41 protein-coding genes (2 of these 41 cut by a window edge) are annotated in these 57,671 nt (G+C 45.7%); 15 read left to right on the top strand and 26 right to left on the bottom strand.

The genetic code is table 11. The annotated features are described in order from the left end of the window. On the bottom strand, window positions 1-97 hold the 5' end (the start) of the coding sequence (locus EXU57_RS06870; protein ID WP_165958062.1) for a BamA/TamA family outer membrane protein. 2,459 nt of this gene lie to the left of the window's left edge; only the first 97 of its 2,556 coding nucleotides appear in the window; the start codon lies at window positions 95-97; its stop codon lies off the left edge, out of view. Window positions 98-209: 112 nt separating this feature from the next. Between EXU57_RS06870 and EXU57_RS06865 the strand changes: the two genes are divergently transcribed. Then, complete coding sequence (locus EXU57_RS06865) at window positions 210-980, top strand: transporter (protein WP_165958061.1); 771 nt, start codon at window positions 210-212, stop codon at window positions 978-980. 56 nt (window positions 981-1,036) lie between these two features. Here the strand turns inward: EXU57_RS06865 and EXU57_RS06860 are convergent, their stop codons facing one another. The 5 genes from EXU57_RS06860 to EXU57_RS06840 all read right to left on the bottom strand — a co-directional run bounded on the left by EXU57_RS06860 (window position 1,037) and on the right by EXU57_RS06840 (window position 6,050). Then, complete coding sequence (locus EXU57_RS06860) at window positions 1,037-1,486, bottom strand: hypothetical protein (protein WP_133267449.1); 450 nt, start codon at window positions 1,484-1,486, stop codon at window positions 1,037-1,039. 251 nt (window positions 1,487-1,737) lie between these two features. Then, the gene (locus EXU57_RS06855) at window positions 1,738-2,280 is read right to left on the bottom strand and encodes a hypothetical protein (RefSeq protein WP_133267448.1); all 543 of its coding nucleotides are present in this window, start codon (window positions 2,278-2,280) and stop codon (window positions 1,738-1,740) included. Between the two features lie 729 nt (window positions 2,281-3,009). Further along, window positions 3,010-3,282, bottom strand: coding sequence for a hypothetical protein (locus EXU57_RS06850; protein WP_133267447.1), 273 nt, complete (start codon window positions 3,280-3,282; stop codon window positions 3,010-3,012). 118 nt (window positions 3,283-3,400) lie between these two features. Continuing rightward, window positions 3,401-5,317 carry an ABC transporter ATP-binding protein gene (locus EXU57_RS06845; RefSeq protein WP_133267446.1) on the bottom strand — a complete coding sequence of 639 codons (1,917 nt, stop codon included), beginning with the start codon at window positions 5,315-5,317 and terminating at the stop codon, window positions 3,401-3,403. A gap of 148 nt (window positions 5,318-5,465) precedes the next feature. Further along, window positions 5,466-6,050 (bottom strand): hypothetical protein, encoded by a 585-nt coding sequence (locus tag EXU57_RS06840; protein WP_133267445.1) that lies wholly within the window; start codon window positions 6,048-6,050, stop codon window positions 5,466-5,468. Between the two features lie 221 nt (window positions 6,051-6,271). On the opposite strand from EXU57_RS06840, the gene EXU57_RS06835 reads away from it, so the two are divergent. The 3 genes from EXU57_RS06835 (at window position 6,272) to EXU57_RS06825 (ending at window position 8,231) form a co-directional block, all read left to right on the top strand. Next, complete coding sequence (locus tag EXU57_RS06835; protein ID WP_133267444.1) at window positions 6,272-6,817, top strand: hypothetical protein; 546 nt, start codon at window positions 6,272-6,274, stop codon at window positions 6,815-6,817. Window positions 6,818-6,833: 16 nt separating this feature from the next. Next, window positions 6,834-7,583: a hypothetical protein gene (locus tag EXU57_RS06830; RefSeq protein ID WP_133267443.1), complete on the top strand. Its 750-nt coding sequence runs from the start codon at window positions 6,834-6,836 to the stop codon at window positions 7,581-7,583. A gap of 288 nt (window positions 7,584-7,871) precedes the next feature. Beyond that, complete coding sequence (locus tag EXU57_RS06825) at window positions 7,872-8,231, top strand: MmcQ/YjbR family DNA-binding protein (protein WP_133267442.1); 360 nt, start codon at window positions 7,872-7,874, stop codon at window positions 8,229-8,231. A 159-nt stretch (window positions 8,232-8,390) separates the two neighbouring features. Here EXU57_RS06825 and EXU57_RS06820 read toward each other — a convergent pair whose 3' ends face one another. Next, entirely contained in the window at window positions 8,391-8,921 is a 531-nt protein-coding gene (locus EXU57_RS06820; RefSeq protein ID WP_133267441.1) for a hypothetical protein, read from the bottom strand. Between the two features lie 336 nt (window positions 8,922-9,257). Between EXU57_RS06820 and EXU57_RS06815 the strand changes: the two genes are divergently transcribed. After that, complete coding sequence (locus EXU57_RS06815; RefSeq protein ID WP_133267440.1) at window positions 9,258-12,404, top strand: PAS domain-containing protein; 3,147 nt, start codon at window positions 9,258-9,260, stop codon at window positions 12,402-12,404. Between the two features lie 51 nt (window positions 12,405-12,455). On the opposite strand, the gene EXU57_RS25015 is transcribed toward EXU57_RS06815, so the two are convergent. The 16 genes from EXU57_RS25015 to EXU57_RS06740 all read right to left on the bottom strand — a co-directional run bounded on the left by EXU57_RS25015 (window position 12,456) and on the right by EXU57_RS06740 (window position 37,125). Next, on the bottom strand, window positions 12,456-12,599 hold the full coding sequence (locus tag EXU57_RS25015; RefSeq protein WP_165958060.1) for a hypothetical protein: 144 nt from the start codon (window positions 12,597-12,599) through the stop codon (window positions 12,456-12,458). Between the two features lie 512 nt (window positions 12,600-13,111). Then, window positions 13,112-13,696, bottom strand: coding sequence for a lactate utilization protein C (locus EXU57_RS06810; protein ID WP_133267439.1), 585 nt, complete (start codon window positions 13,694-13,696; stop codon window positions 13,112-13,114). After that, window positions 13,693-15,069, bottom strand: a complete 1,377-nt coding sequence (locus tag EXU57_RS06805; protein WP_133267438.1) for a lactate utilization protein B — start codon at window positions 15,067-15,069, stop codon at window positions 13,693-13,695. The genes EXU57_RS06810 and EXU57_RS06805 overlap by 4 nt, the downstream gene beginning before the upstream one ends. Window positions 15,070-15,661: 592 nt before the next feature. Continuing rightward, window positions 15,662-16,396, bottom strand: coding sequence for a (Fe-S)-binding protein (locus EXU57_RS06800; protein WP_133267437.1), 735 nt, complete (start codon window positions 16,394-16,396; stop codon window positions 15,662-15,664). 183 nt (window positions 16,397-16,579) lie between these two features. After that, complete coding sequence (locus EXU57_RS06795; protein ID WP_133267436.1) at window positions 16,580-17,263, bottom strand: DUF6766 family protein; 684 nt, start codon at window positions 17,261-17,263, stop codon at window positions 16,580-16,582. 222 nt (window positions 17,264-17,485) lie between these two features. Then, complete coding sequence (locus EXU57_RS06790) at window positions 17,486-18,757, bottom strand: TlpA disulfide reductase family protein (RefSeq protein ID WP_165958059.1); 1,272 nt, start codon at window positions 18,755-18,757, stop codon at window positions 17,486-17,488. Between the two features lie 483 nt (window positions 18,758-19,240). Beyond that, the gene (locus tag EXU57_RS06785) at window positions 19,241-21,946 is read right to left on the bottom strand and encodes a PKD domain-containing protein (RefSeq protein ID WP_133267434.1); all 2,706 of its coding nucleotides are present in this window, start codon (window positions 21,944-21,946) and stop codon (window positions 19,241-19,243) included. A gap of 647 nt (window positions 21,947-22,593) precedes the next feature. After that, on the bottom strand, window positions 22,594-23,904 hold the full coding sequence (locus tag EXU57_RS06780; RefSeq protein WP_133267433.1) for an MFS transporter: 1,311 nt from the start codon (window positions 23,902-23,904) through the stop codon (window positions 22,594-22,596). A 583-nt stretch (window positions 23,905-24,487) separates the two neighbouring features. Continuing rightward, a complete protein-coding gene (gene araD1, locus EXU57_RS06775; protein ID WP_133267432.1) occupies window positions 24,488-25,522 on the bottom strand; it encodes an AraD1 family protein in 1,035 nt (344 codons plus the stop codon). Between the two features lie 49 nt (window positions 25,523-25,571). Then, window positions 25,572-26,348 carry an SDR family NAD(P)-dependent oxidoreductase gene (locus EXU57_RS06770; protein WP_133267431.1) on the bottom strand — a complete coding sequence of 259 codons (777 nt, stop codon included), beginning with the start codon at window positions 26,346-26,348 and terminating at the stop codon, window positions 25,572-25,574. A 15-nt stretch (window positions 26,349-26,363) separates the two neighbouring features. Next, window positions 26,364-27,533, bottom strand: a complete 1,170-nt coding sequence (locus EXU57_RS06765; RefSeq protein ID WP_133267430.1) for an enolase C-terminal domain-like protein — start codon at window positions 27,531-27,533, stop codon at window positions 26,364-26,366. A gap of 388 nt (window positions 27,534-27,921) precedes the next feature. Further along, complete coding sequence (locus EXU57_RS06760) at window positions 27,922-29,523, bottom strand: RagB/SusD family nutrient uptake outer membrane protein (RefSeq protein ID WP_243745532.1); 1,602 nt, start codon at window positions 29,521-29,523, stop codon at window positions 27,922-27,924. Window positions 29,524-29,541: 18 nt separating this feature from the next. Then, window positions 29,542-32,511, bottom strand: a complete 2,970-nt coding sequence (locus EXU57_RS06755) for a SusC/RagA family TonB-linked outer membrane protein (RefSeq protein ID WP_207955409.1) — start codon at window positions 32,509-32,511, stop codon at window positions 29,542-29,544. Between the two features lie 437 nt (window positions 32,512-32,948). Next, window positions 32,949-35,264 carry a TIM-barrel domain-containing protein gene (locus EXU57_RS06750; RefSeq protein ID WP_133267429.1) on the bottom strand — a complete coding sequence of 772 codons (2,316 nt, stop codon included), beginning with the start codon at window positions 35,262-35,264 and terminating at the stop codon, window positions 32,949-32,951. Between the two features lie 96 nt (window positions 35,265-35,360). Next, window positions 35,361-36,509, bottom strand: a complete 1,149-nt coding sequence (locus EXU57_RS06745; protein WP_133267428.1) for an aldose epimerase family protein — start codon at window positions 36,507-36,509, stop codon at window positions 35,361-35,363. A 46-nt stretch (window positions 36,510-36,555) separates the two neighbouring features. Continuing rightward, entirely contained in the window at window positions 36,556-37,125 is a 570-nt protein-coding gene (locus tag EXU57_RS06740; protein WP_133267427.1) for a helix-turn-helix domain-containing protein, read from the bottom strand. Between the two features lie 632 nt (window positions 37,126-37,757). Between EXU57_RS06740 and EXU57_RS06735 the strand changes: the two genes are divergently transcribed. From EXU57_RS06735 to EXU57_RS06720, 4 genes are all read left to right on the top strand, one after another. Continuing rightward, window positions 37,758-38,009 carry a hypothetical protein gene (locus EXU57_RS06735; protein ID WP_243745531.1) on the top strand — a complete coding sequence of 84 codons (252 nt, stop codon included), beginning with the start codon at window positions 37,758-37,760 and terminating at the stop codon, window positions 38,007-38,009. A gap of 514 nt (window positions 38,010-38,523) precedes the next feature. Further along, window positions 38,524-39,141, top strand: a complete 618-nt coding sequence (locus EXU57_RS06730; RefSeq protein WP_133267425.1) for a DUF4255 domain-containing protein — start codon at window positions 38,524-38,526, stop codon at window positions 39,139-39,141. Between the two features lie 6 nt (window positions 39,142-39,147). Further along, on the top strand, window positions 39,148-40,524 hold the full coding sequence (locus tag EXU57_RS06725; RefSeq protein ID WP_133267424.1) for a hypothetical protein: 1,377 nt from the start codon (window positions 39,148-39,150) through the stop codon (window positions 40,522-40,524). A 370-nt stretch (window positions 40,525-40,894) separates the two neighbouring features. Continuing rightward, window positions 40,895-41,845, top strand: a complete 951-nt coding sequence (locus EXU57_RS06720; protein ID WP_133267423.1) for a homocysteine S-methyltransferase family protein — start codon at window positions 40,895-40,897, stop codon at window positions 41,843-41,845. Between the two features lie 10 nt (window positions 41,846-41,855). Here the strand turns inward: EXU57_RS06720 and EXU57_RS06715 are convergent, their stop codons facing one another. Next, window positions 41,856-42,347, bottom strand: a complete 492-nt coding sequence (locus EXU57_RS06715; RefSeq protein ID WP_133267422.1) for a hypothetical protein — start codon at window positions 42,345-42,347, stop codon at window positions 41,856-41,858. Between EXU57_RS06715 and EXU57_RS06710 the strand changes: the two genes are divergently transcribed. The 6 genes from EXU57_RS06710 (at window position 42,338) to EXU57_RS06685 (ending at window position 51,656) form a co-directional block, all read left to right on the top strand. Then, window positions 42,338-47,125 (top strand): DUF4157 domain-containing protein, encoded by a 4,788-nt coding sequence (locus tag EXU57_RS06710; protein ID WP_133267421.1) that lies wholly within the window; start codon window positions 42,338-42,340, stop codon window positions 47,123-47,125. The genes EXU57_RS06715 and EXU57_RS06710 overlap by 10 nt on opposite strands. 10 nt (window positions 47,126-47,135) lie before the next feature. After that, window positions 47,136-47,447 carry a hypothetical protein gene (locus EXU57_RS06705; RefSeq protein WP_133267420.1) on the top strand — a complete coding sequence of 104 codons (312 nt, stop codon included), beginning with the start codon at window positions 47,136-47,138 and terminating at the stop codon, window positions 47,445-47,447. A 403-nt stretch (window positions 47,448-47,850) separates the two neighbouring features. Further along, entirely contained in the window at window positions 47,851-49,239 is a 1,389-nt protein-coding gene (locus tag EXU57_RS06700; protein ID WP_133267419.1) for a DUF4157 domain-containing protein, read from the top strand. A 22-nt stretch (window positions 49,240-49,261) separates the two neighbouring features. After that, the gene (locus EXU57_RS06695) at window positions 49,262-49,582 is read left to right on the top strand and encodes a hypothetical protein (protein ID WP_133267418.1); all 321 of its coding nucleotides are present in this window, start codon (window positions 49,262-49,264) and stop codon (window positions 49,580-49,582) included. 20 nt (window positions 49,583-49,602) lie between these two features. Next, on the top strand, window positions 49,603-50,616 hold the full coding sequence (locus EXU57_RS06690; protein ID WP_133267417.1) for an ATP-binding protein: 1,014 nt from the start codon (window positions 49,603-49,605) through the stop codon (window positions 50,614-50,616). Between the two features lie 344 nt (window positions 50,617-50,960). Next, entirely contained in the window at window positions 50,961-51,656 is a 696-nt protein-coding gene (locus tag EXU57_RS06685) for a TylF/MycF/NovP-related O-methyltransferase (RefSeq protein ID WP_133267416.1), read from the top strand. A gap of 209 nt (window positions 51,657-51,865) precedes the next feature. Here EXU57_RS06685 and EXU57_RS06680 read toward each other — a convergent pair whose 3' ends face one another. Both EXU57_RS06680 and EXU57_RS06675 read right to left on the bottom strand, forming a co-directional pair. Further along, window positions 51,866-55,384, bottom strand: a complete 3,519-nt coding sequence (locus EXU57_RS06680; protein ID WP_133267415.1) for an IPT/TIG domain-containing protein — start codon at window positions 55,382-55,384, stop codon at window positions 51,866-51,868. A 6-nt stretch (window positions 55,385-55,390) separates the two neighbouring features. Next, window positions 55,391-57,671: the 3' portion of an IPT/TIG domain-containing protein gene (locus EXU57_RS06675; protein WP_133267414.1), read on the bottom strand. The gene runs 1,343 nt beyond the window's last position; 2,281 of the gene's 3,624 nt are visible here — the last part of the coding sequence; its start codon lies off the right edge, out of view; it ends in the stop codon at window positions 55,391-55,393.

The raw sequence follows: 57,671 nt of genomic DNA, 5'->3' as shown, positions 1-57,671 counted from the left end.
TATATTGCTGCGATCCGGCCGTTTGGTTTTGGCTGATAGCAGCTGCCGAAAGCATTATGAATGAGCTTGTTAAAACCAGGCGTGTAAAGGGGTTCATAGGTTGGGGCATTACAGGGAACTATCTAAAAACCTTGCCAAGTTGTTCTAATAATTATAACGTAGTCTTTGAACAAGGGCACTATTTTTTTAAGCATCAATTAAACAATGGTATGCAATCTAACGCTTTAACGCTTGTTCTTATTTTAGTGGGAATGGTAATCGGGCATGCAGAAGCACAAACTGATGTAAGAATTCAGCCGGATAGGGGTGGCAAGTCTGAGACACCATGGGTAACTCCATCAAGAACGCTGCAGGTTGAAATGGGCCTGCAAAGGAAGAAAGAACAAGAGGATCATACTGAAATACAACACCCGGAACTGGTGCTGAAATATGGCATTTTCAACAGGATCGAATTACGTGCCCGGTTAGCCTCCGCAACCGAAAAGTATAAGCAACCACATTATCATGAAACCGGTTTGCAACCAGTGCAGGTAGGGGTAAAAGCACTGCTGAGCGAGGGAACAGGTGTGTTTCCGCACAGTTCGTTAATTGTACAACTCGGCTTTCCAAAAGCGGCTTCAAAAGATTTTCAGGCCGATAAAATATTTCCTGTCGTGCGATTGAATATGGAAAACCGCATAGCTGATCTCTTCGAAATTGAGTACAATGTAGCTGCCGAGTGGGATGGCTCATCGGATAAACCCTCATGGTTATACGTGATCGGTCCGCACATTGCTTTATCGCAGAACTGGCAGCTCTTTGCAGAAACCTTCGGGAGTTTACACGAAAACAAGAAGCCGGAGATCTCTGTAGATGCGGGCATGCTTTACTGGGTTTCAAAAAACATCGTCCTCGATCTTACAACAGGGTTTGGCTTGTCACGTGTTTCCCCACGCAACTTTATTGACGGCGGAGTTTGTTTTCGTTTTAATAAGCTGTGACCATTGCTGTATAATAAAAAAGCCCCGCAAGCGGGGCTAAATGTATTGGGGACTTTTTATCCTTCAGACCTTGAAGATCGCATGGACTTATAGTATGCACGTTTTGCATCTATAAGGGCGTTTTCGCGCTGATTTTTCAGGTCACGAACATGCTGCCTTCTCTCTTTTCCTGACACCGACTTGTCACGTCTTGCTTCTGCAATACGGTAATCGAAGTCGTTGTTAATGTCATCAATTTCCAGCTGAAGTTCCTGAGGTACGGACTGGTACCTGTAGCCCCTGTAAAATGGATCATTAAACGGGCTATAAAAAGGCGAATATCTAAAACCAGGGGCATAACCGTAGCCAAACCCATAACCCATTCCCAGGCGAGGATATACCGGGTATACAGGCGGAGCAACATAAACCCTTGGCCTAAGTTGACCAATATTCCCATTCACTTTAGGTTGCGCATTAGCAGCGAAACCTATCCCCAGAGCGAGCATCACCACCATTATCTGTTTCATAACTAATCGTTGTTTTGACATTGATAATTGCAAATTCTATGCGGCGGAATGAAAACATCCGCCAAATAACAAGGCCTTAACAGCCACTTTAAGCACTAAAAGGGCTGGTGATGCGGTGCTCGTAATAATGGCAGCAAACAGCGAGAAAACCGGATGATATGTCGCCCGGAGGACACAAAAAGGCAGGATTGTAAAGCACTAAAAAAGGCTCGTCTGTAAGACAAGCCTTTTGACAAAAGAGGGATGGAATTCTATTGTTGAAAGAAAGTTAAAGGAGTTGCTGTACCCTGCAATTTCAGGTATAAAGCATTGGTACCGCTCGATTCTTTACCAGTGGTATACGTGTAGCTTGTTGTACCGTGTACCTCTTCTTTTCTCATGTCCCGGTCTTCTTCTACCCTGCCATTTTTTGTCCTTTTGTAATGGGATGTGGCTGCGTGCATTTTGATCGTTTGATTTTGCTCATCGATTTCGACTGTCCCTTTTGTTACCGATTGGTTGTAGGTAGAAAAGCCCGCCATCACACTTCTTGAAGTAAAGTAGTGGGTATAGGTTCCGTCTGGGTGAAAGGTGAAAGCAATTGCAAACTCAAGTCCGTTACCAAGGTAAGTTGAAGGATCTACTGACCAGTATTCGGTCATTGAAAACTTACCATACATCCAGGTACCTTTTAATGCCGCCGGAACATTGGTACGTGGACCTGTTCCAAATTCGCCGGGTTTATCACCGGTCTTCTCGCATGCACTTGTTGCAAAGAAAGCAGCAACACATAATACTAATACTACTTGTTTCATTACGCTATATTTTGTTTTTTCATTTAATGATGGTGTAAAATTTCATCCATTTCGCGGGCTATGCAATCCACAGGGGCATGAACCGGATGAAAGCGGTAACGGGTTGTAATAATATTGTTATGAGCAGGAATAAGCCTGTTTGTTGTTATCGCAGAAGATTTCAACAGATAAAGTAACAAGAATAAAATCCGGGGAGGATTGCTTGCAAGGATCGTATAGCAGGGTTTTACCTGGTTTGCGGGTTGAGGAGCAGCAAGGATTAGCGTAGGAACATTATGACCATATCGAATCGCGCCTATGGCCGGCGATCATAAAAAGCCATTATTTGGAAGATGTTTATGCTTGCGAAAGCGCACCGATGATATCTCCATATGGTTAGTTTTGCCGTGTGTCGACTTTATGGCTCAATGATGCGATTCAGTACAAAAGTGCGACGCCTTCCGACTGGCGCAGCCGGGCAGGCAACGATTTACAATAGAAATACTACAGCCGGGTCCAAAAAGAATTTAGTACTAAGCACATTGGCTCACCCCTGCCTAATTGTAGTGGTCATTTGCACCAACAATTTCAAAGACGACTGCAGTACCCTTGATAGCCGATCTTATTAACACTTCATATTCATTCTATCTCCGCGCACCCTGCTTACCTTTTTTTGTAGCCGAACGGCAGAATAGATGGAATAAAAAAGGCACTCCCGGGGGAATGTCTCTTCAACATGTTTTTGAATTCTTATTCGTCGATGTCGTCGGGTGCAGGAGGGATTACCGCTGTTGCCTCAAATTGGATGTCTTCAGGGTCACCGGACTCAGCAAGACCTTCGTTTCGCATTTCACCATCACCGATATTTGTCGTCAACACCATGGGAGCGTCGTCGTCGTGTTTCGTTTCCTTATCCTCCTTGTATTCCTCTTCCGATTGCAACGAGCTTCCGGTCATCAGGAAAACTTTACCGGTGTTTTCATTCTCTTCAGGAGCAGGATTATTGTTTTGATCGTTATTCATAATTATAAGTTTAGTAAACGCAATTGTACCAATCTTGTGCCACCCGCAATTTAACGAATGCCGGGCTCTCGGGAGTGTCTGTCAAGTGGGCCCCCAGCGAGGACTTCGATCCGGGGGATTAAGCCAATTGTCCGACTACCGGCGAAACGGGTGACTGGGTTGCAACACCAAATTCAAACTGCATTTCATTTAATTTACGGTACAGGCCGTTTTTGTTCATCAACTCAGCATGAGTTCCGGTTTCACTCACCACACCTTTGTCAATAACTACAATCTTATGCGCATTTCTGATGGTGGATAAGCGGTGCGCAATAACAAAAGACGTTCTTCCTTTCATCAGGTTTTCCAGCGCATCCTGTACCAATTGTTCACTTTCACTATCCAACGAAGATGTTGCCTCGTCAAGGATCAATATTGCAGGGTCTTTTAAGATAGCCCTTGCAATAGCAATACGCTGGCGCTGACCACCGCTGAGTTTAATTCCGCGTTCGCCCACAATGGTTTCGTAGCCTTCCGGAAACCGGCTTACAAATTCGTCAGCATGGGCCTTTTTTGCGGCACTTATTACTTCTTCATCCGAGGCGCCTGGTTTGCCATAAGCAATGTTTTCCTTAACTGAGCCCCCAAACAAGATGACGTCCTGTGGAACGAAAGCCATTTGCATACGCAATTGGGTAAGCGGGAAACTGTCAGCTGCACGGCCATCGAACAGTATACGACCGCTATCAGGTTCATAAAAGCGGAGTAAAAGCGATGCAAGGGTGCTTTTACCAGCTCCACTCGGACCAACAATCGCAATCTGTTCGCCATTTTCAGCGTTTAGGCTGATCCGGTTAAGTACTGCAATGTCTTTACGGCCCGGATAACTAAATGCAACATTCTCAAAGGTTACTGAACCGGATAGTTTGTACTCCGGTGATACCAATTGGTGTGAAAGGCTGACCGCTTCACCCTCAGTCCGTAAGATCTCACGCACACTTTGGGTTGCGCCAAGCGTCTTTTGTAATTGGCTAAACATATCGGCAAATCCAGCGAACGTGCCACCTACAAACATCGAGAAGATCACGAACATCGTAAGCGAACCCATCGTGAGTTCACCAGACTGTATCATATTAGCACCATACCACATTACAAAAGCAATCGCACCAAACACACTAAAGATCATAAAGGATATAAATGCACCGCGATAGCGCGCATTTGCTATAGCGGTATTCACAACGGCATAAACACTTTTTACATAACGGCCTACTTCGTAAAACTCGCTGGTAAATGCCTTAACGATAGAAATCCCCTGGAAAGTTTCCTGCACGATGGTTCCGCTTTCGGCGAGCTGGTCCTGGGCCTTCCTGGCCATCTTCCTTATCCGCAGGCCAAACACAACTGCAAGGATCGCGATCACCGGCACTACAGCCAGCATCACCAGCGCAAGACGGGTACTGATCCAAAAAATAAAGATCAGCCCGATAATAAGCGTAAATATTCCCCTGAGAAACTCCGCAAGTGTAAAAGAAATGGCATCCTGTATCTGCGAAAGGTCAGAAGAAATCCGGTTGCTGAGTTCGCCAACCCGCTTCTCGGTAAAGAAGGACATGGGCATCGTCAGCAGCTTGCTGTAGACATCTCTTCTCATGTCAGCGAGTGCCTTCTCCCCTACTTCCGTAAGCAGGTATACCCGCATGAATGAAAACACCGTTTGTATGCTTAACTGTACAAAAATTAGGATCAACGTGGTGTTCAGGCTCCAATGGATATCTTTTAGTGCATTGCCAATCTGCGGGGTCACGCTACCCATTCCGGGCACGGCTGCACCGGGCGAAGCCGCATCAATCATCTTACCCAGGAACAAAGGGAATAAACTGGTGGTAAACGCGGATAATGCGATAAATACCAGGCTCAGTATAAATTTCGCCCGGTAAGGTTTTAAATAAGAGAATAAAATGAGTGCCTGGCTGAGGCTTTCTTTGTTGATTTTTACTTTAGCCGACTCTTCCTTTTGCTTCCCATTGCTGTTGTAATTGCCCCGACGGCCTGCCATATAGTTTTTTTAAAAGATATAACCGGCTAGAACCGGCATTCGGTGCAAAACTACCATTGTCCGGCTAACGATCAGGTAACATTTATAATTTTGACAAACTATGAACATTGTGCCAATGCTTTAACGGTCATTGTTCCAACAGTCAGCGCTACTTTGCCCGCAGCGTTGTCGGCAGCGTTTGGGTAAACACTTCCTGCCGGATTGCTTCAAGGTGGCAGTGCATATCCTTTGCGAAACTGTCGTAGTTGGGGTAAAAATTCCTGACCTTGTTTTCTCCAACGGGATTGGCAATACAACCACGGCTGACAACCGTGTCGCTTAAAACAGGGCTGCCGTTTTTATTATAAACATGTACGATAAAGGTAAAACGTGATCGCTGAACAGGGTTTTTGAACAGGATGCGGCCCACGTTTATTAGTGGCAGCCTAAGGTCACTTGCGATTGAAATGTAATATTGAATAGTGGAGTCGTTGCGACCGGAAATATATTCTTTAACCGTTTTAGCCAACGTTCTTTCAATTCCCGATTCCTTTAAAAATGACGTATCCTGTATTAATTCTGATATCCGCCATTTTCGCCTGATGTCTGCAAAAAGCTGATCCAAAAAATCACGTGGCGTAAAGTTGTTCAACTCATTGTTCCAAAGATTTTGCAGTAGCACTGCCGGCCGTTGTGCGCTGAGGTTTAAGGATAAACAAATCGTGAAAACACCAACAATCAATATTTTTATCATGCTTCTAGTTCAGTTAATGGATAAGCTATGCTGATAATGTTGTGCCAGCCCGGTAAATTGTGTTAAAAATCGTTCGGCAGTATAGCAGTTGCTAAGTTAATTACCAATGCTGGTGCTCTCAGCCCGCATGATTGCTGACAACAATATCTGAAAATTAATTTACGCACTTTCCTAAGCAGCATACATGCGCTAAAATACCTCTGTGGTTAAAACAACTGCAGATGAAATGCATTCAAATAGTCGCAGCCCTCGTATTGTTGTCCGCTTGTTGGAAACCCGTCGACTTTCGGGAAAAAGAACGACCTATGAAAAAGGTTTGGGGCAACAAACCGGTTTACGCCGCAATGAATACGGCAAAACAAATCACCTTTCTTGTACAAAAGCAACCATTACACAAAGCCGGTAACATCTATGCAATTGGTAATTACATTTTCCAGGTTGATGTTGGGCGCGGTATACATGTTATCGACAATAGTGATCCTGTCAAGGCCGACCGAATAGGATTTTTAACCCTTAACGGATGTGAACAAATCTCCATTCGCGGTTCGTACCTATACACCAACAGTTTTGCCGACCTTGTTACCATCGACCTTTCCAATCCTACACGTCCCATAGAAATCAGTCGTGTGCCAAACGCCTTTCCCGAAATGGCTTACAACTACCCGATGGCACAACCAGCCGAAACAGGTTATTTCACCTGCCCCCGAACCGATAGCGCAGTAGTGGGCTGGATTAAAGACTCCATTCATGCAACTTGTTTTAAATAACTACAACTAACCAATCATGCGACCAAAACTGGCTATACTAATTTCCGGGCTGCTGATTATCGCAACAACGCTGTTCGTTGCGTGTACAAAAGACGGCACCGCATCAAATGCGTCAACGGGAAAAGGTGGATCTCTTACAAGATTTACCATCTCGGGTGATCACCTCTATGTTGTCGATAATCACTTTTTATATGCGTATAGCCTGTTAAATCCCCAAAAACCCGAACGGGTATACACCTCCCCTTTGAACTTCGACATCGAAACCATTTATCCGTTCAAGAACTACCTGTTTCTCGGAACAAGGACAGGACTTTATGTCTATTCCATCGACACTGCTGCTAAACCAAGACTAATCGGTGAAGCAAGGCACGCCCGGAGTTGCGACCCGGTTGTTGCAAACGATTCAGTTGCATTTGTTACCCTTAAAGGTTCAGCAATTTGCGGACCTGCAACAAGCGGCCTCTACATCAACGACATCACCAATATCAATAAACCAATCTTACGCAAAACAATTGAATTGCCCGATCCTGTTGGACTTGGGTTACAGGATAGCATTTTATACGTTTGTTGTGGACCCGCGGGGCTGAAGGTATTTAACGTTAAACAGCCCTATTCACCTACCCTTATCTCAACAGCAATGGATGGTAAGTATGTCGACGTTATCCCTTATAATGGAATACTGATTTGTTTTGTGGAAGACGGCATTATACTTTACGATATTACAAAACCCGATCTGCCGCAAAAGCTGAATAAAATAGTAAATTAACCAACCCCAACTTGCAATAAACATTGTCAAGGTAATACACTAATATATTCTTGGGGTACCGCTATCGCCAAAAGTTCTCATCATCACCAGCTCCAGTTAACGGATAATAGCGGACCGTCGGCGCAACGATTTACATTTAAGAACCTGCGGCTTGGTCTAAATAAATGGCTTAACTAAACAAGATTGAACGCTGTATGGGGATAAGATAGAAAAGCTTACGCTGGCTTATAGCACCTCGTGAACTCCTATTAAGTTATCTTCGAAATATGCTTACTTACCCTGCAGGCTATGATGAAAATTGACAAAATAAGAGCACTTGCGTTATCGTTTCCCGGAACAACGGAGCAACCACATTTTGAAAAAACATCATTTAGGGTTAGCAAAAAAATATTTGCCACAGTAGACGAAAACAAAATGCAGGCTTCGCTAAAGTTATCCCTAAAAGACCAGGACATCTTTTGTCTGATTGATAAGCAGATCATATTTAAGGTGCCGAACAAATGGGGCAACCACGGATGGACCATGGTAGATCTCCGCCACGTGTCAGAAATTGTCTTCGAAGACGCGCTTACTTCGGCTTATCGTCAAGTGGCACCTTCAACACGCTCTTCAACATTAAAGTTGAAGCCTCCACCTGCAGAAGAGTAACACAAATGCTTAGGTTTAATTGCTTTGTTTGCCAACAGATAAGCCATTACAAATGGCCCGGTGCTATCACCCGAAACTGATGCTGCATAACTAACCTGCAAATACACGCATCGTGTAGAGACAAATAAACCCTCCTCTTTTTCCGAACCCACAACAGCATTATTGCTCAATCTTGCGTAGCGTTAGGCCATTTTCGCTGTTCGCATTTTTTGTTACCAGCACTAAACTCCCCGACACCTCCTGGAAAGAACCCCGAACTACATAAGCAGGGTACAGGTCTTTCTCGCCATATGTCTTGCGTGTTGCCGTTTTACTCATGCAGCTAAGCATATTGTAATAGCCTGATGATGGCTGAAACTCAAACGAATTGTCTTTTGCATTTACGACCAACTTCCCTTCACGAAAACCCAGTATCTGCATCCGGCAATTGTAAGAGACGGAATTGGAAATGAAGTATTCCTTAGCTGATCCATTTTCGTTAATCACATAAGATACCGATGTTTCATTTGCAGGCCCGATGTACTTTCCATTGTAATCCTGGAACGAGGAAAGAGAAAAATTGCCTTTCTGCCAATGACCTGTCCAGGTTTTAGGAACGGGTTTATTGGCGACCCTGGTAACCTGGGCTTTTACAATCCAGACATTCAGGACCACTATCGAGAAAACAAGCAGGAGTTTTGAAATTTTCATTGAATTATTTTTTATTTGATTTGTTAAGCGCAACAAGTTGTTATTTGCTGATTTAAAAGCATTATACGGGTGGCAACAACGGCAATCACCCAGGCTCAACTTGTACCCGGCACGCAAAATTGCTTGTTTACGCGGCCTTACTCAATAGCATATTCATGTGAAAGGTCATGTGCAGGTTGTCAATCCTGTGGCTGGCAGGAGCAGGATGAGCAGAAAACGTTTCTTTTTCGTAATTTTTGACCCCTTAATTAAAAGCCCATTAAATTAGCCGCTCATGGCTCAGGTGGTTACCGCTCCGCATGCTTTTGCTTATTTTAATTCCTACCTTCAGCCCGTATGTCCAATTCTTTGGTGAGCCAAAATTTTGATGCCGGTAAAGCTTATAAAAAGGCTTTTGAATCCCTGCCCGGCAACAGTGTTTTGGTGCTTCCTGATAAGGCAACTTTCACCATCGTTGCTTTCACCGCCGGTATGTTTAACTTGATTGAAGTAGCTGCTGACACAATTGCCGGTAAGGAACTGTTTGAAGTTTTAAATCAGCAATTTTTTAGTCCGCACCTCGATATTAGCGCAATAAACAACGCCTTGCAAGTTGCTGTGGCAACCAGGCAATCCAGTCAGCTCGAGTTGCAATATTATCTCCCACAAGAACAACCGGGCAATGAACAACAACATCGCTGGAAGATCGACCTGAATCCCATTTCAGACGATTTTGGCGTCCCCATGTTTTTAACCCTTTCGTTTTCCCAGGTAGCTGGTAAAATGTTGTCGGAGAGAGCACATGCTTCCCGGAAGAACTTCGAATACTTTTTTACACAGGCGAACAATCCTTTTGCCATTCTCCGAGGTAAGGACCTGGTTTTTACTTTTGCCAACCCGGTTTATCAACATTTGCTCAATGATCGCGAACTGGTAGGAAAAAGCCTCAGCAAGGCCATACCCGAACTGGAGGGACAACCATTCGAACAATTACTGAAAGAGGTATATGATACCGGCACACCATGGCACAGCCCCGAAATTGCTGCAACCGCACATTTCGATAGTTCGGAAGAACTGACCACACGTTTTTTTAACCTAAGCTATACCCCATACCGGAACGAAAAAGGAATTATCGAAGGCATACTGGCAAGCGGATTTGAGGTAACCGAGGAAAAGAAACTCAGGGAGCAGGAACAAACCTACAAACTGCACCAACATGCACTCGACCTTTTTATGCAGGCTCCGGTGGGCATCAATATTTTTCTTGGACCCGAACATGTGCTTCAACTGGCCAATAAAGCCTCACTGGCAATTGCAGGCATGTCCGGCGACATCATTGGAAAACCATTAAAGGATGTTTTGTTGGTAAAACAATTTGAACAATATATCCGGCGATTAGATGAGGTTTATACCACAGGCAAATCCGTTAGCGTATCCGAGGTGCCATTAACGGTGTTACGCAACGGCGTAGAAATAGAAATATTTGTAAGCGTCGTTTACCAACCAATCATAGAAGCAGAACAGGTTACCGGGGTTCTTTCCATTATAAACGATGTTACCGAACAAGTGGTTTCCCGCAGAAAGGCTGAAGCAAGCGATTACCGTTTTAAAAAAGTTCTGCAGCAAGCGCCGGATCCCATATTTATCTTAAAAGGTCCGGAATTCATTCTTGAAGAAGCAAATGAGCAGGTACTAAGGCTATGGCGGGTTGGTGTTGAAGCATTCGGAAAACGCTTTATCGAAATCTTACCCGAAATGAAGGATCAGGGTTTCCTCGAACTGCTGGAAGCGGTTTATACAACAGGCAAAACCCACTATGGCCATGAGGTACCGGCGTTTTTCATTCGCGAAAACGGTGCTAAAGAAACGGGACACTTTAATTTTGTTTATCATCCTTACCGGGAGATGGACAACACCATTTCTGGTGTGCTGGTAATGGCAACAGATGTTTCTGAGCAGGTTCTGGCAAGGGAACAAATTCAAAAAAATGAACGCAATTTCCGCAGTCTTGTAATGCGGGCGCCAGTCGGTATCGCCATAGTAAAAGGAAAAACGCATTTACTTGAAATCGTAAACGAGCGAATGCTTGAATTCTGGGGAAGAAGTGCTGAGCAGGTTATCGGGAAAACGATTTTTGATGCCCTGCCTGAAATTCGCAACCTGGGATTTGAAGAAGTGCTCGACCAGGTATTTCGAACCGGTGTACAGTTTACGGCAACTGAAGCTGCGGTCGAGCTCATGAAAAACGGCCTGCTTTCGAGAATGTATGGCAACATTGTCTGGGAAGCTTTACGGGAGAACGACGGAACAGTTTCCGGAATTATGATCGTTGTAACAGACGTATCTGAACAGGTGCTTTCTCGTAAGCGCATTGAAGAAAGCGAGGCAACCTTCCACCTGCTTGCGGACTCTATGCCGCAGTTCGTATGGACCAGTAATGCCCAGGGCATCTTCAATTACTTCAACAAGGCTTTCTACAAAGCTACCGGGCTAACGGAGGAACAAATTCAAAACAATGGATGGCTCAACATCATCCATCCCGAAGATAAAGAGGAGAATATCAGGAGGTGGTATTATGCGGTTGAAACCGGGAACGACTTTATATTCCAACATCGTTTCAAACACCACGACGGTGAGTATAAATGGCACCTCACAAGGGCAATCGCCCAACGTGACCTCAATGGCGATATTCAACTCTGGGTAGGAACCAGCACCGATATCCACGAGCATAAACTCTTCCAGGAACAATTGCAAACCCGGGTAAAGGAACGTACCTCGGAGCTGGAGAAAAAGAATAGCGAACTGGAGCAATATGCCTATGTCTCCAGTCACGATTTGCAGGAGCCACTTCGAAAGATCCAGATGTTTGCAAGCCTCATCCGAAAAGAAGAATACGCCGATCTTGGATCATCCTCTAAAAAGATGTTCGACAAAATCATCGACACGGTCGAACGTATGGGCGACTCCTTAAAAGCACTGCTAAACTTTACTACCCTTAACAAACACGAGCTGCTGACCCCTGTTGACCTCAACCAGGTGCTTAAGACAGTAATCAATGACCTCGAGCTTCTAATCCTGCAAAAAAACGCCCGGATTAACACCGATGTATTGCCGGTTATTAAGGCCATGCCGTTACAGATGAACCAGTTGTTCCTCAACGTCATCCACAATGCGCTGAAGTTCTCCAAACCGGGCACCAATCCCGAGATAAACGTAAACTGTAAGATTTTGGAGGCACACGAAAAAGAACTTCATCCGGATTTGTCCGTCACAAAAGAATACTGGAAGATCACCATTGCCGATAATGGTATCGGGTTCTCTCCCGTTTATGCAAGCCAGATATTTGGAATGTTTCAGCGTTTACACAACAAAAACGAATATGAAGGCACGGGTATCGGACTTGCATTATGCAAAAAAGTGGCAATAAATCATCTTGGAGACATTTACGCCACTTCTGAAATGAACATCGGTTCATCTTTCCACATCATATTGCCCGTTAGCTGAAGATATCGTTCTGCTTCTTCTCCGATCAGCAATATGATTTCACAGTCCGGTCTATTTTGTACCGGCAACATACTCTTCTAATGTAATCCGACCGCTGTAAAGCATATTGTACAGGTAATCACGGTTTACGTCATTTTCTTGAATTGTTTCAACAACATCCTGGTCATAAAACAAGTACTTCATAATTGATTTCATAATAGTAAAATTTAGTCTTTGCAAGGGAGTCGAACCCTTTACGACCCTGTCGTACACCACATACAAAGCTGCTTAACGTATGGCAAACAATTCACTCCTTTAACTCTATTACAGTTTAGCAATCGATATAATGGTGGCAATTATTTAATGTGTAAAAATTACACATTGCAAATATCACATAAATATCCGGATTACACGCATCTGATGCGGTGTTTAACGAAACGTAAGGGAAAAGACGGGCAGGTGCTTATAATACAAGCCGGAACAAAACGAGCATTGTGGTGGAAACGTAGGACTGTCGACCGGCAATCCGCAGGCATTCGATCTTCTAGGGCAGAGGTGCTGCATAGCAACGCGGAGGTATGGCCTATCAGAATTGCCTATTGGAGCGGTAGATCACCAATAAAGATATTACTTAAAGTATCACATGAGCTAACATTGGATCTGGTGCCCATAGAATTGCCTGACCCTAAATCATAGCTAATGCTCCAAGCAGCATAAACGATAGCTGGTTAAACGAGGATGAATGCGGTAAAAGACTTAGGTCCATGCGCACCAAGAACGAGGGACTGCTCAATGTCTGCCGTTTTCGAAGGCCCCGCAACAAAGGCCGCATATCCATAACGGGCTTGCCCAATAACATCATAAGCATCATGCATGGTTGCTACAATGGATTCCTTTGGAAGAATTACCGCTAGTTGCTGGGAGATAAAAGGAAGTGCCCTGGCCAGCAGTTGTTCATCCCTGAGCCAGACTGACCCGTTTTCGGCAACCGCCAGGTTCGAGGTAGTAATAAAAAGCTCAACATTCTCGAGCTCATGTGGGTCACCTATGTCCGGCCGGATTTCAGCAGCTAGCCCTGTCAGTTCAACAGTTGAAATAATCCTTGTGGCTTCCTGAAAGCTCCCACGAAGAATATTTGCTACCTGCTCGTAGCTGTTTACAATATGTGCTTCCCCACCGATAAACCGGAGAATACTAATATACTGCTGCAAAAGGTCTTCGTAATGCTGATCATAATTGGTCAGCTGGGGTAACGGACTCGGGGGAGGTTGATTTTGTTTTACCCTCGAAATAATGGCATCCCTGCTACTCATGGCTTCCTGTTTTTTTTGTACCAATCGGTAAACGATTGCTTAGGCGGTTCCGGCATATCACGTTGTTTAAACCACGGGTTCATCTTGTTATTCAAAACAAATGGAACATTGCGCATAAACCACCGGCCGGCTTTCCCGGCAAAGCGGTACATCCCCGGATTATTCAGCGTAAGGGTCATCCCCTGCATACCGGCCTTTTTAAGTGCCGGTGCATGTCCCTCCTTTACCAGCACCTGGCGCCATTTATAAAGCTGGTCATGTATATCAATTTTAACCGGGCAAACGTTGCTGCACGAACCGCAAAGTGTCGATGCAAAGGGAAGGTCAGCATACTTACGCATGTCCAGGTTTGGCGCCAGTATCGAACCAATCGGGCCTGCAACTGCAGTGTGGTAACTATGTCCGCCGCTCCGGCGATAAACCGGGCAGGTATTCATACAGGCGGCACACCGGATACACTTCAACGAATTGCGAAAATCTGGTTTTCCAAGGTGAATGCTTCGACCATTGTCCACCAGTATAACATGCATTTCTTGCCCGGCACGCGGTGTCGAAAAATGACTTGAGTAGGTCGTAATGGGTTGCCCCGTCGCACTGCGCGTAAGCAACCGCAGAAAGTAGCCTAAGTGTTTACGCTCGGGAATAATTTTCTCTATGCCCATGGAGGCAATATGCACGTCGGCCAGGTGAGCCCCAATGTCTGCATTGCCTTCATTCGTACAAACAACAAACTCACCGCTTTCAGCCACAGCAAAGTTTACCCCGGTAAGTGCGGCACGCCGGGTCAGGAACTTGTCCCGCATATGTTGCCTTGCAGCTTCCGTCAAAAATTGCGGGTCTGCATTACCCGCGGGCGTTCCCAGCTTCTCATGAAACAGCTGGCCGATCTCTTCTTTTTTCTTGTGTATGCAGGGCAAAACGATATGACTGGGTGGCTCTTCTGCCAATTGCACAATCCGTTCTCCCAAATCGGAATCAATAACTTCAACACCCCGTTGCTCAAGAAATTCATTCAGGTGGCATTCCTCGGTAAGCATCGACTTGCTTTTGATCATCCGGTTTATGCTCAAACGCTGCAATATCCCATGCACAATTTCATTGTGTTCCTTAGCATCAGCCGCCCAATGAATGATTATCCCATTCTCTTTTGCACGGGCTTCAAACTGTCCAAGGTACTCCGATAGGTTGGAGAGCACATTATTTTTAATCTGCGAAGCAGTTTCACGTAATTCTTCCCATTCGATAATTCCATGCGCAGCTTTGTCGCGCTTTTGTCGGATCCACCAAAGCGTGTTATCGTGCCACTCCACCCGTTCTTCATCCTTGTTAAACGTATCTGCTAACGTAGCATGGTCCTGAACTGAATTTCCCATTTTTCTTTTTTTGGTACCGGCATTTGCCCGCTTTTCGGCCCCGGTTGTGTCACTCACTTGTACGGTTATAACTTTATTCAGCAAAGAAATCCAAAGCAGAAGCAAAGTCAAAAGTCAAAAGTCAAAATCTGGCTTCTAATTCACCACTCAACTTATCAACCCATTAATCAATCAACTTTTCAACATAACAACCAGTCAACCAGTCAACCTTTCAACTTATCAACCAGTCAACCTATCAACTCCCCAACCAATAAACACCTCAACTTATCAACCAATCAACCTATCAACTTCTCAACCTATCAACCTCTCAACATATCAACTTATTATCCTATCAATCTCTCAACCTCTCAACCAATCAACCTCTCAACTTATCAACTCCTCAACCATTCAACCTATCAACTCCTCAACCATTCAACCTCTCAACTAATCAACCAATCAACTTATCAACCAGTCAACCTATCAACTCCTCAATCTATCAACTCCTCAACCATTCAACCTATCAACTTATCAACTCCTCACCTACCTCAATACCCAATACCTCAATACCCAATACCCAATGCCTCAATACCCAATACCTCAACACCCAACTCCCCTACTCCCCATTCAATATCTCTGCAATATGCTTAACCCGCACCGTACTTTTCTGACGCTTCAAGATACCTTCCATATGCATCAGGCAACTCATATCTGCCCCGGTGATAAATTCGGCGCCATGTTGCAGGTGATCTTTCACCCGGTCCTTCCCCATCTTCACGCTTACAGCTTCTTCAAATACACAAAAGGTTCCGCCAAAACCACAGCATTCATCCTGCCTTCCGAGGTCGATGATTTCAATCCCTTTAACCATGTTAAGCAACCTTCCCGGTTTCGAAAAAGGCGCACCTACTACCTCCGACATTTGCGACAACTTTAAACCCCGCTGCCCATGACAACTATGATGCACACCAACTTTATGTGGAAAGCTAGCTTTGATATCCTCAACCTTTAATATGTCGGTAAGAAACTCCGTAAGCTCATAAATTCTCGAACGAATTTGCAATGCCTCTGCTTCATGTTTATCATGATGCAGGTGATCTTTAATATGGAGCACACAGCTTCCCGATGGGGAAACAATATAATCGAATGCTGAAAAATTTTTGATAAATAAGTCATCGCAACCTTTGGTAAGGTGCTCAAAACCGGAGTTGGCCATTGGTTGACCGCAACAGGTTTGGTTTAGTGGAAACACAACGTCAACACCCTGCTTCTCCAGCAACTGCAACGTTGCCATAGCTACTTTCGGATAAAACTGGTCAACGTAGCAAGGGATAAAAAGGCCAACCTTCATATGTTTAGTCTATTACTTATATACTTTTCTTCAGTCACCTGGTTTGAGGTGTAAATATCAGTTTTTTCCGTTTAGATCAGGCACCGAAAGCGCATAACAGCATGGGTCTTAGGTTTAACCCAAGCAAAGTTTTGTATCCAGGAACAGCTAAATGCATTTGAAAAAACTTGCATTATGCTGTACTTACTTGCCGGTTTCACTAATGGGAGCATCAACTGGTTTCGACTCAGGTGAACCCTTTTGGCGAAACCAAATCGTAAAAAGTACGATAGCAGCTACCGACAAGAACTCGCTCTGCCAGTTCTGAAACGACTCAAACCAAAACCTGCTGGTAGAAATATATTCTGCGGAGGTCAGTTTTGGTTCTCCCTTCATTACAAGTTCTTCATTGTCGTTAATCAGGCTTCCCCGAAAATGCAGGTAAAACGAAATCAGGAAGAGTAACCCAAATACAATAGATAGAGAATGACTGTAGAGTTTTAGCCAGATCCCACCTTTGCGAACAGGCCATGGCGCATCCGGGGACGGAACCGGCGCCCGATCTACATCTTCTTCACCCGCACCTTCTTCACCTTTCAACTTCTTCGATTCGGCAGAGCCTTTTTGCCTGAGCGAAACAGTTAGCAATACATACACCGCCATCTGCAAAAACTCGCTTTCCCAGTTCTCAAACGTTGCCGATACAAAGTGACCACTTGTAGCGTAACTTAAAAAGGGCAAAGCAGCACGACCATGTTCTTCCAGCTCCCCATTATGTGTTTGCCAGCCGGTATAATATTGTGCAAGCAAGGTGATGAACATGCATGATAGCACTACGATGGATAAACCGTTTCGGTAGAAAAACGACTGGCTCGTGGTTGTAGACATAATGAGGTTTAAAAAACAGCTGGTTGGGAATAAGCTGCCGAATAAACCCAAATGTAGTAGTAAAAGGCGTAATCAAAAGCTAATCAATTGCGATGCAAATTTCTAAATGAATATCCGTCAGCGACGGCGTGTTATAAGCTCGATAGCCAGGTATTTGCCAGGTTCAATCCACGGGGCTGAAACGGCCGGAAGCAATTGTTAGACCATTCATTGGAGCCGCTTTTACTTGCCTAGCAATTCGTCTACTTCGGCATTGAAGTCTGCCTTAAATTGGTCGTAGAACTTACCCGTTGCAGGCCCGGTGAAGCCGGTGTGTATCTTTGCAACGTTCCCTTGTTTGTCGATAAAGATAGTTGTAGGAAAAGAAAGGAAATTGTTCAGCGATGGCAATGAAGCGGCAACCGCCTGTTTATCCGAGAGCCCCCCAAATACAATGTCGTATTGTATATCAAACTTCGTTTTAAAACGGGTCAGTACTTTGTTCACAAATGCAGGGTCATCTTGTCGCTCATAATGGATCGCAATAACCTCGACTCCCCTGTTCTTATTAGCCTTGTACCAGGGTGCTAAGAAATTAGCTTCGTCCATACAATTCGGGCACCAGGTTCCACCGATGGTTACAATTAAAACTTTGTTTTTGTACTTGTCATCACCGGGCGATAAACGTTTACCATCAGGAGTCGGAAATGAAAAGTCAAACTTACGGTAGCCGGTTTTCAAAAATGTTAGTGAATAAGCATCCGGCAGCGAGGCACTTTCGTTCGCAAACGCAACAAAGGGTTGAGCGGCTTTCAGGCCAACCGACTCGCCCTGTATTTTCCCGTCTGCCGAAACGATACCTGTGTAGTACGATGGGCTCGACCCGATAAAGGAAGATAGGTAAAATCGGTTCCCATCGATTACCCCGTCAAGATAACGGGAGTCACCGGTCACCCTTAAGATGGTAGCGCTAACCCGGTTCCCAACTTGTTTGAATAACCCAACAGCGCTGTCGTTTTTAGTATCCTTCCTGGGGAACACCACGTCGTATGTTCCGGAGATATCAGCAGTTGGTGTTTTCGTCGAGGTTTTAAAACGATAGCTTACCCCCTTCTGCGCAACTACCGGAATGGCCGTACCTGTTTTATCCTGGCGGCGGAAAACACCTTCCATAGTATTGATCCCCGTTTTAAAGGCGAGTTCATTGTCGAACTGGTCAAGCGGAACAATTACGGAGTCGCCAATCACGCGAAGGCTACCCGCATCAAAACGCTCCTCTCCATTAATGAGGTAAACTTTTGGTTGACCTTCTTTACCTGCAATCTCAAAATTAAAAGGCACTTCTACCCCGGGCTTATAAATGAAAACACCCCGCCACTTACCAGCTACGGCTACAGCGGCGCCCGGTGATGCTGGTTGGAACGTATTTGAGATTAGTGAGTCAGCGGCAACAATTAGTGCATAATTGTTAGATGCAAGAAAGGGTATATTTAGCCCGGTTGATTGTTCAACCATCTGATTCATTACAGGTGGAGGCGAATGACGGGCAAAACTTGTTGTTACAGATATCACAAAACAAAAACCCAGGAGGCTTAAAACGCGGCTAATATGATTCATAGATTAGAGAGCAGATAGTCTACTCATTAGGTAGACAAAACTAGTACAAAGCCGGGAACAAGCGAAAAATTATCCGAAGTCTTATGGTATAGATGCGTTAAGATTTACATCCGGAACCATCCTTTGGCGATCAACAGGTATTTTCCTTATGATATATGGTGTTTGCACACCCGCAAGCATTAACGGGATAATCAATAGGTCTAAAGTTATTGTCTGCCGGCAGTCTTCAATTGGTTAGCGATAAATAGGCCATTGAAGAAATCGTCTAAATGCAGAAAGGTGTCTGGATCGAGACACCTTTCTACGGCAATGGTATAGGTTGTTGGCGTTGAATAATTTTCGGATTTTAAAGCACGCAATTATAAACGCTGGGTGGTGTTTTTACCTGATCAAAACCACGTTCTCTTTTTTTAGCATTGGGTTCCCTTTATAATCGGTAGCCTTTGCCACCACAACGAAGTTGCCAGTACCCAGCTTTTCCCCTTTGTATGTGCCATCCCATCCTTGCAGTTGATCTGTTGTGTAATATATCCTTTCGCCATAGCGGTTGTAGACTGCAAAAAACTCAAAAGACTTTGTACCAATTGGGAAAACCTTCAGGTGATCGTTCAGACCGTCGCTATTTGGTGTAAATGCAGTCGGAATATAAATATCCGGACCCTTGTACCTTTTTATCCTGATTGAAGTATGGCTGTCACAGCCTTTATCCGTAACCGCATCAAGCTTGTATTCCTGCTCTTTATCGAGCGTTGCAACAGGATTTTCCTTGCTGCCGTCGTTCAATCCCAGTGTTGGGGTCCAGGTATATCGCACATTCGCGCCACCATGTCCAAATAACTGCACGGGTTCACCCATTGCCGCAGTTGTATCCTTTCCCGCATAGGCCTTATTATCAAAGATGGTGAAAGGTCGAATGATCGTGTCCTTACAACCGTGTACTGTTTGAGCAAGTAAGGTGAATGGATGTGTTCCTTCGCGGTTAAACATTTTGGTAATCACAGGAACGTCCTCTTTCAGTCCACCACCAAAGTTCCAATACCATTTGTCTACAGTGCCGGCAAGGTCAACTGCGCTATAACGTATCACCCGGAAAACACAGGAGTCGTTTACCGAAAGTTGGATAGCAGGTTTAGGATTGATGATAAAAGAACTGTCTGCTTCAATACTTCTGCACCCATATTCTGACTCCGCTACCAATTTTGCGTGCTGTAGACCTGCACTTAAGCGGACCGACGGGTGCTGCGTTGTAACAGTGGCTGAGCCCGCAAATTGCCAATGCCATTTGTTGATCCGCTCAGCACCACCACCAGTTGGCATCGCTGAAAAGTCGCTAAAACTGATCATTTCGTTATCACACAGTGGTTTTGTAAACTTAAATCCGGCAACGGGCCGGTGCCGTACCGGAAGCATGGTTTTGTTGGTATCAGACCGGCATCCTTCTGCTGTAGTAACAACAAGCTGAACAGGTATATTCACCGGCGATACTGGTACAAACGATGGCGTGTTTTGAGTGGTATATATTGTACCGTTCACGTTCCACCACCACTTATTAATGGTTGATACCCCACCCGCAACCGCAGATGTATTTACAATGTTCAACTGGGTTTGCTTTTCGCAAATATTAACCGGGTACGTAAAAGTTGAAGATGGTTTAGGTACAACGGTTACGTTTTGTATCCGCTCTACGGCACATTTCGGATCATTAAGCACTTTCAGTTTTACAACAAAGTTTCCTGAATTAGCATACACATGCGATATGATCGAGTCTGTTGCCGAAGATTGCACCACTCCATCGCCGAAGTCCCAGGTATAGGTCGTATTCCGAAGGTTAGACGAAGTACTTTTAAAGCTGAATAAGTTATCGGTCTGGCACTGTCTGCTGATGTTGGTGGTAAACATTGTTGTGGGCATGGGGTTAATCCGGACCACTATCCTGCGCCGGAAACTTTCACAACCAAACAACACCTTTTGCGACACATAGTACTCGAAAACCGCGGGCACATTTGTCTTGGGCACGGGCGGCTTTTCACTTCCAATACCACCATCCTTGCTGGTGTACCAGATTAAATCACAACCCGGGCTCGGAGTAGCAGTTACCTGGGGTAAATTCTCATACTGGCAAAAGTCCAGGGTATCAGGTCCCGTTGGCGTATCTGGGATTCCTATCGGCGTTACAATGGCATGAGCTGTATCCATACACCCGTAACCCGGGTAGGGGATCATAGATACGTGAAACATACCGTCGGTAGCAGGTGGCGGACTCAGGGTAAGTGAACGCTGGGAACCAATAACAGTACTGTAGTCGCTGTTAAACCAGGTATAGCTTTGAAAGCCATAAGGGGCATTTAGAATTACAGCATCAGACTGTATGCAATAAGGCGCTGTTGCGAGGAGATTAGAACAACCGGAACCTACATCTACGTATGCGTATCCGAAATGGCCGCCCAATGTACAATCCGCAGTTTTAAATTCCAATCGTACGGTATGGTTTGCCAGGCCGGCAAATTCAATTGAAGCAGGTGACCAGTTTTTAAAAAGCACATCCGATCCAACCGAGGACACCTCAAATCCCGGGATGGCTCCATTTGCTACATAATCATAGGAAGCGCAGTTGATGATCTTCCCGGTTTCAACATCATATGCCGTCACAAAGAATCTTGGCTGTTGTATCATTGAATGATCCGGATCCTGGAAAACAACCGCGTAAAAATAAGTAAAGCTAAACGTGTCAACATTTGCCGGAACCTGGAATGTATAAGAGAGTCCTTCAGCTTCCGAGCCAGTCAGATCATTGCCAAGCTTTACAGAATATTTGCCCCCGTATGGACACAGTTGTGGAAACTTGCCGTATTTATCTAACGCCGAGGGCGTAGTCGCCGAGATGATTTCGTGCCTGCCTTTAACAGGCTGGGAAGGGGTCAACAGGAAGGAATTGTTGCCGCTGTCAGCCTTGGTGGTGCCCGTAAAACAATCCCAGTTGGTGAAGTCACCTCCTTCGAAGTCGATGTTAACAGGGCAACCTTGAGCATAAACCCGGCTCGATAATGCGCACAGGAATACCATCCAAAAGAACAGGTGTTTTTTCATGATCGGGTTAAGGGTGTTAGGGTTAGCGCGGGTTTAATCCCGTCTTTAAGCGATGCTTTCTGCCCGCGCAGGAGTTAGCGTGCTTAAAACGCAGAAAACAATATTCAGGTATAAATTCCCGGATATTTCTATCCGAACGGTGATCGGTTGATCGTACCGTGTGGCTATACCTGGTAAACCCTGACTATAGAGGAATGAAATACCCGGATGGTTGCACGGGCTATCGTGGAAGAAGTTTTGGCTGTAACGATTAAGTCGATGTTAACCGCTCACGCGTTCAAATGAGCGTCTCATTGGTGCTCAGTTTAACAGAGCCCGCAATCAAAATGGCTTTTCTTCAAGTTTCTTAGAGGATAACCCAAATTCTATCACTATCGTGCAGCATGAAGCTTGGTGTGAAGGTGCGGTGCAATCGATCTTGCGTATACGGATATGGACGGCAGACCGGGTGAAACATACGGGCAGCCGAAGTCTGCTGATCCCGGTTGCTTAATTATAAATAAAGCTTTAAACAAGGCGAATCAAATCATATCGGGATATTCCCGCTATAGCTAGTTGTGATCAGGTGAACACATGTATCAGGCGCAATTAAAAGATGTTTACCACTGCGTCTTGTTGTGGATGAATAAAGCGAAACGAAATTGCGGTTAAACGGCCAATGCTGGTGCCGGATCTGTTGGGGCGTGTGCATAATCATCCAATTCCTGGTTCCTCGTATATGGCCCCATGCCAAATAACATGATCAATATACCTATAATCACAAGGGCACCAAAGCCTAGAAATAAAATATTGTACGCGGTTGTATAATCATGACTTTTTGAGACCGACTTCAGCGTTATACCTGACAGACTCTGAAAAATTGCACCGCCTATACCATTGCCAATACAGGCGAGCCCCCAGGCCGATGCGGCAGAACTTTTCGGCACAACGTCACCCGGGATAGCAAGTGCATTAGCCGTATAAGAAGTATAACCAAAACCAGCTAGTCCGAATATAATTAGCGCCGTCATGGGTGTCGTAATCACGAATGGGCCGAGTAATAAGGAGAAGCCCATGATTGCCCCGGATAATCCAATTGCAATTTTCCGGGCCTTTGGAATGGGCACCCCTTTTTTGATGATGAATTGGGTAAAGTATCCGCCTGCGATATTGCCGACGTCTGCCATAATAAAAGGGATCATTGCATACCAGCCGATCATCTTCAGGTCCCAGTGATGTACATCTACCAGGTATCGACCGATCCAGAACGTTACAAAATACCAGATTGGTTCAATAAAGATTTTCGCCAACAGGAACATGCTTACAAAACGGGTCTTCAATAATTTTAAGGGCGGAATGACGCGGGCTTTGGACTCGTTCGCAACCCGGCCGGGGGTATAATACGAAAACCAAAATACAGCCAGCCACAAATAGCCAAATACGCCCAAGATAATAAAGGTCGACTGCCAGCCATACCGGGTTCCCATATAGGCGATGAGCGGGGGAACGATGATGGCCCCAAGCGCTGAACCGCTGTTGAATATGCCGCTTGCAGTAGAGCGTTCGTGTGGAGGAAACCATTCACCTGTAAGTTTAATTGCAGCGGGCCAGTTACCGGCTTCACCTATACCCAGGAAAAACCTGCAAATTCCAAATTGAAGCGGGGTAATGGCAAATGCATGTACAAGACCGGCAGTCGTCCAGAAAGCCATACACAGGGAGTACCCAATCCGGGTACCAAGCTTGTCGATTACAAAACCTGAAAAGGCATTCGACAACATATAGGCGACAAAAAATGCCGTTCCGATATAACCAAAAGCATCGTCCGGTATCAGTTTCCGGAGTTCACCGTCTGCACTCAGGTAATTGAACGAAAGCCGGTGAACATAGTTGAGTACGGTAGCGAAAAATGCAAAGCTTACCATCAGCCATCTCAGCTTCAGGGGTTTGTCGGGCGCCATTAATTGCTGGTCGTTCATTAACGTTGGTTATGTACTGGGGAAAAGATATGCGGGTAAGTATGGTATAATTGAATGTCATCCGGGGCTATGAGGGATCTCATCTCTCATCGTTCATCTCTCAAATCTACCCGAAGGGATTACTCCATCAACGGAATGATAATGGCCTGCCACGTTTGTGGAGAAACGACAAAAACATCACGTCTCATCTCTCATCGTTCATCTCTCATATCTACCTGAAGGGATTCCTCCTTTGTCGGGATGACAATGCCCCTGTCGTCCCACCTGTGTAGAAACGACAAAACCATCACGTCTCATCTCTCATCGTTCATCTCTCATATCTACCTGAAGGATTCCTCCTTCGTCCAAATGACAATGCCCCTGTCATCCCGCCTGTGCAGAAACGACAAAAACATCACGTCTCATCACTCATCGTTCATCTCTCATATCTACCTAAAGGGATTCCTCCCTCGTCAGAATGACAATAGCCCTGTCCTCCCGCATTTGTGGAAACAATTCAAACATCAAGTCTCATCTCTCATCGTTCATCTCTCATCACTTAAAACGAGATTCCTCCTCCGTCGCAATGAAAATACCCATAGGTTCATCGTCCATACACCCCGGCAGCAGCAAACGTTCTGACTTCTACGAGGGTGTCGGTTTCACCGGAAATGCGGAGCGGATTTCTCAACGGCCGCCCCATCCCCTGCCAGTGTATCTGCATCATGTCGCCTTCTTCCAATACCACGTTGCTGCCGAAACTGAAAGCGTCTGCACCAAAAAAATGCACATGCGCCTGCAGCGGAACCCGGTGACAGGCATATTTAAAGTGATGGTGTTCAAGATTTGCAAGACTGTGCGCCATGTTTGACTCGCCGGTATTTATTTCTGCCGACCACAACACCTGGTTGTTCCGTAGAATTTGCACCCTGCCCTGTAGCGCGGTAAAGCTTTCATCGAGCACCAACTCGGGTCCGATTGCACAATTGCGAAGCTTTGAAGGGGCGAGGTAGAGGTAGTTTTTTTTCTCCATCACGTGATCGGAAAATTCATTTGCTGTAGTAAAGCCAAGCCTCCATGGCTGACCCCGCTCATCAACAACATATACGCCGGCAATCTCCGGTTCTTCTCCGCCATCATTGGCGTAAGCGGGCACTTCGAGCGGCTCGTTGTGTGCCTTTAACAGGGTACCGTTTCCTTTATAAAACCATTCTGGTTGAGTGCCGATACTGCCCGCCGAAGGCGAACCGCCGTTGACACCCCACTCGTACATCACCATACTATCCGTTGGCTTATCGTTGGCAGAACGATGCATCATCTGGCGATTCAAAGCACTGTTCTTATGGGTAAGCCCGGTACCGGAAACCGTACAACCAAAGGGTCCATCCGGGTGATCAAACGATGGCAATAATCTCCATGGAGATGTACCGTCATACACGGCATTGTAGTCGACCGACTCCCCGGTTAACTGTTCCGGGATGAGTTCAGCAATCGACAGGCTAGCATCAATTGCTTCGAGCGCAAGGGCATAAACCGAGGCAGCTTTCAGCAACTGCAGGTATGGCTCCTGTACCAGGGCTACCTGCCTGCCACTTGAAGGATGTACAAGCTGTACAATACGTATAGGTTCTTTAGACATATAAACAATCGTTATCGTCGGTAATGAAGATTAGGTTTATAAGCGGGGGCTAAGGCACAACCCAACCACCGTCAACGGAGAAGCATCCACCTGTTGCAAAACTGGAAGCAGGACTGGCAAGATAGAGTGCAATCCCACCAATTTCATGCAATTCACCCCAACGCCCCATAGGCACTTTCGCGATAAAAGCTTTATACTTTTCCGGGTCGTTTAACAAAGGCAGGTTGAGGTCGGTGGCAAATGGCCCGGGGAGTATTGCGTTAACGTTAATGCCTTGTGTGGCAAGTTCCATGGCAAGGGAGCGGGTAAGTTGAAGGATCGCACCTTTGCTGGTAGCATAAGGTGTTCGATCTGCTATGGCCGTTACCGACAGCATTGAGCCCACATTGATAATCCGGCCGTAGCCGTTTTGTTTCATAACCGGCACAACATATTTACAGGCCAACCATGAACCGGTAACATTCACCTGCTGTACTTTTTGAAATTCGTCCAGCGTAAGGTCTTCGATGGAGCCCCTGATGTTGATGCCCGCGGAGTTGACCAGTATGTCGATTTTTCCGAAAGCGGAAACGGTTTCTTCAACAGCCTTGCGAACGCTATCTTCATCAGACACGTCGCAATTTTGTTCGATGCACTGCACGCCATATTGCGAACGCAACAGTTCGCCTGCTTCTGCCGATGCCTTATTGTCTCTTGCAGCAATGGAGATGTTTGCGCCGGCTTCAGCAAGCGCTTTGGCCATTGCAAGACCGAGTCCGCGATTACCACCTACAATGAGTGCGGTATGTCCGTTTAATTTGAACAGGTTTAATATGCTTTGCTCCACGGGTTGTTTTTATGGTTATTCGATGATGTTGAAGTGGTTCAGGTCTCCTGTTTTGAGTGTTAAGCCAACACCGGGCTTTTGATCATCCAGCTGCAGGTTACCGTTTTCAGCAATTGCTTCGCCATCAAAAATATACCAGAACATTTCATTACCAACCTCAATTTCGGTTTGTGGAAAATACTCGGCCATTGGCGAAGCAAAGGAACTCATTACTACGTGCAGGTTGTGCATCTGACCACCATGCGGAATAACTTCAACACCATTGAGCTGGGCTATGGTGCAAATTTTTTGCGCTTCCGTAAAGCCGCCTACCCGGTTTGTGTCAAACTGAAAAATATCGAGCGCATTTGCCTGCACCAGGTCGTAAAAACCATAACGGGTGTATTCGTGTTCACCTCCCGAAAGCGGTATGCTTGTTCCTTCCTTTAACCGGGCAAAGTTGTGTATCTCGTCGGGCAATAGCAGCTCTTCAACCCAGCGTAAATTGTATGGTTCAAGTTCCTTGAGCAATTGCTTTGCATAAGCAAAATTGAAACCCATATAGGCTTCGAGCATAATGTCAACATCGTCGCCAACTGTCTCGCGAACAACCCTAACCATTTCAATATTTTTCTTCATTCCCGCACGACCCTCGGTGAGGGGGTACCCGCAACGCAACTTCATTCCTTTAAAACCTTCGGATTGGTAAAAGGCTGCTTCCTGTTGAAGTTTGTCGAGGTCCCGGGTATATAGCCGGCTATAGTACGTTTCAATGTGTTCCTTTGTGCGGCCACCCAACAACATGAAAACGGGCTGCTGCATTACATGCCCGCGAATGTCCCATAGCGCAATATCAACTGCGCTGATCGCAGCAAGCACCGCACCTTTTCTGCCGTAAGCAACCGTAGACCGAAACATTTTTTCGAACAGGTACTCAATGTTCAGCGGGTTTTCGTTTAACAACAACTGCTTCAGCTTGGTATCAATAATTTGTTTGCAGATGTCGGGACAAAGCCCGGCATTCCCTAAACCAATATGTCCCTCGTCGGTTTCAATTTCTACTACCAGCCAGCTAAAAAAACGATACGGTGCCTGTGCATCGGCCTGGAAGGGAAGCAGGCTTACCGGAGTTGCAAAAATGGTGTCGGCTGTTTTAACCGGCCCTTTCCATTGGTAAAGTTTGGTTCGTACGGCAGAGATTTTCACGGAAATAAAAATGATTTATAAATGAAAAATGACAATGACTAACAAGAATTTAATTACGCCCTTATAATTACTGAATTTCTAATTATTAGATGTAAATGCTAAAATTGAAAGATAAATTATTTAAAGAATTGAACAGTAAATTATTATCTAAATAAGTAACATTTTTTTATGCGCTGAAATAATATGACTATCACGCCCGCCGAACTTTACATCCTTAATTCAACATCACATTATGCTCCCGCAAGCACCAATAATTCGATTAATTGGCAGTCACGTAAGATTTTATTATTCAACCCTCATGCACCACTAATTTCAGTTATCGTGCACAATCTTTTTAATTTTTACTTTTGACTTTTGACTTATTTTACATTTTACATTTTTAATTATCTCAGTATCCCGGATTTTGTTTCAGGTTTGGATTCTTTGTGACTTCGGTTAACGGAATTGGGAACAAGGTTTTTTCCGCTGAAGACACCTTATGCTGGAACCACATCTTAGTTGTAAAAACACCAAATCGAATGAGGTCCTGCCGGCGATGTGCTTCACAAGTGAACTCCCATCCGAGTTCATCAAGGAATCTGCCGTATGGAATATCGCCCCCACCCTGTAGCTGGCTGATCTGACCATTTTCCCAATAGCCATAGCGGTAGCTGCTACCCTTCATCAGGTCTGTACCGGTCACAATTGCTTTAGCCGGATTGCTGCTAAAATTTCGTTGCCGTACCTGCGAAACAATTGTTGCTGCTTCATCCGCCCTGCCCGTCCTTAATAAACTTTCCGCTTTCATCATCAACACATCCGCATAACGAAACATCGGGAAGTCGTTACTCAGGCCTGCCTTAACCCCCATCTTGATCTCGAACTTACCCATGCGATAACCATGATTGTATTCGCTGATTTCGATACTGGTGACGGTATTTACATAATTGATTACTTCCTTACCGGTTGTTGCATTATACTGGGGACCCATAATCCAGGAGTCTTTTAATCGCTGGTCATCCGGGTCGTAGGTATCGATGAACTGCGGAACTGCACAGTTGCCACCCCAGGGTTGGGTTTGCATGTTGTAAACTTGTTGCATAACAGCATCCAGGGCCTTCATGTGAATATTCTGTTCAGTAGCAAATATTTCGTCGTAAGGGATAGCAAATACCAGTTCTTTTGAACCTTCATTATTGGTTTTAAAAATGTCGCGATACTTTGCCTCAAGTGCATAGCTTCCCCTGGTTGTAGCCTCGGCGATAATATCGTTACAGGTTTCAATACACTTGTCCCATTGCGCGGTTCCGGTATAAACACCGGCGTTTAAATATACTTTTGCGAGCACGGCTTTCGCTGCCCACCTGTTAAACCTGCCATAGGTAGTTTTATCCACAGCAGGATCCAGGATGGGAATGTTTTCAAGCAGTTCCTTTACCACAAAATCATACACCTCTTTCCTCGTGCTTTGCTTTGGCAACTCGGTATTAGTAAAGTCGGTTACAATGGGCACATTGCCGTGATTATCGCAGAGCAGGTAATAATAGAAAGCACGGGCGGTTTTCAATTCCGCAATCACCTTTTCTTTACCGGAGGTAATCGGCAGTCGCCCGGACTCGATTTGATTTAACACCCTGTTTGCGGTATTAATTCCCGTAAAACACCTGCTCCATAAGTTGTTGGGTTGGGTTTGTACGGGTGTCCATAAGTGGCGGTGCATACGCTGGTACGTGCCTCCATCATACCAACCCCTCGGACGGGCGGGTGTAATGATCTGGTCGGCACTTTCTTCCTCGAGATCCCAGTAGCCATGCCAGCTTGCGATCATAGGCCGCATGTTTGCGTATACGGGACCAACCAGTGAATTAACATCGTTGCTGGTAGGGATGAAATCACTCTCGATGATTTCCGAATAAACCTCAGCTTCAAGCTTCTTTTTGCAAGTGGTAAACAGCAACGCAGCTGCGATCAACATAAAAGCAATTCTGGATGTTTGAAATAGCTTTTGCATAAAAATTATTTTTTGCGGTTAAAAACCAATGTTTACGCCAACGGTATAGGAACGGGTGGTGGGATATTTATTTGCATTATCGTTACCAGGGGACAGTCCCATCATATTCACTTCCGGATCTATGCCTTTGTATTTGGTAAGGGTAAGCAGGTTTAATCCCGAAACGTATAGACGGGCATTTTTTATGTACTTCGAGTTTTTAGTAGGAAAGGTATAACCAAGGGTTGCATTATCAATCTTCCAGTAGTCACCATCTTCTACATAATAACTTACATAGGCCAGGTCGGTATTGAGTCGGGTTTTGCCATATACATTATCAAAGGCCGACTTCAACATATTGTACTGAACCACTTTTAGGTTTTCGTAGAACATGCGTTGAAAGTTCAAGATCTGGAAACCAAATGCACCACGCATGAGCAGGTTGAAGTCCCAGTTTTTATAACGGATGTTGTTGTTCCAACCAGCATACAAATCGGGTAAGGCATTGCCAAGTATTTGCCTGTCCTCGGGTTTAGCATCCTGGATAGGTTTTCGTTTCCCGGTTCCATCTTCAATGATCCATTTTCCCTGGTCGTCGATGTCAACAGACTTGTAACCAAAAAAGTCGCCTATTGGTCCGCCTATTTTTACCCGGTGCGTTGAGACCTGGATGGGGGCACCTGTTGCGCCTTCGTCGAAGAAGTCGTTGGTGGTTTTAAATTGCTCGTTGGATAAGGAGACCAGCTTGTTGGTATTAGTAGAAAAGTTCACACTGGTGGTCCATTCGAAATCTTTAGACTGAACTGCGTTGAAATTCAGGATGAGCTCAACCCCCTGGTTTTGTATGCTACCCACATTTGCCGTAATGGTACTGATGGCATATGGTGGCACAGGCACCTGGTAGTCCCACAACATATCTTTGGTGAGCCTGCGATAAGCATCGATACTACCGTTGATACGGTTCTTAAACAGGGAGAAGTCGAGACCAAAGTTGTACTCTTCTTTGCGTTCCCAGCGAAGGTTGGGGTTAGGATTACGGGAGGGAGCGAGCGACTGTACCCATACACCATTAACAAGGACACGGTTACCATAATTCAAACCCGGCAAAGGCAGGTAGTTGTCAGTAGGTGAAATTCCCGTAACACCATAACCAGCCCTGAACTTTAAGTCGTTTACAAAATGTACATTTTTCATAAATGACTCCTTGTTTACCCGCCAGCCAAAGGACGCAGCGGGGAAGTTGCCCCACTTGTTATTGCCGCCAAATTTTGAAGAGCCCTCCTGGCGAACGCTCACCATTGCGAGGTACTTATCGCGGTAAGCATAGTTAAGCCTGGAAAAGAACCCGATCAGGGTCCAGGTTCCGGCGCTGCTGTTCATAACCGCTTCGCCGCGACCTAATGCATAACCATTCTCGAGCCGGTTGTACGAATACACGTCTGTTGGAAAATCCCAGTTTTGCACCGCATAGTTTTCGGTGAAGAAGGTTTGGGAACTTCCGCCCACAAGGATGGTGAATTTGTGATCGCGTAAAGTTTTGGAATAGTCGGCAGTCAGTTCCACCATATCGTCTTTTGTTGCGATGGTACTACGTGCTGCAAACCCATTCAATCCACTTTTGGTGGTAGAAACGTGTTGCTTTGTTTGCGAAAAACCATTTAAAATATTTCGCTGCACATTAGAGACGAGTAGTTTTAATCGAAGGTCTTTTATTGGCGTAACCGTTACATTACCATTGAGCCGAAGTTCGTTTTGGGTGCTCTGGCCATCTGTTTCCTGCAGGTAAGCTACCGGGTTATCGTACTCCAACACACTCCGCTCCTGCCATGCTCCCAAAGCCGTTCTGACGCTATCGGTCGGGTTACGGATCAGCGACATCCGGTACACATAATTGTTGAAGCTGTTGCCGTTACCACCGGTCCAGAACTTTTGTGTTCTGCTCACCACGTTTAGATTGAACTTCACCTTGCCGTCCAGCATGGAATGGTTCAGGTCGACACGGCCCGTCAACTGCCGGTTATCGGATTTAAGAAATATGCCCTCCCAATTACGGTAATTCAATGATGCGGTAAAGTTGGTGGTACGGGTTCCACCCTGCCAGGTGAGGTTATGGGTATGACTTACCGGGGTTCGGGTAATTTCTTTAAACCAGTCAGTATCGCCTCCATAATCCACGAACTTGATTCCTTCAGCAATGTATTTGCGATAATCGGAGGCGGTAAGAAAATCGGGACGCCGTGCGATCTGCTGCACACCAACATATGCATTGTAGTCAAGCGATGAACGTGCTTCGCCGTGTAACTTTCGGGTAGTAATCAGGATGACACCATTTGTACCGCGTGTTCCATAAATCGCAGCAGCAGATCCGTCTTTCAGCACGTCGATCGACTCGATATCTTCAGGCGCAACAGAATTTAATGATCCGGGTATTCCATCAATTAAAACCAGCGGCTCGGTAGAAGCCTTCAGGGTTGTTATACCACGAAGCTGAATTTGGGTTCCGGCAGTTGGATCGCCGGAAGGGGTGGAAACCGACAAGCCTGCTACTTTACCCTGGATTAACTGAGCGGCATCTCGTACTGCGCCCTTAACGAAGTTCTCCGATTTAACACTGGCAATTGCACTGGTGACATCGCCTTTCTTTTGGGTACCATAACCAATCACCACTACGTCGTCGAGGTTTGTAACAGATTTGCTAAGTGCAACCTGTAAACTACTTTGATCCCTGACGTCAATTTCCTGTTGAATGTAGGAAGCATATGATACAATTACGGTGACACTGCCATCGTCAACATTCAATGTAAACCTTCCGTTGGCATCGGTTGTTGTTCCAATCGTGGTATTCTTAACCACAACTGATGCACCCGCAAGCGGCTCCTTTGTTTGCGCATCCGTAATTACACCGGTAATGGATTTGAAAAAAGGAGCAGGTTCACGTTTGGCAAACGTTTGTATGCAGTTTACGAACAAACAAACAGCCACAGTTATCAGCAGCCTGAACTTATTCATAACCTAAAGTTTTATTGGTAAAAAGTTGGATTATAGAAATAGGAATTGTTGACGTCGATGACCAATGCCAGAATAAGATGACCGCTCCTTCCTCCTGGCGTTGCAAGAACCTTTTCCATAGCATGATGCTTAGTCGTTTGGCTAATCCATTGGCAGTGTCGGCTCGGGCAGATCGTCATTCGTTGATTCATCAGTTATCAAATTCAATCGTCGAAAACAATTGCACTCATGTTGCTTCCCCTGTAATACATGCTACTACTAAACCCCGCCATGGATGCTGCCTGCGATTAGCGAAACCCACCATAGCTGAAACCAGTGCTGCCATAGGATACTACCAGATGAACCGAGCGTGGCAACGATGCCTCTTCAATGATCTTCTGCCGGTCACCAAAAAAAGCACCAATGATGTTCAGCTCAGCAGGTTTGCATAGTCCTGTTTACAATTGTACGTTCATTGATTTCCCGTTATAGTTTACTTCTTTGGTTATGCCGGATGGTATCAGTTCAACTTTAAACTTCCGATCGCCGGTTGACATTTTTCCGTTTCCCGCCGGTTTTATTACGAGCTGTTTACCCGCATCGTTCCAGGTAATGTTGGTTATTGTTGCGATATTCTTCAGATAATCCTGGCTTATGCCATCGTCTTCATAAAGTGTGTAATTGCCATTTGCGCCCTGGTATATCCGCAATGTGGTTGGCTGATCAACCACTTCGTTGACATGCTGGCGAACGGGATCAAATGGAATGATCGCTCCTGCCCGAACGTAAATGGGCATGGTAGCGAGATCAACCTTTTTACTAACCGATTTACCCCCGCTTTCTTTTGTATTTGTCCACCAGTCGTACCAGTCGCCCTGCGGTAGGTATACGTCGCGGTTCGACGCGCCTTTTTCGAAAACAGGTGCAACGATCAGGTCGCGGCCCCACAGGTATTGTGTGCCCAGGTTGCGAACTTTTTCATCGTTGGGATAATGCAGCCACATGGCTCGCATGAGGGGCAAACCCGTGTTTCTTGCTTCCCATGCGAGTGTATAGGTATAGGGCAATAATTGATAGTGCAGCTCGTCGTACTTACGGGCAATGGGTTCAATCGCGGGGTTGTTCAACTCCGACTCAAGAGGCGGAACCCGGTCTTCGCTTGGCCCCATATAACTCAGGCCCCAACCCCATGGCAGTCGTGTTCTCCAGGTACGGCCATGCGAGCGGAATGATCCGCAAAATGCTGCAAACTGGTACCAACGTGCATAGAGTTCGCCGGTAAGCTCGGCATTGGAGTAGAAGCCACCGATATCTGAGCCCCAGTATGGGCCAATGCTGAGTGAATAGTTGATGCCAACCGCAACCTGCCCCTCCAGCGTTTTCCAGGAGGACTCAGTATCACCCGACCATACCCATCCACCCCATTGCGCTATGCCGGGATAGCCGTTGCGTTGAAGGCTCCAGGGGCGCACATTCGGTTGTGAAGACAGGTGACCCTGGTAATACAACTGGTGTCGTTTGATGCGTTCATGCAGGTTGAACCAATCGCCTTCATCAGGCCAGAAGGCATCGACCCCCTTATCGATTAGTGGCTGGTGTTGCTGCCAGTAGTTCTTGATATGTGTCTGGTCGACCACCTCACCTGGCTTTGGTGGAATAGTACCCTGCAGGGTTGGTAATTTGTCGCGGTCCCATGGCACCATATGCAATACCACCTTTACATTACGCTTATGCATATCATCCATAAAGGCTTTCGGGTCGCGTTTAAAAACATCCGGGTGAAAGTCGAATGAGGGCTGCATTTTGTTCCAACCAACCGGTGCGAAACCGGTTCCGAGATAGATGACGGCATCTACAGGAATCTTCTTGTTACGGAAGGTGTCTACAATCCCGATCATCTGGTTTTCGTCGATGAGGGTACGGTGCGATTGCATATACCCCAGTGCCCATTTGGGCGGCATTGCAGCCGGGCCGGTGATTACCGAAAAGTCTTTCATGAACTGCAAGGGTTCATGGCTATCGAAAACGAAGACGTCGAACAAACCCGGCACAATTTTATCGATCGGGGGCAATCCCTTGCCTTGATTTAGCCCCTGGTTACGTTGGGTTTGGGGTGTATTGGTGACGCCGATGGGTTTCCATGGAATGAACTTGCCCTTTTCTGCGTCCTGAAGGTCGACCAACACCCATGGCGAGGCAACAAACACGCCCCAGCCCGACGTGCCAACAAGCATGGCTACAGGGTTCCGCGAACCATAAGCATCACTTTGCCAGCGTGGTTGCATGCTATCGAGCATACCCCTGCGATCGAACTGGATGGGTGCGGCGCGCCAGTTGGAACCGCGTTCCGGCTTGGGACCTCCTTCGCCCAAGCCCAATACCGGCTGGCCATAGGTACTAAAAAGCAGGTTGCCGTCGCCATCGAATGTTAGCTCCTGTACGGGTTGATTTTTCGCGTTGGTGACGATTACCCGCATAGGATCCTTCTGTACTTCTACGTTTAGGTTACCAACTTTCCGTTTGACCGCTTTACTGAGGTCGCGAATGCTGATGGAGGGTGAGCCGTAGTCGCGTTCCACTACGGCAGGACTAAATGGAAATGGTTGCTGGTAGCTTACCGGCTTAAGCGTGATACGGATACTATTTTCGCCGGCCTTGCGTACATCGAGCTGGGCAGGTTGTCCTGCTGCAGTAATGGTTTGCGCATGTACACACACGTGCAGGGAAAGCAATGGAGTTAGCAGAAGCAAGCGAGAAAAAAATTTTTTGGCCATAGTAATGGATGGTGGTGTTTACAGGAATGAAGAAATAGGTGTCTGCTACCGGTATAAATGTTTATACCGGTAATACAAAGTTCCTGGCTGTGTTATCTATCGATCTGTTCCAAACGTATATATGGTTCTGCTGAAAAAGCGGGTTCCCGGTTCTAAAATGGTTGATGGAAAATTAGGGTGGTTTGGCGCATCGGGGTAGTGCTGAGTTTCGAGGCAAAATCCCGACAATGCCGGGTAAGCTACACCACCCTTGCCATCGCGATCACCCGGATTAAGCTTATGACCGTCGTAAAACTGCATACCGGGTTCTGTGGTGTTTACCGTTAGCGTGATGCCGGTTTTTGGCGCAACAACCCTTGCTGCGTAGCCTCCGCTGGGTTGGCGATCTAAAACAAAGTTGTGGTCGAAACCCTTTGCTATTTGTAACTGCTCGTCTTGTTGCTGCAGGCGGTCACCCAGGTTAACCGGAACCCTCAGGTCGAAGGCTGTTCCCGAAACACTCCTGATCTCACCAGTTGGGATCGATGTGGAGTCGATGGGTGTAAATGCCGACGCATTGATGTTTATAATATGATCGACTATCGTTGAGGTTCCGGCACCATTAAGATTGTAAAAGGCGTGGTTGGTGAGGTTGATGATTGTTTTTTTATCCGTTGTGGCATAGTAGCTGATCTCCACGGCGTTTTCGTTGGTCAGCCGGTAGCTCATTCGGGTATTTAGTGTGCCGGGGTAGCCCTGCTCACCATCACGGGATATATATGTTAGGGAGATATATTGTTGCGTTAGGGTATCTACGGTCCAGGGTTGGTTGAAGAACCCCTCTCTACCGCCATGTAATGCGTTCGGACCATTGTTAACATCAAGTTGGTAGGCAACTCCGTCGAGGGTAAACTTTCCGCGCGCAATCCGGTTTGCAAACCTGCCCACCGTTGCGCCAAAGTATTGTTTGTCTTTTTTAAGATAAGTGGCGACGCTATCGAAGCCTAAGACGATGTCTGTAGCAGTGCCATTTCGATCGGGCACAATAAGGCTTACTATTCTTGCACCCAGGTTGGTAATACCAAGCTGAACCTTGTTATTGCGGAGCACAAATAAACCCACCTTTTTACCTTTAACAACCATTTCGTATGCGCCGGGTTCAGGCATCTGCATCTTCATTGTTCTCGCCAGCTTAGCGGGATTGCCATTGGCTGTACTTGTTAGCAGCAGCAAAAGGCAGGCGATACAGTATGCAGGCAAGCGCATGTTATGGCACGTTAGGTAACAAATAAAATCCCTGGTGATCCCGTGTTTATATGAAGATATCGAGGTAAGCCACTTCGTCGGTTACAGGCAGAATCCCGTGTTTTTGTAACGAATTAAAATAAAGACTATCGCCTTTTCGCATCAGGTATTCTCTTTCCCCAACCTGCATTTTTAGCGCACCCCTGATGATATAAATAAATTCTTCGCCTTCGTGCGAAAGTTCGTGCGGCCTGACCTCTCCTTTCTTTGCAACAAACAGGAACGGCTGCATTTTCTTGGCATGGTACTCCGAAGCAAAAGGATAAATGGCATATCCTTTATCGGTCGCCGTAAGGCTTTCTTCCGCCTTTTCCATCGGGGTAAAAATTGCATTCAGCCATCCATCATGTTCAAGCAGACTTGAAATGTTTGTACCCAAAGACTTTGCAATTTTAACCAGGGCTGCGACAGAAGGAACTGTTTTGTTGTTTTCTATTTTTGAAATCATGCTCCTCGAAAGCTCACTTGCATCCGCAATCTCCTGGAGGGTTCGTTTTTGCCGTATCCGCAATATCCTAATCCTGTCGCCGATGTCGAGTTTGCCAACATGTTCTTCAAGTTCCAGTCCGTTACCCATGAAACAAAGTTTAAGAATTTCCGCTTGTGTTTATTGCCGTTCAACCTTGTTGAATACAAATATAAATGTTCTCTCAACCGTTTCAAATGTATTTACAATTTATTTTTTACCGGATTTTAACCCTTATTGAGAATAAATAAACCGTTTGAATTTGTAGCGAACAGCGGGGTTTGGGTAATGGACCGGTTGCAAACCTGCCCGTGTGCTTGTGTAGAGCAGAACGTTGCATGCCTACCGGGCGATTATACCGGATCTATGGTAATGATAATATCGAAGGCGGATGGGTTTGGCATTGAAAAGGCTTTATTGATGATTTCCCGAATGAGAAAATGTAGGGCGTGCAATTGCCGGTGACTAGCAGAAGTTTTGTTGGGGGGAGCAGTCATCCTGTTACACAAGGTGCATTACACATACGATAATAATGTGAACTGAAATATTCACTCTAAAGCTTGTCGAAACGGGTTGTTTGGGCAACAAGGCTTAAGTGCCGCTGGTACTGCAGTGGAATATCAGCCGAGTAGGAGTAATGCTTTAAACATGGCTTTCGCCGCATGATTGTTGTTCAATAAGGTTGTTATAACTATTTTAATACTCAATTACAGACCGTGGAAAAATTACAGAAACTAGACCTCATGGATAAAATCGTGAGAGAACTGGAAGATCTTAAAAACAGCCAAACTGCTGTTTTAAAAAAAGTAGCTCAAATCGAAGCAGACAATATCACCCTGGATGTTGATTTACTCAATCAAAGACTCCCCGACCTTCACGAAGAGGTTGCATCAAGTGTTGAGATTGTTAGTGAGCTTGCTGAAGCTTTCCAGGCGCATCGCGAAAAATTCTTCGTTGATAATAAGTTAGAAGCTTTGCTAGATCCAACCGCATAAGTCATAAACAACAAAACAGAAAGACTGGGTGTTAAACTACCCAGTCTTTTGTTTTTTTACCCTTTTCTGGGGCTGTACCATGTCAACCTTTTCTTTGAAAACGGTCAGCTTTACTTTAAACTTGAAGTAATTTCCCAGGCGGCAGATTTTGGGTTTTGTGGCGGCAGCAACTACGTTATGGCATTTCCCCTTTTCGTGATAAAACAGGCATTATAATAAACTGATATACCTACTGACGCAAACAACGTTTGTTATTAACTGGTGTGTAAACCCGCTTTTCGATCGGAGCCGCCTCCGAACCCCTACCCTTTTTATGCTCCGTTTATCGGCGGAAATACGTTAATGACCTAACGCCAACGTCACTGTCTACCTGCGGGTAAAATGATGACTAGGGTTGTGATTGCACCAGCAGGTTGAAATATTTAGTCTCTCAATTTCCCCAGTACTTGCATTCGACCATTATAATTTTTACATTTAAGAAGTAGCATTTCACCCTTCTGCTTAACTGTAGCAAATGATCGATAATGCGTTAAAAATAATGGCCAACGAGGCCAACAAATATATTGTTCGTAAGCTCGATCCCGATCGCGATCCATCGTCGACAAAACGAGTGGCCACCGGCAATATTGCCAGGGTACAAGAGTCAGATGCTTCCGGGTCAAGATCAGAGTCCATCTCCGCACCGTGCATCTTAACCCTTGTTAACCTCGAAGAAGAAAGGCTTGCTAAATCACCAAACAACTTCGTGCGGGTAAATGATAAAATGGAATACCGCAACCCACGAATGTTTCTGAACCTCTATTGCCTCTTCGCAGTTAACCATACCTCTTACGATACCGCGCTTCAATACTTGTCCTTGCTCATCCAGTTTTTTCAGTCGCGAAACCTGATTGACCACAAAAATACCCCGCCTGATAATGGCTTGTCTCTGGATGCAAAGATCGAAAAACTGGTATTCGAAATGGTGTCGATGAACTCGGAACAGGTTAATCACCTCTGGGCTATCCTGGGTGGCAAGTACTTACCCTCGGTGTTGTATAAGGTGCGTATGGTTAGCATAGACGACGACACTCCGGGCCTGCAGGCTGATCCGATCTCCAGGGTGGTAGTGAACAGTCATGCGAACAATTAATGTAAGATGATGAACAGTAATTACGATACATTTTTTAGTATTGACCTATTTCACGAGTATTATCTTACTGCAGCGTGTCCCGACTTTGAATTCGTGCCTACTCCGGATTGTATCGAACTCGCAAAAAGGCTGAACATCCAGTGGCGAAAAAAGCCCAACGGACTTGTTGCATTTATTAAGGTGAACGAAGTTCAGGAACCTTTTATGAACGGTCCGCACGAAAAGTTATATCGCAAGTTGTTTCAGCAATCAAGGTTCCGGTTTTATTTAAGACTTAACAATCCTGAATTTCTAAACTACACAAATACCGCGCTCTCTTCCGGGTCTAACAGCAAATATTATTTCAGCAATCTCGCAGGTAATGGACCCTTATACCTGAGTGCCCCTGTTCCGGCTTATGCGAATGGTACATTGTATTTTCCCGGCGACCTGGTTGCGGATCCTGTTACCGGAACGGTTTACGAATGCCTGAAGAAACATACACCAAAAAAGAAAGCCCAGCTACACGATGCATTATCGTGGGTGTCAAAAGGTGAAAGCCGCCCTGCAAGTATGGCCCTGGATTTTGTAACCGGCGAGACTTACGAAGCAGGAACGTTCGTAAAGCACCCGGATACCAAATTACTTTACCAAACCCTTGCCACTACCACTCCCGCCCACAGCAACGAGCTTGACGATCCTTCGATATGGTCGTTTAGTGGCTCCGGGCATTTGCAATACCCTACCGCAAACGACCGTATTGACTATAGCAATGGCAGCTATTCCTTTGCCCTGCCCGATGCTGTACAAAAGGCCGATATAAAAATTTTTGCTTTTAACTACGACCCTGAGCAACCGGATTACGATGTGGAGATTTTGAATAAACGGGTCTCATTCGACGGCCCCCTAAACAAAATCCCGGTAGATCTCAGTTCCCTGCCACCGGCACAATACAGGATCCAGGTAAATAAGGAAGCGCGCAACGTGTATGTTGACCGGTCTTTAACGCAGAGTAATGCGTTTGCCATAGTCGAGCTATTCAATCACCTTCCCGAACAGGATCCGTACGCCTTGTTGTCAAACGAAGAAAAGATATTGCAACGCCGCTACCAGGTACACTTTGCCAATCGGCGGGTGCTTTGGAAATACATCAGGAAAGACGGACGCGCCGATCGAATTACCGACATCAACGAAGATGGCTATGAGTTCGGTTTATTGGGCGACGACTTCGTTTCCAAAAGGCCTATGCCTTTGTCGCAAAACATCATCAAAACGCTGAAGCTTGATTTTAACACCAGGGATTTCAAAATTTTTCCATTACCAAATCCCCCTGTTAACAGGCTCGCCAAACACCACCAGGATGATTACGATTACCTGTGTGCTGAGGTGCGCCTGAACTACTGACCAACTAATGATTTTTTGTTGACCGGCATTTGTACGACGATGAGGCCCCGGTTGCGACGCTCCGTTCCAGCTGTATATTTTCATAGCGGCAGTAACGGAAGCGACACCATACCAACGGTGACTACTACCATAAATAATGAGCTTACAATAACGGAGTGATAACAAGATGCTTACTGGCTAAAATTGAATTTGAAATAACCCGTCATTTAGTACAGCGCACATCATCTTTATTAGCATCAATTGTCAAAAGCAATAAGCCATGTGCTCTGTAATATGGCCCAGCGCTACGACCGCTTCAGCAAAGCGGGACGACGATTAACCAGGGTATACTGATAGCTGAGGCTGGATATATAATGTAAAAACCTTTATTATGACGTTACGTGCCAAGGTTCTGCCAAATACGTCCGCTAAATTATTCTTAACCGATGGCGGATTGGAAACAACATTGGTTTTCCTGGAAGGTTATGACCTGCCGCATTTTGCTGCCTTCGACTTATTGAAGGACGAAGAGGGGTTTGAAGCCATCAGGAATTACTATCGCCGTTACCTGGCTATCGCCAGGGACTACGGTGCGGGTTTCATATTAGAGAGCCCTACCTGGCGGGCAAGTCCCGACTGGATCAAAAAGTTAGGTTACCCGGAAGCGGATCTTTTCACGTTGAATAAAAGAGCGATCCAACTCCTTGTTGAGCTCAAAGAAGAATATGAAAACTTCGTACCCGATATTGTTCTCAGTGGTTGTGTTGGGCCGAGGGGTGATGGTTATATACCAGGAACGTCGATGACGGCTGACGAAGCGCAGGAATATCATTCAGCACAAATCAACGTTTTCAGCGAGACCGCTGTCGATATGATTTCGGCGATTACCATGAACTATGCAGAAGAAGCGATTGGTATTGCAAGGGCAGCTGCGGCTCATGATCTCCCGGTTGTAATTTCTTTTACAGTAGAAACCAATGGCAGGCTTCCAACCGGTATGCGCCTGAAGGAAGCTATTGAACTTGTGGACAAAAACACTTTGCAGCCTCCTATCTATTATATGCTTAATTGTGCCCACCCCAGTCATTTTTCGGAAGAATTGAAAACTGGAAAAAATGAGCATTGGGTGAACCGAATTCGGGGTCTTCGGGCAAATGCTTCCTGTAAAAGTCATGCTGAACTGGATGAGGCAACAGCACTGGACAGGGGGAACCCGGAGGAATTTGCTGGTGAGCATCGAAGGCTGAGAGAAGCATTTCAACAACTAAACGTTTTTGGTGGCTGCTGCGGCACCGATGAAGAGCATGTTCTTGCGATTGCAAAGGAGCTCAGCAACGCTTAACAGACTTTCTTCATAAAACGTTCTTCGTGATATACCAGTACTTAAAATCATTTTCAGGAAAGCAATTTGAAACGGAAGAAAAAACTAGAATCATATGACCGTCCAATAAAGGATCACTGCTGATTCGATGTCGTTTACTTAAGGTGAGTGGCAGCAATTGGTGAATAAAGAGATACGGTACAAGGGAGTGACACCCCCGTCCGAACCGGTTCATCCGGGCGGGCGTCCGAACAGGGTTCATCCGGGCGGGCAACGATGGCAAATAAAATTCCCACAGCTGGTCACCAAAGAATTCTCTTAAGTAAACGACATTGATTGCTGATTTATCAATAACATGGTGAATTACCAGACGAGCTTGGAACATCGCCGTGCTGCATAATGGTACCAGCGCTTTGCCCTGGATGAGGTGGAGCGAAGGTGCAGTCAACGGGTTGCAATTGTGCTCTACCTTTTTTATATTTAAACGTAACATTTCCCGGAATACGCTATTGTATGTTTTCATCTGCCGATAAAACTTTAAAAAGCACTCCTGCAATCCAGCAAAAAGCTGCAGGGAATAGCTTTTTTAAGAAGGCAGGTGAAGAAACATTTTTCGGCAACACAAAACAACCCCACTTTTTTGGTTCTCCCATACAGGCCAAATTAACGGTAAGTACTCCCGACGATCCCCAGGAAAAAGAAGCCGATGCCGTTGCCGATAAGGTGATGACCATGCCCGATCCTTTGATGGCCTCACCCAAGGAAACGAACGGTGAAAAGCTCCAGAAGAAAGAAGAGGAGGAACCCAAGGCACGGCAGGAGATCGGGCCCGCAATACAACGCAAATGCGCGTCTGCAGAGAAAGTGCAGGCAAAAATAACGGCAACGAAAGGTGATTACGACCATGCAAAATCCGGAGTAGATGACCCTGTTTCCGCTACTGCGGGCAAACCCATAAACAAAAAGAACATAGCCTTATATTCTTCAGATATCCAACGGCAGAGCGGACGGGGACCACCGGCTACTTCCCCCCAGTTCGAGCATACACTCCAATCCACCAAAGGTGGTGGCAGTGCATTGCCCGGCGATACCAAAGCCTTTATGGAGCAACGTTTTGGGGCCGACTTTAGCGGGGTTCGCATTCATACTGACGACCGCGCAGCTGGCCTGAGCCGGAGCGTGCAGGCGCATGCCTTTGCGCATGGCAACGATATTTACTTCAACAGCGGCAAGTTCTCTCCCGATTCTACTTCGGGGCGTTCCCTGCTTGCCCATGAACTAACGCATACCATACAACAGGGTGCGAGTAAAACAACTAGCTCACCTGCTGCAGTCGCTAAAAAACACATCCGCCGCAAAGGCGATCAACACCTGCAAAGCAAGCCGCCACCTTCGGCTCACAGCAATCACCTGGCAAGCATCCATCCGGCCAATAACGCTTTAAACAACAAAGACGAAAGTCAAGGCAACTCAGCCGATCCAAAACACCCCACCGCTCTTGTTCAGTTAACACCAGCCCTTGGCAACACCGTTGTTGATGCAAAGGGTCACATCACCTTGTCTCCGTCTGCAAGACCGGCTGTACCCAACGAAGCACAAGGGCGCGAACTCAACAAAGCAGAAGAGGAATCCCAGCCAGACCAGCAGCCTGGCTTATACCAGAAGCAAAATGTTTTACCTCCAACCCGGAGTGACAATGGCGCAAACCTTCTTCCCAAAATATCCCGCTTCTCTCCCATCATCCAGTTAAAGCGGATGAGTTCTCCACTTGCCGACCCTGCATTCAAGGGTGTTGTCAGCAAGGTAAAAACCACTGCGCAGCAGGCTAAAAAACATGAGCCTACAGCCAAAAAAGTAAAAGACGCGCAAACGGCTGCAAAACCGCCACCCAACGAAAAAGAAAGTAAGGCCAAGAATAAGAAGGTTGCCGAGATGGATCAGCAACCCGCCGGCACTTTCGACGAAGGCAAGTTCAAAGCTGCATTACGCGCAAAAATTGCAGCACTTCAGCTCAACACCCTCAAGGAAGCCGAAAACTTTAAAGCAAACAACGGTGCAGCTGCGGTTAAGGGCGATGCTACTGCACAGGTAAGCAGCGAAAAAACCAAAGCTGCAGGAAGTATCGAGGGGAAAGTAAAAGAAGCACCCGCCCCGGGCAATGAGCAGGGAAAAGAAGTGGGTCCTGCTCCTGCCACCGAAAAGGATGTGACCGCACCACCCATCAGCGGCGAACAGGCGGCACCCAAACCCGTGCCCGCTGAAGACGTTTCACTCCAGAAAGAAAGCCAGTCGCTCGACAAACAAATGACCGATGCGAAGGTCACCGAAAAGCAGCTCAATAAATCCAACGAGCCTTCCTTCACCAGCGCCGTTGCCAGCAAAAAAGAGGCGCAGCAGGATGCCATAAAGAGACCTCAGGAATTCAGGAAAGACGAAAAGGGAATCATCAAAACGGCACAGGCCACTGCCACAGGGGTAAGCAAAAGCCAGCTCGGCGCCATGGTCAACACCCGTAAACAAAAAGCAGCCGGGGTACTGAGCAAACAGCAGGAAGCAAAAGCCAAAGACGAGGCAGACAGGGCCAAAGTAGCGGCCGACATCGAACAGAAGTTTACCGCCACCAAAACAGATGTAGAGGCTATTCTTTCGAAGCTCGATACCGACGTAGCCGCAATGTTCGACCAGGGGATTTCAGAAGCAACCAAAAGTTTTGAAGACTATGTTGACCGCGAAGTACACCGCTACAAGGTCGACCGATACTTAAACCGGATCGGAGGTTCGTTGCTTTGGGCAGCTGACCTCCTGCTGGGTATGCCCGATGAAGTTAACGACATTTACAAGCGGGGTAAAGAACGGTATGTTCAGCAAATGGATGTGGTGATCAGCAGGGTTGCCAAACTGGTGGTATCACAACTAAATGCAGCAAAAAAACGCATTAATGCAGGCAAGCAGGAGATCAAGGCATATGTAGAGAAGCTGCCCAAAAACCTGCAGAATATCGGTAAGGAAGCGGCAGCCAAAGTGCAGTCGCAGTTTACCGAACTGGAACAAAATGTCAATAACAAACAAAACGAACTGGTTGATAGCCTAGCTGCTAAATACAAAGCCGGACTGGAGAATGTAGATAAGAAGATTGCCGAGATGAAAGAGGCCAACAAGGGCCTTGTTGATAAGGCGATCGGCGCCATCAAAGACGTTATAGATGCGATTATCGAATTTAAGAACATGCTGCTCAACGTACTGGCAAGAGCGGCGGCAGCAATAGAGCTCATTATCGAAGATCCTATTGGCTTTTTGGGCAACCTGGTAGCCGGGGTGAAGCAGGGTATTCAGCGGTTCTTAAGCAATATCGGCACACACCTGAAGAATGGATTGATGGGCTGGCTGTTCGGGGCGCTTGCAGAAGCAGGTATACAAATGCCTTCAACCTTCGATGCAAAAGGTATTATGTCGTTGATTTTGCAGGTGCTTGGATTAACCTATGCCAATATCAGGGCAAGAGCCGTGAATATTGTTGGCGAAAAGGTCGTGTCAGGACTTGAGAAAGCTGCAGAGATCTTTATCATTTTAAAAAATGAAGGTATTGGCGGGTTGTGGAAGTTTATCAAAGAAAAAGTAGAGCAGTTAAAAGACACGGTGATCGAAGGCATTAAATCTTTTGTGATAGAGAAGATAGTGGTTGCGGGCATAACCTGGCTGGTGAGTATGCTTAATCCTGCATCAGCCTTTATCAAGGCCTGCAAGATGATCTATGATGTGATCATGTTCTTTGTTACGAGGGGCAGCCAGATCATGGCTCTGGTAAATGCAGTGATCGACTCTGTAACAGCCATTGCAAAAGGAAGTATCGGAGTTGCTGCAACGGCTGTAGAAAACGCGCTGGCCAAAGCACTGCCGGTAGCCATCAGCTTCCTGGCAAGCCTGCTCGGACTCGGAGGTATAAGCGACAAGATTAAAGCGATCATCGCCAAGATACAGGCACCGATTAATGCGGCTATCGATTGGGTGATCAATAAGGCGGTGACGTTGGTGAAGAAAGTTGCAGGGCTCTTTAGCGGAGGAAAAGACAAGGATAAAAAAGAAGAACACAGTCCTGAAAAGCAGGCGAAGATCGATGCAGGTTTGCTTTTTATGCAACAGGAGCAAAACAAATATCTAAAGGAAGGTAAAATAACAAACGATGATGCAAGTAAAGTAGCAGTTGCTGTTAAATCAAACCACGCCGTATTTAGCTCATTTAAAACAAAGGAAGTCGGAACGAAAATCCAATTTGTTTATACCGCTAGTCCTGAGGAGGATGCCGGAACACCAATAGAACAAGCAGTCGAATTGAAGTATGAGGTTCAAGATAAAGGAAGCTTACAGAATCAGCCAGGAAATCAGGAAAAAATTCATGAAATCACAGAAGCAGCAATTAGGTTAGCCGGGCTGCAGAGCCAAATCGAAAGAAATGAAGGTGATAAACAAGAGCTGATTAAACAAATTCGTGGAAATAATAAAGGGTGGGCATTATACAAGGGGGCAATCTATGTTCCCTTTATATCAGAACATCGTGCTGCTGTTGAACGCCTTAAAGCTGAGGCCGAAAGTTCAGTCGGTATTCTTGGAATTGAAAGAGGTGGAGCTTTGCTGACGGAACAAATATCTGGTGAAAGATCCGGCAGTTCTAGTGCCACAACACGGTTTATCCAATATGTGGAGCGAATTAATCCTGATGATCCGAGAAAAAGGAAGGTTAGATATAAAAGCCAGGAAGTTGAAAATTTAATTGCCGAAGTTAGAACGATGGCAGAGAATAACAGCGACAGAAAAATTACGATATCTATAGCCGAAACGGTAGTTGGCGGTGGTTCGACACTTGATGCCGTAAATCAATTACGGCGGTCGAGATTACTGGAGCAGTTTCCAAATCTAAGCATTCGCTTTTTGCTATTGCAACAAACAATGCACAGTCAGGGAGTCGCAGCTAAAGCTGAAACAGACATTGCACAGGCCGTAGGAGCAGAAAATAACCCGGCAAATGCTGGGCGGGGTGAAATTAGGCGTATGGTCGACAAAGCTGGAAAGTTGCAAGTAATTTTGTCGAGAACACGTTATATTCTGGGCGAAGATGTTACTTACCAAGCCTCAAGAGCAGAGGACAATAAGCTTAAAGGGAAACCCGTAACTTTATTTTATGGGTCAGGAGAAAAACTGAAATTGAAGATAATAGTGCCCAAAGATGAAACGACAGCCAGAGATATAATAAATGGTCTGGTGACTGGTAAAATGGACTCAGTTCTCGCGGAAATGAAAGATTAAAAGTTTGTTTATGAATTCTTCCGATTTCGCACGCGAATACCTTCATAAACCCAGTATGGGTAATAAAGAAGATTGTATTTCAGCAGCTTTAAAAGTTCAGGCATGGCTGAACCAGCAATATGATAACGGGATAATACAAGGTTGGGAAACTAATTATATAGACGATCCGTCAACACTGGAGCAAAGATTTATATTCATCGATATCAGTGCAATTTCAGATATAAGCTATCCGTTTTTGCATCTATCTGTCCAGGTAGAAGAAACCTTCTTCAAAGAAATCGACAAGGTGGTAAAAGAGTTTGGATTTTTCAAGGTGGAATGACTAACATGAAATTAGCTAGTATTAACTTAGGTAGGAGCTCAGTCAATGATTTAATCGCCAGTTTCCTTTTATAACTCTTAATCTCCCTTCGTATGAGTTTAATACTCATTCGCCGCTGCTACGTTCGTTGCAAATGAAGTGATTGCGACGCCCGTCCGACTGGCGCAGCCGGGCGGGCAACGATAATGCCCATAGTACCAGCCGCTGGCATAAAAAAACTACGTCCCTTCCTCAAACTCCCGCTCCGGTGAGCAGGAAGTTTACAAACCCATTAGCATGCAGCAAACATAATGGTGTAAATACTTGCATAAACCCTGAAACAATGATATATTATAGTTGACAAAGCTACCGGTTGGCCGCTTTGAGAGTAACAGACTTTCTGAAAAGAAGAGAAATTATTTTTATGAAAACAACCTACTCACGCCGTTACCGGAGAAGCCGCTCGAGCTCCATGGAGTCTGCAATGTTTAAAAAGAATAACCAGCAGGAGCAAACGTTTTTTAGCGGCCCATCGAATGAAAGCTTCTTTAAACCCATTATGCGCAAATGTGATCATTGCGCTGCCGAAGAAAAAAAGGTGCAAAAAATGAGCGACACTAAGGAAGAAGAAAATAAGGTGCAAAAGCAGGAAGAAAAAAAAGAAGAAAAGCCCTTGATGAAAATGGAGGAGAAAAAAGAAGAGAAGCCGGTAATGAAGATGAACGAAAAAAAGGAGGAAGATAAAAGCGTTCAGAAACAGGATGAGAAAAAAGAGGATGATAAGGGCGTTCAGAAGATGGAGGAGAAAAAAGAAGAGAAGCCCATAATGAAGATGGAAGAAAAGCGGGAAGACAAACCGGTAATGAAAGCTGATGAGCAAAAAGAAGAAAAGCCCGTGATGAAAATGGAAGAAAAGCGGGAAGACAAGGTGAGCAAAAAAGAGGCAGGCTCAACCCTTTCCGGCTCGGGGCATATCTCTTCATACCTGAAAACGCTAAATGGCAAGGGCAGCAGCTTACCAGGTGAAGCACAACAATTTTTCAAAAGAAGAATGGGTCACGATTTCAGTCATGTACGCATACACACCGGTGCTGAAGCTGAACAATCTGCCAAAGACATTAGCGCAAAAGCCTATGCGGTAGACAATCACGTTGTTTTTAATAAGGGTCAATACAACCCGGATTCTGCAGAAGGAAAAAAATTGCTTGCACACGAACTCACCCACGTGGTACAACAGAAAGGTTTTGGTATGGATGTACTAAGCCGCGCTGCCGAAAGCGCTGCGGCGAGAACGAAAGGCGGTATTAAACCAACCGCTAGTCAGGGCAGGGCAAGGAATGCAAAAAACCAGGTTGACTTTGCCTGCCAAGGAGTAAGCGTGCAGGCCCAAACAGACGCAAACTATACCGATTCGTTTTCGAGCTCAGGCATAACAACTCCTTCAACCAAATGCCCCGATTGCCCTGACGATTGTGTATCCGCAAAGGGAACAATCGTATCGGTGTTCAAGGCCAATCCTACGGTGACGCTTCCTGCAGTTCCGGGCGGCCTTTCTGAATGCGAGTCGAACGCTGTTGAAAAATTTATCAATACCACCCTGGCCAAACACGAGCAACAACATGTTGATGCCTTCAAGACCTACAATGCCACCATAAAAACGCCCTACAAGTACAAAGGGTGCCAAAGCGGTCTTGATGCTCACCTTCAATCGGTTCATGACGGGATCAATGCAAAGCGAACTGCTGCGGCAAATAAGAAAAGCGCAAGGCTGGATCCATTTAATCCTAAGATCCCGTGCAAGTGTGATGATTAACTTAATGCGATAAACTTTTCTGATGCTTTACGCGCTTCCTAAAAAGACCCCTGGTGCCCACGTATTGGAGAGCGCCCTCTCAGGATTGAGACAAATCATTGTGCAAAGAATGGACGTGCACTTCAACGAAAAGAAGTTCGATTTAGATAGCTGGATAGCAGAAACATTTAATGGCACGTTAATCAGGGAGGAAATCACCCGTTACCTGCCGCAGCTTAAAACAACAGATGAATGGATTGTACTTATGCTTGCGCTGGTACCCCATGTTCAGCCAAGCTTTTTTGAGTCGATTATTGCTGAACACCTTCCTAATGGAGGTGATTTTCCCGAATTGGCGGCGTAAAAGGAACAAGTCATCGTGGATTGCTACCCACAGGTGAGACGGCTCAATTTATCATCGCGGGCAGTGATCTGGATCGAAGGCTTGCGGTTGAGGCTATGTTTAAAGATGAGCACTTCTTTTACCAGAATGACATCACCTGGCTTGAAGGTGTAAAAGAAGGAGAACCGGTGATGAGCGGAAGAATTATTCTTTCTCCCGAATGGGTTAACTACCTGCTTACCGGAAACGAAGTTAAACCTAAGTTTAGTCCGGATTTCCCGGCCAAACTCGTCGTTACCAAGATGAACTGGGACGATCTCGTGCTGCACACATTTACTGCCGAACAAATCGAAGATGTAAAACGGTGGTTTAAATACCACCAGGTACTTGAAGCTGATCCCAACCTCTCCCGCAAGATCAATATGGGTTATCGGGTGTTGTTTCACGGTCCGCCAGGTACCGGTAAAACGCTTACTGCCGGCCTAATGGGAAAAGAGTTTGAGAAAGACGTTTACCGGGTGGACCTGTCGCAAATTGTTTCGAAGTATATTGGTGAAACCGAAAAAAACCTAAGCAAGATTTTTGACCGTGCTGAACACAAGGATTGGATACTATTTTTCGATGAAGCTGATGCGTTGTTTGGCAAACGTACCAACGTGCAAAGCTCTCACGACAAGTACGCTAACCAGGAAGTTTCTTTTTTATTGCAACGGGTGGAAGATTTCTCAGGCCTACTGATACTTGCCTCAAATTATAAGTCGAATATGGATGAAGCTTTTTTGCGGAGGTTTCATTCAATTGTGCATTTTCCGATGCCCAATTCACTTGAGCGATTTAAACTCTGGAAACAATCGTTGCCACAATCAATCAAGCATCATCCGGGCCTCAACCTGTTGCAGCTTGCAGAGGCACACGAGATCAGCGGAGCATCAATTTTGAATATCGTTCAGTATGCATCGTTAAAGGCGCTCAGCCGCGACGACAAAACGCTTTATCATGATGACCTGCTTAATGGGATCAGGAGGGAATTACGAAAAGAGGAGAAGTCGATGTAACTTCTTAGCACACTCCCGAATTGCTTTGAGCCAATTTGAAACTTCCATAATTAAAAGGCTGCCTACAACAACTTTCCCATTTTGGGAGCCTTCTCTCCCGACTGCGCCGGAATTCCTCCGGGCTTCATTTTGACAGGCCCACAAACATGTCAAGTAGAATAAGAGCGCTTTTGTCCTTCGTTTAGGGTTCGCCGATTCTTCTCAGGGATACCTTTTTGAGCCGGCTGATTTGACTTAAATATCCCCTTCCAAACAGCGGAAATCTTGTTATAGTAATTATACGTTTACAATAAGCGAGGTTAAACAGTATTTTTACTATCTTTCAAGACACTAACGCGCTAACAATGAAAACCTTAAGTAAAAGTCTTGTCCATTCAGCATTCCAAGTTTTCTCAAAATTCCGAACCAATAAATTTTCATCATTTTTTATTTCCCTCGGCTACCTGATTCAAAGTGAGGGATATTACAACAAGAGCAAGTCGAAGCAGCTGGATTGGGACCGGATTGACCTTCACAAATACCTTGTTTCGGAAAAGGTTGGCGCTAACAAGGAAATTGTTTTTCTGGAGTTCGGCGTATTTTGGGGTGAAACGTTTTTTATATGGGTTGGGGGAAATAAAAACGAGCATTCCCGGTTTGTGGGCTTCGATACATTTGTTGGCTTGCCGGAAGATTGGGGATCGGTAAAAAAAGGTTCTTTTTCAGCAAAGGGCAAGGTGCCGAATATTGATGATTCAAGGGTTGATTTCCGTGTAGGACTGATCCATGAAACGCTGCCGCAATATGTTGGCAACTTACAAAAGCACCAGGCTAAAATCATTCACATCGATGTGGATCTGTACAACGCCACACTAATTACCCTTATTCACTTACATCCGTATCTGAACAAAGGTGACCTGATCATATTCGACGACTTTTTTACGATTACCAAAACCCGTCATGAATATCGTGCCTTTACGGATTACCTCCTGCTGCACAAAACCCCTTATCAACCCTTGTTCAGCACACGTAATGGACAACATGTTATCGAAATCCTGTAGTTGGTTCAAGTCGGAATTTCGTATCTGACGTACTTCATTATGCCGCCAGGGTTACATTGCTTTTGCCTTTGGCGCAATTACTGCCGAGTAAGGTGTTGCCGTACAAGTGAGTGACACAACCGGAGCCGGAGAAAGCACATCTGCCGGTAACCAAAAAATCATAGGCGTGAGCTGCTATCGGTATAACATTTCGGACCGCATTGAAAAAGCTATTGGTTTCCAAATTCTTTTGAAGAAACAGAGATGAGCCGTGTTGTGACTTTTGCACCCTTATCGTGTTTTGGTCCATCTTTTTCCTGGCTGCTGTTTGGTTTAATATTGTCGAAGGTTAGTTGGGCGGTATTCAACACCTTACCGTTTTTCCGTTGATATGATACCTCTACAACAGCATGGAGTATGGTGAAAGACGATTTGTTTGTTACAGTTACTTTAAGATCATTTATACCCCCAAGAAACCTGGAGTCAAACGCTGGAACAACGGTGACTTGTTCGCGCAGGTTGATGACCGTGGTTGGGGTAGCTGGCCCGTTATACGCCAGCGTCTCAAGCGGGAAGGTTTTACCGTTAACCGTTACAGTAACCCTTACCGATTGCGTGTTTGTAAGTGAAGGAACCTGAACGGTAATATTGTCTGCCGTTTGGCTGATAATCTTACCGCGTGAATCGTTGAAGTGCACCTCTACCCCACCGTCGGCAGGCAGATTGACCCCGGAAAGGGTAATGGTTTGACCAGCGGAAAGGGCTGACAATCTTAATGGTTGCACCTGCACGATCTTTTCCTGTATCGGCGCTGCCGCAGCTTCATAAGGCATGTTTTGTGCTACAGTAAAAACAACCCCTTCGAGCGCAGCTAATATATTAACCTGGGTAGTTCCCGCGGGCAGTGTAGGCACAAGAGCAAGCACCCGGTCTTTTGTAACGGTCAGCAAATCTGCCCGAACACCATTAAAGGTAATCCGAACTGCCCCGCGGCTGGTTGGCAGATTTTTTCCGAACATAGTAATCACCTGGTTTGCAACAACTTTGTCTTTGCGCAGCGGCATAATGGCTGCCACAACAGGGTTCCCTTTTTTGTACGGGACATGTTCCGCGAGCATAATGGTTTCGTCATTTGTCCGCGCAACCAGGTTAACTTCAGTAGTAGCGGCGGGCAGTTTCGGCACGACTACTTTCATGCTGTCGCTATGCCCTGATAAGATTTGACCAGAAATGTCGTTGAAACGAAGTTCAAGAGCCCGGAATGGGATGTTTTGTCCATAGATAACAATGGTGTCGTTTTCGAAAACCCGGGTTCGTGAAATCGGGATTAAGGACCAACTTGTTGTCAAAGGCTGACCTTTGTAGACAAGGTTTTTAGCAATGTCGAAAGTCTTTCCGTTAAGAACTACATTTACATCAACACGAAGATTGTCGATGTTGAGATCCGGCACGGTAACAAGTAGAGAGTCTTCTGTTTTATCGATGCGTTCAGCGGGCACCTGGTTAAACATCACCTGAACCGAAGTATCAGCTTTCGAAAGGTTGGTTGCGGCAATCCCGATAACCTGACCCCTGCTGATTGTGTTGACATTCAGCGCGGAAAATGCCGGCGCAGATGGAGGTCGCCTGATAATAAAAATCGCTGCTACAGCCGCAAGCAGCACAACGAAAAGCAGTAACAACCATCCTACAGGAAACTTCCGGGCACGCTGTGGCTTTTTTTGGGTAAGCGATCCATTCACCAGGGAGAGCTCTTTTTGGGCAACCTCGCTGCCATTAGCAGATGCGAGCAAAGCATACCGTATAGCACTCTGACCAGGTTCGAATTTGTCGATTACTTCGAGCCGGTTTGCAGTAGGCGCAACCTTCTTCCAGGGCCTTCCATTTCGGTGGATCTCGAGTTTATCGGCACCCTCAATCTCCCACGTTAACCGAACAGGCTGAGACAGATCCACCGCGTAATTGTCATCGTTCTTTCGCACAAAATTATCTACAAGGAAACTGCTGATTTTTGGCATCGCCGAGGGCTGATGTTTCAAACTGACCGCTACCGATTTCATCTCTACCTCGCCACTATTTGTGACCTGCAAAGTGTAGTCAATCTTTCCGGTAACCTCATTGGCTTCGTTTAGCTCGATGGTATTTGTCCCCGGGGAAATGGTCCGGTAGAGTTGTTCATTCCTGAACAACTCTACCGTTTCAGCATTTCTTACCACCCACGAAAGCTTTATAGGTTTGCCTTTGACTACAATATAGTTGTCGCCGTTTTTAGACAGGTAGTTCACTACTTCGAAATGATCGATAAAAACCCGTCGGGCAGGTGAGATAACTTTGACGTTCAACAGTTCAGAGGCAAAGTCCTCTCCTTTTGCTATACGAAGTGCATATTCCACTTTTCTATCTTTACCGTCATAACCTTCCCTTAAGACAATCGAATTTTGTTTTGGATTTAGCACTTCGTACACGATGCCGTTCCGGTATAACTCTGCGCTTTCAGCACCATCTGCTTTCCATGACAATTCGAACGCCTGGTTGCCCGGAACCACATACTCGCCATCTACAGGTTCAATGTTTTTAATGCTAAGATTTTCGATATAAGCGGCAGCCGGCTTTTTCGACGGCGTTACGATTACCATTAAGGTTTTCTCATGTGCACCCGACTCTCCAGGCACCTTTAAAGTATAGGAAACCCGCTTGTCTTTACCATCATAATTTTCTTTCACCGTTACATCGTTATCTGACGGACCGAACAGCTTATAAAACATGTGATTTCTGTATAGCTCAGCTTTTCCAGCATTGTGCAATGTCCAATGCAGGGTAAAAGGCTTGCCGCTTTCAACAATAAAATCGTCCTGGTGCTTCGCCGAAGAGTCGGAAACCGTAAAGACCTGGAGTGGGCTCACCGACAACCTGGGAACGTGAATTGTATTTACAATTTTCTCGACGATAAGGTCAGAAAGCATTCCTATCTCGTCGGCCTTCAAAAACGTTGCACCATTTTGTTTTACTTTGATGAAAAGGTCTTTAAAATAGATAGAGGTCTCATTAAGGTAGTAAGCAAGATTGGCGAGCAACTCCGATGAATGATAACCATATTGTTTGTTTGAATAAAAGACTTTTAAACGCATGACCAGGAAAACCAATTCCAGAAGGTTGACAGAGGCACCATTTAAGTCATTGTCACTGACATGTTCGTCGTGCAGAATTGTTTGGTAGAAACGGAGTACTTGTTGGCGGTAGATGCTTTTGGCATGCCCTGCTGTTACCCCAGGGCTTGATGAACTGGCATTTTCAAAGCCAGTGATGTAGAAGTTTCGATTCCGGTCGTAGAAAATATCATCGTCACTAAAAGGGTTGTTATAATAATTTCTCTTTGCGAGCGAAAGTATTGCACTAATGATATCATCGGTTAACTTCTGTAAGTTAACCTCAATGTTTTTATCGATTACCCGGCTTAGTGTGTCTCCATGGAGCATATCGTAGATGACATAGTAGAAATCTCCGTCGTTTGTGCTATCCAGCACCACATCCTGTACCCTTGGCAGGTTAGGTTCAAACTTCCCCTTCAATTGGAGCAGGAGATTCCAGCCCGGGAGGCTTTCTGCCGTTTGCCGGTGGTAACGTTTAATAAAACATTGATATGATCCTATTTCAACAGCAGGTTTGTAATGGTGATTGGATGATTTCGTCCAGCCATGCGGAAACTCCGGGTCGAATTCATACTGCCTTTCTTTAACAACTATTTTCATAACCAATTATTTCGCTGCCTGGAATTCAGATGTGAATCTAATACCTGTTAAAAGGAAGCCGTTTACGTTTTTTTTCAATTTCGGATCTGATACGAGTTGGATATCAATCTGGGGACTTGTATAACTTATGCCTTGCGACTTAAGGTAGTTTTTTAGAAAAGTAATGTTTGCAGCCAGGGTGATGTCATCTGGCTTACCAGGATTCCAATTTGTGCGAAATTCAATTTTTGCTTTTGGATTTGCGAGCAGGTATTTGGAAAGCCTGTCGATCTTAGATTTTCCGGCTCCATCAAGCTCATTATAAGCGTCGAAGTAGACATAACCCAAATCTTTTCTTCCCGCGACTACCGGCACATCGGGTGGGGTTGTTGATGCTGGCAAAATGATCACGGTGCAGCCAGGCATTGCCTGCCTGAAAGCCGCAATTTCCGTCTCCGGCACAGGGTTCTTGCCGAGGTTCAGGAGCTTGAGGTTTTTATAATTGTAAACCTCACGTGGAATGCTGGTAAGCGCCATACGGGCGAGATTAAGCTTACAAACAAGCAAAGGGCTGCCTGCCTGCCTGACCTGGTTTAAAGAAGTAAAGGTGCGACTACAATCGGCCGCCTTATCGTTCGAAAGATCCGGGGAAGCGGGGGTGGGAACAATGGTAAAAAAATTGCGTTGGAACGGGCTCGAAGATGAAAGTTGTGGTGTATTTACCTGGTTAATGGAAAGCTTTTTCCCGGATCGTTGCAACATTGCAGTAATGATTTCACTGTTTGGTGGATCAAGAAATTTGCTGGCCCTGAATACTGTTACATCAAATTTATTCTTCTCCGCGGCACCTAATATCGATTGCAGCTTTTGCTGTTGATCATTGTGGAGCAAGACAGTTTTTTCTGCATTGGTGGCAGGCAAATAAATTAGCCCGGGTTTACTATCGTAATACAAACGCATTTGCTGGTAGTTGACGCAATTTGCTTTTTCAACTTCTCCAATACGCTTAAAAAAACCATTACATACCGCCAGACTAAAACCCCCAGGGCCTACATCTTTTATTTGCAATAATCGGAAGCCATCAACCGATTGGGTGGCTATCCTATAGGTTGCGGTAGAACGCAGAAATTCAATATCCACTATATTCTCCTGTTTGAATGTTTCCTTTGCACCCGAAGCAATAAAAATTGCCTTTCGGTTCAGGTCAAGCCTCAGATACGTGCCAGATGCGCCTGCCCAGATCTCATCAAGTGTCCCGGGCAGTGGAACATTAGTTTTGTCGTTGGAAGGTATGAAGGGAAACACCGCTGAGAAAATGATATCCCCTTTATTGAACACATTTACCCGGACGCTGTCGGGCGCAGGATCATTGTTAATCCCAGGAACTGTTGCCACCAACAACTTCTTCGACCGGGAACTTATCTCCCCCGGGGTACTGCCAAAAACTACCCTGATGTTTTGGTCGGGTGAAAACGCACCACCAATAATCCTGATAGAAGAATCGGCGTAAATGGCAGCGGGTTCGATTCGACTAACCTTAGTATCAACTGTCCGCCCGGAGAACAGCTTATTCAGGAATACACCAGTCAACACCAGAAACAAAAGGATAGCCGCATACGGCAGGTAGCGCTTCCAGGTATTTGGCTTTGCCGCTTCAATTGTTACGAAGACTGGCTCGCTCTTGATATTGGTTAGCCGATTTCCCGCCACAAGCGCGTATTCGAAAGTCTGATCATGCCCATCCGCGAGCTCTTCTGAAAGTTCAAGCTGTTTGCCGGTAGCTTCGAGATTTACGTAATGGTTGCCATTCCTGTAAACAGTAAGTGAACTGGCATGTTCTACCTCCCACGAAAAAACAATTGGCTTTCCCGAAGGCACCCGCTTTTTATTGGCTTTAAACGAACGAATAACTGGTGAAGGACGAGCAATCCGGATCTGCAACTCATTACTTTGAACTTCCTCAATATCGTTGCTTGCTTTAATGAAGTAAGTAACCGTATTGACATCCCGGTCCTTTGGTTGCTCTACCAGGTTAATCCCCGTCTCAGATGGCTTTAATGAACGGTGTGGAATACCATTCCGAAACAGATCGATGTTACGGGCATTTAAAACCGTCCATTGGAGCAAAAATGCTTCGCCACTTTGAAATTCGCGTTGCCGGGTACCCTTATTTGCGTTAACTGCATAAAAATCTACAATTATGGGCGCTGGTCTTTTTACTTTTACCTTAACCGACTCACTTGTAGTTACACCGGCCTTGTTGGCTATTACCAGGTCAAAGGTAACCGGCAACTCATCGGTATCATAC

This window comes from Segetibacter sp. 3557_3 (genome assembly GCF_004354985.1).
Lineage (GTDB): Bacteria > Bacteroidota > Bacteroidia > Chitinophagales > Chitinophagaceae > Segetibacter.
This window is presented reverse-complemented; position numbering and strand designations above follow the sequence as displayed.

What these genes read in the sequence shown, in the direction of transcription:
- EXU57_RS06815 (WP_133267440.1), top strand. Translation starts at nt 9,258, where the DNA reads ATGTCCAATTCTTTGGTGAGCCAAAATTTTGATGCCGGTAAAGCTTAT.
- EXU57_RS06855 (WP_133267448.1), bottom strand. Translation starts at nt 2,280, where the DNA reads ATGAAACAAGTAGTATTAGTATTATGTGTTGCTGCTTTCTTTGCAACA.
- EXU57_RS06830 (WP_133267443.1), top strand. Translation starts at nt 6,834, where the DNA reads ATGCGACCAAAACTGGCTATACTAATTTCCGGGCTGCTGATTATCGCA.
- EXU57_RS06795 (WP_133267436.1), bottom strand. Translation starts at nt 17,263, where the DNA reads ATGTCTACAACCACGAGCCAGTCGTTTTTCTACCGAAACGGTTTATCC.
- EXU57_RS06730 (WP_133267425.1), top strand. Translation starts at nt 38,524, where the DNA reads ATGATCGATAATGCGTTAAAAATAATGGCCAACGAGGCCAACAAATAT.
- EXU57_RS06735 (WP_243745531.1), top strand. Translation starts at nt 37,758, where the DNA reads ATGGATAAAATCGTGAGAGAACTGGAAGATCTTAAAAACAGCCAAACT.
- EXU57_RS06710 (WP_133267421.1), top strand. Translation starts at nt 42,338, where the DNA reads ATGTTTTCATCTGCCGATAAAACTTTAAAAAGCACTCCTGCAATCCAG.
- EXU57_RS06850 (WP_133267447.1), bottom strand. Translation starts at nt 3,282, where the DNA reads ATGAATAACGATCAAAACAATAATCCTGCTCCTGAAGAGAATGAAAAC.
- EXU57_RS06715 (WP_133267422.1), bottom strand. Translation starts at nt 42,347, where the DNA reads ATGAAAACATACAATAGCGTATTCCGGGAAATGTTACGTTTAAATATA.
- EXU57_RS06785 (WP_133267434.1), bottom strand. Translation starts at nt 21,946, where the DNA reads ATGAAAAAACACCTGTTCTTTTGGATGGTATTCCTGTGCGCATTATCG.
- EXU57_RS06840 (WP_133267445.1), bottom strand. Translation starts at nt 6,050, where the DNA reads ATGATAAAAATATTGATTGTTGGTGTTTTCACGATTTGTTTATCCTTA.
- EXU57_RS06805 (WP_133267438.1), bottom strand. Translation starts at nt 15,069, where the DNA reads ATGGGAAATTCAGTTCAGGACCATGCTACGTTAGCAGATACGTTTAAC.
- EXU57_RS06705 (WP_133267420.1), top strand. Translation starts at nt 47,136, where the DNA reads ATGAATTCTTCCGATTTCGCACGCGAATACCTTCATAAACCCAGTATG.
- EXU57_RS06790 (WP_165958059.1), bottom strand. Translation starts at nt 18,757, where the DNA reads ATGGTTGAACAATCAACCGGGCTAAATATACCCTTTCTTGCATCTAAC.
- EXU57_RS06760 (WP_243745532.1), bottom strand. Translation starts at nt 29,523, where the DNA reads ATGCAAAAGCTATTTCAAACATCCAGAATTGCTTTTATGTTGATCGCA.
- EXU57_RS06720 (WP_133267423.1), top strand. Translation starts at nt 40,895, where the DNA reads ATGACGTTACGTGCCAAGGTTCTGCCAAATACGTCCGCTAAATTATTC.
- EXU57_RS06700 (WP_133267419.1), top strand. Translation starts at nt 47,851, where the DNA reads ATGAAAACAACCTACTCACGCCGTTACCGGAGAAGCCGCTCGAGCTCC.
- EXU57_RS06685 (WP_133267416.1), top strand. Translation starts at nt 50,961, where the DNA reads ATGAAAACCTTAAGTAAAAGTCTTGTCCATTCAGCATTCCAAGTTTTC.
- EXU57_RS06800 (WP_133267437.1), bottom strand. Translation starts at nt 16,396, where the DNA reads ATGAAGGTTGGCCTTTTTATCCCTTGCTACGTTGACCAGTTTTATCCG.
- araD1 (WP_133267432.1), bottom strand. Translation starts at nt 25,522, where the DNA reads ATGTCTAAAGAACCTATACGTATTGTACAGCTTGTACATCCTTCAAGT.
- EXU57_RS06745 (WP_133267428.1), bottom strand. Translation starts at nt 36,509, where the DNA reads ATGCGCTTGCCTGCATACTGTATCGCCTGCCTTTTGCTGCTGCTAACA.
- EXU57_RS06810 (WP_133267439.1), bottom strand. Translation starts at nt 13,696, where the DNA reads ATGAGTAGCAGGGATGCCATTATTTCGAGGGTAAAACAAAATCAACCT.
- EXU57_RS06835 (WP_133267444.1), top strand. Translation starts at nt 6,272, where the DNA reads ATGAAATGCATTCAAATAGTCGCAGCCCTCGTATTGTTGTCCGCTTGT.
- EXU57_RS06860 (WP_133267449.1), bottom strand. Translation starts at nt 1,486, where the DNA reads ATGAAACAGATAATGGTGGTGATGCTCGCTCTGGGGATAGGTTTCGCT.
- EXU57_RS06695 (WP_133267418.1), top strand. Translation starts at nt 49,262, where the DNA reads ATGCTTTACGCGCTTCCTAAAAAGACCCCTGGTGCCCACGTATTGGAG.
- EXU57_RS06755 (WP_207955409.1), bottom strand. Translation starts at nt 32,511, where the DNA reads ATGAATAAGTTCAGGCTGCTGATAACTGTGGCTGTTTGTTTGTTCGTA.
- EXU57_RS06750 (WP_133267429.1), bottom strand. Translation starts at nt 35,264, where the DNA reads ATGGCCAAAAAATTTTTTTCTCGCTTGCTTCTGCTAACTCCATTGCTT.
- EXU57_RS06845 (WP_133267446.1), bottom strand. Translation starts at nt 5,317, where the DNA reads ATGGCAGGCCGTCGGGGCAATTACAACAGCAATGGGAAGCAAAAGGAA.
- EXU57_RS06820 (WP_133267441.1), bottom strand. Translation starts at nt 8,921, where the DNA reads ATGAAAATTTCAAAACTCCTGCTTGTTTTCTCGATAGTGGTCCTGAAT.
- EXU57_RS06780 (WP_133267433.1), bottom strand. Translation starts at nt 23,904, where the DNA reads ATGAACGACCAGCAATTAATGGCGCCCGACAAACCCCTGAAGCTGAGA.
- EXU57_RS06680 (WP_133267415.1), bottom strand. Translation starts at nt 55,384, where the DNA reads ATGAAAATAGTTGTTAAAGAAAGGCAGTATGAATTCGACCCGGAGTTT.
- EXU57_RS25015 (WP_165958060.1), bottom strand. Translation starts at nt 12,599, where the DNA reads ATGAAATCAATTATGAAGTACTTGTTTTATGACCAGGATGTTGTTGAA.
- EXU57_RS06825 (WP_133267442.1), top strand. Translation starts at nt 7,872, where the DNA reads ATGATGAAAATTGACAAAATAAGAGCACTTGCGTTATCGTTTCCCGGA.
- EXU57_RS06865 (WP_165958061.1), top strand. Translation starts at nt 210, where the DNA reads ATGCAATCTAACGCTTTAACGCTTGTTCTTATTTTAGTGGGAATGGTA.
- EXU57_RS06740 (WP_133267427.1), bottom strand. Translation starts at nt 37,125, where the DNA reads ATGGGTAACGGACTGGAACTTGAAGAACATGTTGGCAAACTCGACATC.
- EXU57_RS06725 (WP_133267424.1), top strand. Translation starts at nt 39,148, where the DNA reads ATGATGAACAGTAATTACGATACATTTTTTAGTATTGACCTATTTCAC.